45 protein-coding genes and 1 pseudogene (1 of these 46 only partly in view) are annotated in these 57671 nt (G+C 45.5%); 35 read left to right on the forward strand and 11 right to left on the reverse strand.

The features are described 5' to 3' along the window. Positions 1–981: the 5' portion of an electron transfer flavoprotein-ubiquinone oxidoreductase gene (locus tag ACH0AB_RS05060; protein ID WP_406877418.1), read on the reverse strand. 681 nt of this gene lie to the left of the window's left edge; 981 of the gene's 1662 nt are visible here — the first part of the coding sequence; its start codon is at positions 979–981; its stop codon lies off the left edge, out of view. A gap of 551 nt (positions 982–1532) precedes the next feature. On the opposite strand from ACH0AB_RS05060, the gene ACH0AB_RS05065 reads away from it, so the two are divergent. From ACH0AB_RS05065 to ACH0AB_RS05080, 4 genes are all read left to right on the forward strand, one after another. Next, on the forward strand, positions 1533–2252 hold the full coding sequence (locus ACH0AB_RS05065) for a DUF1285 domain-containing protein (protein WP_406877419.1): 720 nt from the start codon (positions 1533–1535) through the stop codon (positions 2250–2252). Between the two features lie 187 nt (positions 2253–2439). Beyond that, positions 2440–3309 carry a glutamate racemase gene (gene murI / locus ACH0AB_RS05070; RefSeq protein WP_406877420.1) on the forward strand — a complete coding sequence of 290 codons (870 nt, stop codon included), beginning with the start codon at positions 2440–2442 and terminating at the stop codon, positions 3307–3309. 128 nt (positions 3310–3437) lie between these two features. After that, positions 3438–4445, forward strand: a complete 1008-nt coding sequence (locus tag ACH0AB_RS05075) for a DUF4062 domain-containing protein (protein WP_406877421.1) — start codon at positions 3438–3440, stop codon at positions 4443–4445. Between the two features lie 201 nt (positions 4446–4646). Beyond that, entirely contained in the window at positions 4647–4907 is a 261-nt protein-coding gene (locus ACH0AB_RS05080) for a hypothetical protein (RefSeq protein WP_406877422.1), read from the forward strand. 189 nt (positions 4908–5096) lie between these two features. Here the strand turns inward: ACH0AB_RS05080 and ACH0AB_RS05085 are convergent, their stop codons facing one another. Next, entirely contained in the window at positions 5097–6470 is a 1374-nt protein-coding gene (locus ACH0AB_RS05085) for a lytic murein transglycosylase (RefSeq protein ID WP_406877423.1), read from the reverse strand. A gap of 276 nt (positions 6471–6746) precedes the next feature. Continuing rightward, on the reverse strand, positions 6747–7277 hold the full coding sequence (gene msrA, locus ACH0AB_RS05090; RefSeq protein WP_144918667.1) for a peptide-methionine (S)-S-oxide reductase MsrA: 531 nt from the start codon (positions 7275–7277) through the stop codon (positions 6747–6749). Between the two features lie 279 nt (positions 7278–7556). Between msrA and cmoA the strand changes: the two genes are divergently transcribed. Together cmoA and cmoB are read left to right on the forward strand one after the other, a co-directional pair. Beyond that, positions 7557–8330, forward strand: a complete 774-nt coding sequence (cmoA, locus tag ACH0AB_RS05095) for a carboxy-S-adenosyl-L-methionine synthase CmoA (protein WP_406877424.1) — start codon at positions 7557–7559, stop codon at positions 8328–8330. 48 nt (positions 8331–8378) lie between these two features. Further along, positions 8379–9431 (forward strand): tRNA 5-methoxyuridine(34)/uridine 5-oxyacetic acid(34) synthase CmoB, encoded by a 1053-nt coding sequence (cmoB, locus tag ACH0AB_RS05100; protein ID WP_406877425.1) that lies wholly within the window; start codon positions 8379–8381, stop codon positions 9429–9431. Positions 9432–9511: 80 nt separating this feature from the next. Here the strand turns inward: cmoB and ACH0AB_RS05105 are convergent, their stop codons facing one another. Beyond that, positions 9512–9730: a DUF2788 domain-containing protein gene (locus ACH0AB_RS05105; protein WP_007117392.1), complete on the reverse strand. Its 219-nt coding sequence runs from the start codon at positions 9728–9730 to the stop codon at positions 9512–9514. Between the two features lie 266 nt (positions 9731–9996). On the opposite strand from ACH0AB_RS05105, the gene argS reads away from it, so the two are divergent. Beyond that, on the forward strand, positions 9997–11814 hold the full coding sequence (gene argS / locus ACH0AB_RS05110) for an arginine--tRNA ligase (RefSeq protein ID WP_406877426.1): 1818 nt from the start codon (positions 9997–9999) through the stop codon (positions 11812–11814). Between the two features lie 62 nt (positions 11815–11876). Further along, entirely contained in the window at positions 11877–12602 is a 726-nt protein-coding gene (locus ACH0AB_RS05115) for an SPOR domain-containing protein (protein WP_406877427.1), read from the forward strand. Positions 12603–12662: 60 nt separating this feature from the next. Here ACH0AB_RS05115 and plsB read toward each other — a convergent pair whose 3' ends face one another. Further along, positions 12663–15425 (reverse strand): glycerol-3-phosphate 1-O-acyltransferase PlsB, encoded by a 2763-nt coding sequence (gene plsB, locus ACH0AB_RS05120; protein ID WP_406877428.1) that lies wholly within the window; start codon positions 15423–15425, stop codon positions 12663–12665. Positions 15426–15609: 184 nt separating this feature from the next. On the opposite strand from plsB, the gene ACH0AB_RS05125 reads away from it, so the two are divergent. Next, entirely contained in the window at positions 15610–16584 is a 975-nt protein-coding gene (locus ACH0AB_RS05125) for an acyl-CoA thioesterase (protein ID WP_406877429.1), read from the forward strand. A gap of 54 nt (positions 16585–16638) precedes the next feature. Next, entirely contained in the window at positions 16639–17112 is a 474-nt protein-coding gene (locus ACH0AB_RS05130; protein ID WP_406877430.1) for an acyl-CoA thioesterase, read from the forward strand. A 79-nt stretch (positions 17113–17191) separates the two neighbouring features. Here the strand turns inward: ACH0AB_RS05130 and ribBA are convergent, their stop codons facing one another. Next, a complete protein-coding gene (ribBA, locus tag ACH0AB_RS05135; RefSeq protein WP_204155123.1) occupies positions 17192–18307 on the reverse strand; it encodes a bifunctional 3,4-dihydroxy-2-butanone-4-phosphate synthase/GTP cyclohydrolase II in 1116 nt (371 codons plus the stop codon). A 445-nt stretch (positions 18308–18752) separates the two neighbouring features. Here ribBA and ACH0AB_RS05140 point away from each other — a divergent pair, with 445 nt between their 5' ends. After that, positions 18753–19406 carry a BLUF domain-containing protein gene (locus ACH0AB_RS05140; protein ID WP_406877431.1) on the forward strand — a complete coding sequence of 218 codons (654 nt, stop codon included), beginning with the start codon at positions 18753–18755 and terminating at the stop codon, positions 19404–19406. Positions 19407–19416: 10 nt separating this feature from the next. On the opposite strand, the gene ACH0AB_RS05145 is transcribed toward ACH0AB_RS05140, so the two are convergent. Then, positions 19417–20703 (reverse strand): replication-associated recombination protein A, encoded by a 1287-nt coding sequence (locus tag ACH0AB_RS05145; RefSeq protein ID WP_406877433.1) that lies wholly within the window; start codon positions 20701–20703, stop codon positions 19417–19419. A gap of 553 nt (positions 20704–21256) precedes the next feature. Between ACH0AB_RS05145 and ACH0AB_RS05150 the strand changes: the two genes are divergently transcribed. The 5 genes from ACH0AB_RS05150 to ACH0AB_RS05170 all read left to right on the forward strand — a co-directional run bounded on the left by ACH0AB_RS05150 (position 21257) and on the right by ACH0AB_RS05170 (position 28735). Continuing rightward, entirely contained in the window at positions 21257–23248 is a 1992-nt protein-coding gene (locus tag ACH0AB_RS05150; protein WP_095356477.1) for a TolC family protein, read from the forward strand. 46 nt (positions 23249–23294) lie between these two features. After that, positions 23295–24506, forward strand: a complete 1212-nt coding sequence (locus ACH0AB_RS05155; protein WP_313063272.1) for an HlyD family secretion protein — start codon at positions 23295–23297, stop codon at positions 24504–24506. Between the two features lie 8 nt (positions 24507–24514). Beyond that, the gene (locus tag ACH0AB_RS05160) at positions 24515–25897 is read left to right on the forward strand and encodes an ABC transporter permease (protein ID WP_406877434.1); all 1383 of its coding nucleotides are present in this window, start codon (positions 24515–24517) and stop codon (positions 25895–25897) included. Next, positions 25897–27084 (forward strand): ABC transporter permease, encoded by a 1188-nt coding sequence (locus ACH0AB_RS05165; protein WP_406877435.1) that lies wholly within the window; start codon positions 25897–25899, stop codon positions 27082–27084. The genes ACH0AB_RS05160 and ACH0AB_RS05165 overlap by 1 nt, the downstream gene beginning before the upstream one ends. A 205-nt stretch (positions 27085–27289) precedes the next feature. Further along, positions 27290–28735 (forward strand): L-serine ammonia-lyase, encoded by a 1446-nt coding sequence (locus ACH0AB_RS05170; protein ID WP_406877436.1) that lies wholly within the window; start codon positions 27290–27292, stop codon positions 28733–28735. 51 nt (positions 28736–28786) lie between these two features. Here ACH0AB_RS05170 and ACH0AB_RS05175 read toward each other — a convergent pair whose 3' ends face one another. From ACH0AB_RS05175 to ACH0AB_RS05185, 3 genes are all read right to left on the reverse strand, one after another. After that, positions 28787–30346 (reverse strand): pyridoxal phosphate-dependent decarboxylase family protein, encoded by a 1560-nt coding sequence (locus tag ACH0AB_RS05175; protein ID WP_406877437.1) that lies wholly within the window; start codon positions 30344–30346, stop codon positions 28787–28789. Between the two features lie 77 nt (positions 30347–30423). Next, entirely contained in the window at positions 30424–30993 is a 570-nt protein-coding gene (locus ACH0AB_RS05180; protein ID WP_312539908.1) for a nucleotidyltransferase family protein, read from the reverse strand. Between the two features lie 83 nt (positions 30994–31076). Further along, the gene (locus ACH0AB_RS05185; RefSeq protein WP_312177149.1) at positions 31077–32441 is read right to left on the reverse strand and encodes a diaminobutyrate--2-oxoglutarate transaminase; all 1365 of its coding nucleotides are present in this window, start codon (positions 32439–32441) and stop codon (positions 31077–31079) included. Positions 32442–33280: 839 nt separating this feature from the next. Here ACH0AB_RS05185 and ACH0AB_RS05190 point away from each other — a divergent pair. From ACH0AB_RS05190 to pgsA, 12 genes and pseudogenes are all read left to right on the forward strand, one after another. Then, a complete protein-coding gene (locus tag ACH0AB_RS05190) occupies positions 33281–33886 on the forward strand; it encodes a 2Fe-2S iron-sulfur cluster-binding protein (RefSeq protein ID WP_406877438.1) in 606 nt (201 codons plus the stop codon). Further along, complete coding sequence (locus ACH0AB_RS05195; protein WP_369626288.1) at positions 33883–34926, forward strand: FAD binding domain-containing protein; 1044 nt, start codon at positions 33883–33885, stop codon at positions 34924–34926. Before ACH0AB_RS05190 ends, ACH0AB_RS05195 begins: the two co-directional genes overlap by 4 nt. Beyond that, entirely contained in the window at positions 34923–37346 is a 2424-nt protein-coding gene (locus ACH0AB_RS05200) for a molybdopterin cofactor-binding domain-containing protein (protein WP_406877439.1), read from the forward strand. Before ACH0AB_RS05195 ends, ACH0AB_RS05200 begins: the two co-directional genes overlap by 4 nt. Positions 37347–37367: 21 nt before the next feature. Next, positions 37368–38462 carry an XdhC family protein gene (locus tag ACH0AB_RS05205; RefSeq protein WP_406877440.1) on the forward strand — a complete coding sequence of 365 codons (1095 nt, stop codon included), beginning with the start codon at positions 37368–37370 and terminating at the stop codon, positions 38460–38462. Beyond that, a complete protein-coding gene (locus ACH0AB_RS05210) occupies positions 38446–39135 on the forward strand; it encodes a nucleotidyltransferase family protein (RefSeq protein ID WP_406877441.1) in 690 nt (229 codons plus the stop codon). The genes ACH0AB_RS05205 and ACH0AB_RS05210 overlap by 17 nt, the downstream gene beginning before the upstream one ends. A 9-nt stretch (positions 39136–39144) precedes the next feature. Then, entirely contained in the window at positions 39145–40431 is a 1287-nt protein-coding gene (locus tag ACH0AB_RS05215) for a molybdopterin molybdotransferase MoeA (protein WP_406877442.1), read from the forward strand. Further along, positions 40431–41438 (forward strand): annotated as a pseudogene (gene moaA / locus ACH0AB_RS05220) (GTP 3',8-cyclase MoaA); the annotation flags it as partial. The gene ACH0AB_RS05215 and the pseudogene moaA, both read left to right, overlap by 1 nt. A 118-nt stretch (positions 41439–41556) precedes the next feature. After that, positions 41557–42054 (forward strand): cyclic pyranopterin monophosphate synthase MoaC, encoded by a 498-nt coding sequence (moaC, locus tag ACH0AB_RS05225; protein WP_406877443.1) that lies wholly within the window; start codon positions 41557–41559, stop codon positions 42052–42054. Then, positions 42041–42304 (forward strand): molybdopterin converting factor subunit 1, encoded by a 264-nt coding sequence (moaD, locus tag ACH0AB_RS05230; RefSeq protein ID WP_050325208.1) that lies wholly within the window; start codon positions 42041–42043, stop codon positions 42302–42304. The genes moaC and moaD overlap by 14 nt, the downstream gene beginning before the upstream one ends. A 37-nt stretch (positions 42305–42341) precedes the next feature. Then, complete coding sequence (locus ACH0AB_RS05235; protein WP_065254023.1) at positions 42342–42833, forward strand: molybdenum cofactor biosynthesis protein MoaE; 492 nt, start codon at positions 42342–42344, stop codon at positions 42831–42833. 24 nt (positions 42834–42857) lie between these two features. Further along, complete coding sequence (locus tag ACH0AB_RS05240; RefSeq protein ID WP_062332781.1) at positions 42858–43595, forward strand: sulfite exporter TauE/SafE family protein; 738 nt, start codon at positions 42858–42860, stop codon at positions 43593–43595. 632 nt (positions 43596–44227) lie between these two features. Beyond that, complete coding sequence (pgsA, locus tag ACH0AB_RS05245; protein WP_406877444.1) at positions 44228–44902, forward strand: CDP-diacylglycerol--glycerol-3-phosphate 3-phosphatidyltransferase; 675 nt, start codon at positions 44228–44230, stop codon at positions 44900–44902. 127 nt (positions 44903–45029) lie between these two features. On the opposite strand, the gene ACH0AB_RS05250 is transcribed toward pgsA, so the two are convergent. Further along, positions 45030–45536 carry a pyridoxamine 5'-phosphate oxidase family protein gene (locus ACH0AB_RS05250; RefSeq protein ID WP_406877445.1) on the reverse strand — a complete coding sequence of 169 codons (507 nt, stop codon included), beginning with the start codon at positions 45534–45536 and terminating at the stop codon, positions 45030–45032. 350 nt (positions 45537–45886) lie between these two features. Here ACH0AB_RS05250 and purL point away from each other — a divergent pair, with 350 nt between their 5' ends. From purL to ACH0AB_RS05285, 7 genes are all read left to right on the forward strand, one after another. Next, positions 45887–49894: a phosphoribosylformylglycinamidine synthase gene (gene purL, locus ACH0AB_RS05255; RefSeq protein WP_406877446.1), complete on the forward strand. Its 4008-nt coding sequence runs from the start codon at positions 45887–45889 to the stop codon at positions 49892–49894. A gap of 289 nt (positions 49895–50183) precedes the next feature. Further along, complete coding sequence (locus ACH0AB_RS05260) at positions 50184–50879, forward strand: YceI family protein (protein ID WP_099833365.1); 696 nt, start codon at positions 50184–50186, stop codon at positions 50877–50879. A 176-nt stretch (positions 50880–51055) separates the two neighbouring features. Beyond that, positions 51056–51706, forward strand: a complete 651-nt coding sequence (locus ACH0AB_RS05265) for a YceI family protein (protein ID WP_312535273.1) — start codon at positions 51056–51058, stop codon at positions 51704–51706. A gap of 281 nt (positions 51707–51987) precedes the next feature. After that, positions 51988–52713, forward strand: a complete 726-nt coding sequence (locus ACH0AB_RS05270; protein ID WP_050325213.1) for a LemA family protein — start codon at positions 51988–51990, stop codon at positions 52711–52713. Between the two features lie 197 nt (positions 52714–52910). Beyond that, positions 52911–54203 carry a TPM domain-containing protein gene (locus tag ACH0AB_RS05275; protein WP_406877447.1) on the forward strand — a complete coding sequence of 431 codons (1293 nt, stop codon included), beginning with the start codon at positions 52911–52913 and terminating at the stop codon, positions 54201–54203. A gap of 98 nt (positions 54204–54301) precedes the next feature. Next, a complete protein-coding gene (locus tag ACH0AB_RS05280) occupies positions 54302–54895 on the forward strand; it encodes a TPM domain-containing protein (protein ID WP_406877448.1) in 594 nt (197 codons plus the stop codon). A gap of 346 nt (positions 54896–55241) precedes the next feature. Then, positions 55242–57635 (forward strand): ATP-binding protein, encoded by a 2394-nt coding sequence (locus ACH0AB_RS05285; protein WP_406877449.1) that lies wholly within the window; start codon positions 55242–55244, stop codon positions 57633–57635. Positions 57636–57671 lie beyond the last annotated feature (36 nt).

Consider the following 57671-nt stretch of genomic DNA (forward strand, 5'->3'; position numbering starts at 1 on the left):
CACACCACCGGCAAAATACAGTTTTGGTAATGAGTTTAAACCGCCTTTGGTCAAGGCACGCGCACCGTAAGATAAGCGTTTACCGCCTTCTAAAATATTGCGAATGAGCGGGTGGGTTTTTAAACGTTGTAACTCATCAAATGGCGATAGGTAAGGGTTGTGATAAGACAAGTCAATCACCATACCAAATGACACTTGGTTGTTTTCATCAAAGTATAACCACCAACCACCGTTACTATGCGTCTCGCTAAGCGGCCAACCTGAACCGTGCAGCACCATGCCTTCTTGGTGTTTGGCAGGGTCAATTTCCCAAAGCTCTTTTAAGCCAATACCGTAGTGCTGCGGGTCTTTGCCTTCTGATAGGTTAAAACGGCTGATTAAGCGTTTACCTAAGTGACCACGGCACCCTTCAGCAAAAATGGTGTATTTTGCCAGTAGCTCATAGCCTGGCTCATAGCCTGATTTCGGTTGACCTTCGGCATTGACGCCCATGTCACCCGTCAATACGCCACGAACAGAACCATCTTCGTTGTAGAGAATTTCAGCGGCAGAAAAACCTGGGAACATCATCACTTCAAGCTCTTCGGCTTGGGTGGCTAACCAACGTACAAGGTTACCCAATGAGATAATGTAGTTGCCATGGTTGTGCATCAAGCTTGGGACGATTTTTTCTGGCAATTCGCGGTATTTGGTCTCATTTTTGAGCATATAGACACGGTCACCTTTGGTTTGCACGCGAACGGGCGCACCTTTTTCTTTCCAATCAGGAATCAGTTCAGTCAGTGCATTAGGCTCCATGACCGCACCTGATAAGATATGGGCACCAAATTCTGAGCCTTTTTCAACGATACACACGCTAAAATCAGGATTGCCAGCCGCAATGGCAAGTTGACGTAGACGAATTGCCGCAGATAGACCTGAAGGTCCGCCACCCACGATAACTACGTCAAACTCCATTTGCTCGCGTTCGATGTCTTGCATACAAACTCCTTAGAAAAATAAAATTCAGTGATGACAACTTACTTAAACTTGTGCGCATTGGGTTAAACAATGCGGTCCATCAGCTTATATCTGACAATTCATCAACTTAAGTTGCATCACGATGATTTTTGCAAGGCTAGTGATCTAGAAGGTTAGCCTTTGATTATCAGTTCATCAAATAATTGCTGGCACAAGCTGGCAATGTTATCAATGGTTTTCTTGATTTTAACATATAATGAATCGTTATATGAATTCAGAAAAAATACTACTTAGTATAATAGATTAACCGTTTAACCACCTAATATTTTTGCAGGAGAAAATGACTGCCGGGCTTAATTTATCGTATCTAATCTGGCTTGCGTTATGCTATCTGTCACCTTTATATACAATAAATCGACACAGGTACTAACAGCGACTATTTGAAACCCAGCGTTGAATTGACTACTATGTACCACAAAGTGATGTCAACACAGCGCATCATGGCATTTATAAACCCATACAATACGCTAAATACTAATCTAAATAAAAACTATCACAATACGAGCCAGAAAATGACTAATAATGATAATGCAGCGTCTAAACCCAGCTTTGATATTAATTTTGATACTAGCGTTGATATAGGCGAGCTAAGCCAACAAATCGAGCAATCGGTCGCTTCGCAAGCGGTAGCAGCCGCAAATCATCCGACACGCCAAATTCCACCGCTTGAAAAATGGCAACCCAAACTCAGCGGTACGATGGATGTGGTGGTCAAAGCTAATGGCGAGTGGTGGCATGAAGGCAGTCAAATCACCCGTCCACTACTCATTGATCTGTTTGCCAAAGTATTATGGTCAGAGGTTGATGACAACCACCACGTTGAGTATTTTTTAAAAACCCCTGTTGAAAAATGGCAAATCCAAGTAGAAGACGCGCCACTGCTAGTGAATCAAGTGGACGTCATTAACGAGCAATTTGGCGACACTAGCAAACCGGTGTTGCAATTCACCACCACGCAAGGCGATGTGGTGATTGCTGACGAGCAGCATCCGATTCGTTTGGGTCTGCCATTTACCCATGCTAGCCAGCATGATGTTGGCCTACAGCAAAAACAAGCCAGCCAGCCTTATTTATTGGTTCGGCAAAATGGTGACTCAGCGCTATACGGACTCATTCATCGCAATGTGTTTTACCATTTGATTAACTTGGGTGAGTTGGTAGAGAGTGAAGAGGGGACGTCATTGATTTTGCACAGTGGTGATAGCATTTTTACCTTGACCATGAGCGCATAAGTCTCAGCGTTAACCAAACTGTTGATAAGTTTTGAGCAAGTAAAGTGACGAATGGGCTGTCAAATTCGGCCCCGCATTTTTTTGTAGTGAGTACCTAAAAATTGGTATAAGATAGTGGTCTGTTTTATGGGTACAGTTATTTTGCGGTTTAAAATAGCAACACCCTGCGAGTTGGACTGATTAGGCTATGGTAGAGTTAGCAAGCGCGCCGATAGGCGTATTTGATTCTGGGTTGGGCGGATTGTCGGTATTGACCCATTTGCAGCGGCGCTTGCCATTTGAACGTTATATCTATCTTGCCGATACCCTGCACGTACCCTATGGCTCACGCAGTGAAGCACAGATTCGTGAGCTTACCTTGCAGGCCGTGGCATGGCTACATTCGCAAGGCTGTAAACTTATTGTGATAGCTTGCAATAGTGCCTCTGCGCATGGATTACAGGCGGCAAGGCGGCAGTATCCTCAAGTGCCGATTGTCGGCTTAGTCCCTGCATTAAAACCTGCGGTAATGCAGTCGGCGACCAAGCAAGTCGCGGTGTTGGCAACCCCAGCGACCTTGCACGGGTATTTACTCAATGAAGTTATTGAACAAGTCGCCAAACCGCAGCAAGTGACTGTCCACAAATATAGCTTTAGCAGCTTAGTGCCTTGGGTAGAATTGGGTATGCCAAGCCATCACCCAGCCGTGACTGATTTAGATCACTTGCTAAGTGAGTTACAGGCTAAAAAGGTAGACCAATTGGTACTGGGCTGTACCCATTTTCCTTTTTTTAAAGCCTATTTGGCACAGCGTATCGACGAGCTAATGACCCACCAAGCTATGGGGCAAGTGGCATTGATTGATTCGGGCGATGCCATTGCCAAACGCGTGCATGATTTGCTTGAGCAAGCCAATCAGCTTGCCTCTCATAAAGAGCGACCACGGTTACAGTTTTATGCCACCGCCAACTTACCCACTACTGAGCAGGCGGCAACGCGTTTGTTGCAGCGATTTTTGCCAGAGTTGGGGATTGATTTTTTTACCTTGTGTGTGACTCAACATGGTGCAGTGTATTGAGCTTGTTGATTAGTCAGCATGGCTTTTTACCCTTTTAGTTTTTAACGATTTAGCTTTTAACGATTGAGCTTTTAATCCTTTACCTTTTTAATTAATTGCGTTCATTAGAGCGTTATGGAGAAGATAGCATGTCTCAAAAGAAACGTTATCATATTCATATCTCTTTGGTGAGAAATGAAAATCTCTACCTAGAGAACGCGCTAGAGTACGCGTTATCGAAGGATTATTTTTTGACTTGGGATTTGCTTGCCACCAATACCAATTTTGTTGAGTACAGCCGCCAACAAATCGACCAATGCGATTATATGATTTTTATTTTGGGCAATGATTACGGTCATTTAAGCCTATCTGGTGTCAGTTATCTGCACTTATCTTATATCTATGCGTCTTCAAAACGCGTCCCGATGATTGCGCTAGTCAATACCCAGCTGAACCAAAATGAGCTATTACGCCAACGGTTGGATTTGTTTAATTTGGTGATTAAAGAACAGGGTTTGCGGGTAATTCACTTCGGTCAGACCCATGATGGCGTGTCAGACTGTGTGCGTATGCTTGGGGAAATCAAAGAGAAATTTCCGCGATTAGGTTGGGTCAAAGACACCCGTTCATTGAGCACGCTACCGGCAGCTGCTAGTGGCGATTTAAAGTCGATGTTTGTCTCGGATAGATTTCATATCCGTAATGGCATGCAACCCGCCTTAACTGATAGCAGTCTAGAGGGCACTCAACAGTCGCCTGAAGCTGAAGCCAGACCGACCCAAGTTACGCCAAAAGAGCTCAATGAAACGTTATTGGTCAACTATACCGCACACGCGTTTGAAGGCGGCAATTTGCAAGAAATCAGCGCAACTTACACCTTTAGCTGGGGGAATATTGTGCAAACGCTACAAGCATTACCACAGCCATTTACCAGTAATATGATGTTGACCCAAATTAATGATTCCCTCAAAGATGCTGCAATGGCAGAAGCGCTCAAAATCTCACCCAATATCCATGCGGTCTCGCGCTGTCAAATCAGTAGTATCGATTATCAATGGATAAAAAGCCAACTGGTGAAAAAACGATGGTTGTTCTCGGTCAAAGAAGAGCGAAGTATCCGCGAGCTGTGGCAGATTAACATCATCGTACAAGCTTAATCCGTCGTTTCTAACACGCATTTTTTAGTGTTTTATCTCAGTGTTTTATGCAAGTATTTTATATCAGCTTTGACCAAGCCATGATTTACTCATGTCATGACAATATTATACAGACCTGCTATCTAGCGTCACATTTGTTTATGCTATGATAATCTCACAACATACATAACGATAACATTGAGAATAAAAGAGGATAAAATTATGAGTACGCATGTCACCCCGCAAGCGGACGAGCTTGAAAACAACATCAACCAACTTGAAGATACCATGCACGAAGCGCAGCAGTTTCGCACCCTCGAAGAGCAAGTCGAAGACATGAAACGCCGTGGCATCAACCCACGCGATAACTTCAAAAAATGGGATGAAGACGAAGAGGACAATTGGGGCAGCAATTCAAAAGGCGAAGTCAAACCGATCCAAATGGATGATGGTGAAGAGCCCACCCCGCCACCTTTTGTATAAGGTTGTCCCATGTGGGGATATTAACAAAACCCTGTCACTATCAACAAAAAACCCTTAATCTCAGCATTAAGGGTTTTTTATTGGGTAATGAAAAATTGATGAACATTGTAGATGACTACGGCTTAAATAACTCAGGTTTAAATCATTTAAGGTTTAATGCCTAACACTGAAACACTAAGGTTTCCATGACTAGGGCGTTGTCACCCCACCTTGTCCATTGTCGATACGATAGTAACTCGTGTGCCCATTGGCATCGCGTACCACTTTAGTCGGCGTGGTAGTAGCCGTTGAATTCGGTACAGACTGGTATCGAATGGGCGTTTGAGTTGGGTACTGAGCATTGCCTGTTGGCTGAGCCATTAGCATACGGTAGAGTTTCATACCCGCACGACCATCAGGGTTGACATCTTGCTGACGCTGAAACTCTTGAATGGCATAGCGCGTTTTATCGCCAATCATGCCATCGACTTGACCAATATCATACCCACGATTAAGCAGTGCTTGCTGGATTTCACGGGCTTGACGGCGACTAATACCGGCATCATCCGTTGGCCAAGGTGTGACAAAGCCGACATTGCTAGTACGGTTTTGGCTAATCATATCGGACAAATGCGCAATCGCTAGCGCGTAGTTCTCTGACGCATTGTAACTATAAAACGCATCGAAGTTTTTACCCACTAAGAATGCAGGGCCTTTAATACCTGCAGGTAATAGCAAACCTGCACTATCAAGGCTATAGGGTAGCGGCTGACCATTGGCAAGGGTCAGGCCTTGGCTGCGCCAATAGCTCATCGGTTTTTTGGCTTTGCGGTTGCTATCTGCCCAAAATCCTGCAGGCAGCTTGACCTCAAACCCCCAAGGCTCGCCCGTGCGATAACCTGCTTTATCCAAGAAATTGGCCGTTGACGCGAGCGCATCAGCTTGGCTGTTGACCAAATCTTTACGTCCATCACCATCAAAATCTTGCGCCAAGCGTAAGAAGGTACTTGGCATAAACTGGGTTTGCCCAAACGCCCCTGCCCATGAGCCAGTCATATCATCACGGCGGATGTCACCATTTTGCAAGATACGCAGCGCATTGGCGTATTCCGTGCGAAAGTACGACTGACGACGGTCAAAGCAAGACAAAGTCGCTAATGACTGGATTAAGTCTTTTTTACCCAGCTGCTTACCAAAGTTCGACTCTACTCCCCAGACGCCAAGTACATCCGTTCCTTTCACCCCATAGCGCTGCTCGATGCGGTTTAGCGTGCTTTGCAGTTGGTTTTTGGCATTGATACCGTCTTGCACACGCTCTTCATCGACCAGACCTGAGAGGTAGTCCCACACTTCTTTTTGAAACTCAGGTTGATAGTTGAGCGAGACAATCACACTAGGGTCAGGCTCAGTTGGGCGATATTGTTCTAAAGTGCTGGCTACACCGCGAAAGGTGCTGCTGTTTTTGAGATTGGACAAACACTGTTGAAACTGGGCATTGCTAAGATTAGGCGGTGTCGGTGCGGCATTGACTTGGCTAATCATCGCCACGCCTGCCAGCGCCATAAAAATCGGAAGTAAACGCATAACAAACCTTGAATAGTGACAGATAAAAACATCAACAAACGGGATGAATTTTGACTAGTTCAAGGGTATAAAAAAAGCTTGCTCAGTGAAAGGAGTAAATGCATTTAATTACATTTTTTCACATTGGGTGATAAAGCGTTAATTTTTGCACGGTTGTGGTAAATTTAATTGTTGAACTCAAAAAAATTGGGCATTAACGCGGTAAAGCCCAATTTTGAAAGGATTAATAAGAACCACTAAGGTATTAACAAAGTATCAATAAAATCACAATACGGGTTATTGCTCAATCATAAAACCGCTAAAATATTGTTTAAGCTTGGCAAGCTTAGGCGGAATCACAAAGTTGCAATAGCTTTGGGTCGGGTTGTTGGCGTAATAATCTTGGTGATAGTCCTCGGCAACGAAAAACTGCGCAGCAGGATGCACTTCGGTCACCACTTTGATGCCCTGCTCATCACGAAGCTCACCAATCACACGGTCAATGGTCGGTTTTTGCTGCGCTTCATCGGTGTAAAACACCACAGAGGCATATTGTCTGCCGACATCATTCCCTTGACGGTCTTGTGTCGTTGGATCATGGGTGGCAAAGAAAATATCCAATACCGTCTCAAGCGGAATAATGGTCTCATCAAAATCGACTTTAATCACTTCAATATGACCGGTATCACCGCCACAAACGGCTTTGTAGTTGGCGCTTACTTCATCACCGCCCATATAGCCTGAAGTGACATCGGTCACACCTTTGACATGGCTAAATACTGATTCGGTACACCAAAAACAGCCACCACCTAAAATAATCGTTTGCATACTAATACCTTTTTATGGTTATCTCATTGGTTTGATATAAGGGTTAAAATAAATTATTAAAAGTAAAACGGGTGAAAATGTTAGAATAGCAAAGTTTACTCGCCATTCAAGTTAGGCAATGTAAACCAAGTTTCCGCTATCTAAAAACCTGGCAGTTTAAGCGTTTCTTAAGCGTTCCTTAAGCATTTTATTGTTGAAGCGATCATAAAACTGTCAGCGATACTAAGTCAGCGATACTGAGTCTTAGTAACGCTCAATCAGCCATAGTGAGTCAGCCGCATGAGTCAGCCCCAAGCCAAACCACCCCACGATACCTTGTTTACCACGCCGCTAGATGCCAATGCGCGGTTTAGCTTTGATGAGCAAGTGGTGGCTTGTTTTCCCGATATGATTCGCCGCAGTGTGCCTGGGTATGGGCAGATGCTCGCCATGTTGCCGATTTTTGCCAAACGCCATTGCCAGTTTCGCCAAACCAATAGCGACGGCAATAAAGTCAGCCGTGTCTATGACTTGGGCTGTTCACTCGGGGCGGTGAGTTTCGCGCTCGCAGGCGAGTTTGCGCCGCAAGATTTGCAAATCAAAGCCATTGATATCTCAGAGCCGATGATTGCCAAAGCGCAAAGTGTACTGATGCAGCATTATCCTGAGCATGATATCGAGCTGATTTGTGCCGATGTGTGTGAGGTGGCGTTTGAGCGGTGCGATATGATTGTGCTCAATTTAACCTTGCAGTTTTTATCCCCTGACAAGCGCGAGGTGTTACTTAGACGCTGTTATGATGCGTTGGTTGAAGGCGGTATTTTGATTTTGACCGAAAAAACCCATTTGCTCGATGAAGCAGACGATGCGTGGCGCGTTGAGCGGTATTATGATTTTAAACGCGCCAATGGCTATAGTGAGATGGAAATCAGTGGTAAACGCAATGCACTGGAGAATGTGCTTATCACCGATACCCTCGATTTTCATCATCAGCGTCTAGCAACGGTGGGTTTTGACCGTCATTTGACGTGGTTTCAGTTTTTAAACTTTGCGTCGATTATTGCGTTTAAGTGATGATTGCCGTTAAACAATAAAAACCTGTCAATCCTAAAAGAGTCAACCATGAATGCTACCATCAAAACTGCCGAAACCGACGTCTATCTTACCTTGCTGCAATTGGCGGAAAAATACCCAGTTGCCAATGCATGGCTTGCCCAGTTGCCCAACTGGCTAGCTACCATCAAAGACAAATCACGCTACGCCCATGCGCCATTTTATCAATCGCTCATTGAGCGCTTGCCCGTGGTTGACAACGCGCAAGTAGAGTTGAATCAACCCTGTATCACCGCAGCATTTGATTGGCAAGACAATGAATACAAGCAAACCCATGCGCTACTTAAACGTTTGATGCCGTGGCGCAAAGGTGGTTTTTTACTGGGTCGAGATGACCTGCAAATCCATATTGATACCGAATGGCGCAGTGACTGGAAATGGGATAGGGTGTTGCCGCATATCAGCCCACTTCACGGCAAACGCGTGTTAGACGTGGGCGGCGGTTCTGGTTATCACGGCTGGCGTATGGCGGGCGCAGGGGCAAGCACGGTGATTGTGATTGACCCATCGTGTCTGTTTTATTACCAGTTTATGGCGATTCGCCATTTTGTGGGGCAGGCTGACCGTAACGATTTTGGACGCAACAGGGTGCACTATGTGCCCGTACCACTTGAAGCCTTGCCCAATCCTAGCTTGACTAGCGGGCAAGCGGGGCTATTTCATACCGTGTTTAGTATGGGCGTGCTGTATCACCGCGCGTCACCGTTTGAGCATCTTGAGCAATTATACAATCAGCTAGCAAAAGGCGGAGAATTGGTACTAGAAACCTTGGTGATTGAAGGGGATGCGACATCCGTGTTAGTGCCAAGCGAGCGCTATGCACAGATGAATAACGTGTATTTTATCCCCTCGGTTGCGGCACTGTCGCTGTGGCTGTACAAAGTAGGCTTTGTGGAGGTGCGCTGTGTCGATGTGGATGTGACATCGACGGATGAACAACGCAAAACCGACTGGATGGATTATCAATCTTTAAGCGATTTTCTTGACCCCAATGATAGCAGCAAAACCATCGAGGGCTATCAACGCCCGACCCGTGCGGTGATGATAGCCAAACGACCGTAACGGTAACATAAACAACTAACAAAGGTAGAGCAGTTTAAGGTAATGGCGTTTTAGGCTAGTAAAGTTTAGAGCAGGGTAGTTTAAAGCGTCCTACTAAAATACCACTCCAAGACCATTTTGATGAGAAAGCCAAAAAAACCACCGCCCAGTGCCAAAAAAATCCAAAATGTGCCTTGTTTGCCTGCATTGTTTTTCTTGGAAATATCGTACATGATAAAAAATAAAAACGCGATAAAGATAGGTAGCAGCACATACATGCCAAGTTTGGTGATTAACTCACTAGAGACTAAAACAAACATGTTATTATCCTATTATTGTCATCAGAGATTACAAAATTTTAGCGCATATTATACGCCAAAAAACCGCGTTTCCTTGTAATGGCATGTATCTTTTGACAGGATTATAATGAAAAAACCATCAAAAATTGGTATATTGAACGCCAAAATCAATCCCCCTCGATTGTGAGCGCGTGATAGCGTCAAATCGATGGTGATTCATTGATTTATCGTGCTTTTTTAGCTATCAATCCTGCAACAAAACCTGTGAGCCAACAAAGAGAATTTCCATGTCAGAACAACAACCCGTCATTTCGCAAGCCTTAGCATTAGTGGTGGAATCACTAAAACAACAGCAAATTTTGCCAATCGATTGGGTTGATAACAGTACCATCAGCCGCACCAAAGACCAAGCGCACGGCGATTTTGCCAGTAACCTTGCCATGATAGCTGCCAAGACTGCCAAGAAAAACCCGCGTGAACTGGCGCAAACCATCGTGGCGATGTTGCCTGCCTCGGACATGATTAGCAAAGTTGAGATTGCAGGACCGGGGTTTATTAACTTTTTCTTAGATGATAACGCGCGTTTTGCTATCTTAGACACCATCATGCAGCAGAAAGGCGACTTTGGAACATCCGAAGAATTTACCGGTCAAAAAATCCAAGTTGAGTTTGTCTCTGCCAACCCAACCTCAAGCCTGCACGTGGGTCACGGTCGCGGCGCTGCGTTTGGCATGAGCGTGGCCAATTTACTAGAGGCAGTTGGCTATCAAGTCGGGCGTGAGTATTACGTCAATGATGCGGGTCGTCAGATGGATATTTTGGCAACCAGTACCTATTTGCGCTACCTTGAACTGTGCGATGAGCCAATTGTATTTCCCACGAATGCGTACCAAGGCGATTATGTCAAAGATATTGCCAAACCCATCAAAAAACAGCATGGCGATAGCCTAAAAACCGCCTGGGAACATATGCTACTCAATGTACCTGCCGATGCCCAGTACCAAATCGATGCCAACGGCGAAAAAGTATGTGTCTCAGGTGATAAAGAAGCCCATATTGACGGACTGATTGCCAATGCCAAAGCCAATTTGGGCGATAATTACCAGATTTTTCATGAAGCCGCACTAAGTACCATCTTGGCAGATATCCAAGATGATTTAGCGGATTTTAATGTCCATTTTGACCAATGGTTTAGCGAAAAATCAATCCAAGATGCCATTGTGCCTGCTTTGGAGTTATTAGAGCAGCGGGGTTTTTTATACCAAAAAGATGGCAATTTGTGGTTTAAATCCACCGAATTTGGCGATGAAAAAGACCGTGTTGTCCGTCGTGCCAATGGTCAATTTACTTATTTTGCCTCGGATATCGCCTACCACAAAGACAAGCTTGACCGCGGCTATGACAAAATTATTGATGTGTGGGGCTCAGACCACCATGGTTACATCAAACGCGTGAAGGCGGCATTGACGGCGATGGGCTACGATGCCCAGCGTATGGATGTGATTTTGGTGCAGTTTGTCACCCTATGGCGCGGTACAGAGCAAATTCAGATGTCATCACGCTCAGGTCAGTTTGTGACTTTACGTGAACTGCGTCAAGAAGTCGGCAATGATGCCGCGCGCTTTTATTATGTCGCGCGTAAACCAGAACAGCACATTGACTTTGACTTAGAACTTGCCAAATCGCATACCAAAGATAATGCAGTGTATTATATTCAATATGCCCATGCGCGTATTTGCCGGGTGCTTGAGCGTACTGAAGAGCGCGGTATTAAAGTCGATGACAAAGCCGGCAAAGCCCACCAGCATCGGTTGACCCAACCTGTTGAAACGGACTTATTGAGCTTGCTGGCTTCTTACCCTGAAGTGCTACGCCGTGCTGCGGTCAACTATGAGCCGCATTTATTGACCAATTACCTCAAAGATTTGGCAAGTTTGTTCCACGGTTGGTACAACGATAACCGTATCTTACCCAAAGATGGCGAAACCCCGACCCAAGATGAGCTTGACTTGATGCAAGCGCGTCTGCGGTTATCAAAATCGGTACGCCAAGTGATTCAAAATGGCTTAATTTTGTTGGGATTAACGGCACCAACCAGTATGTGATATGATTAAGATACGCTAAAGACGCTGTAATATTACCGTATCCCATGTCGTAGGAGATGATGATGGCAAGACCCAAAGGAGCGACCCCGCGTAAAGCGCCAAGCACGATGTCGTTTTTTGCTGCCATGTTGGTGGGCATGATATTGACCGTGGGGATTGGTCTGTTTGTTTATTTGTGGAATCCATTTAACCAAGGCAAAACCACGAGGAGCGATGAAGCGCCGATGGTGCAGCCAAAGGTGCAAGACAAACCCAAAACCAATAATTACGAGTTCTATGATCTGCTCAAAGAACAGCAGGTCAGTGCAGTCCCCGACGAGGCCGCTGCCAGTCAGCCAGTCTCGGCGCAGCCTGATGTGGTGTTGACCCAACCTGACAGCACCAGTGCACCAAAATCAGCGAATGTCAGCGTGGTCGATAATCCGTTGTTGTCTGATGATAACGGTACCAAACCACGCGCTTCAGCCAACAATAGTACGATAGACACCAGCACCGCTGCGGATGATAAAAGCAGTGCCGATGCCATTGTCATTGGCAATGAAGAGCCTACGCGGACTTATATCTTGCAAATCAATAGTTTTGACAATGCCGATGATGCCGATAAACGCCGTGCTGAAGTGCTAATGGCAGGGGTGGATGCCCAAATTGTCAAAAAACGCTTAAGCAATGACCAAACCGTCTATCAAGTCATCTCTCGCGCCATGAGTAGCCCAGAGATGGCGGCGCAAGCCCAGCGTCAACTACAAAATAGCCGCATTGATTCACTGATTGTCGAGCAGCGTCGTTAGGCTGATTTGCATACAAAAAAACCGTGTTATCGCAACACGGTTTTTTATTGTTCGGTGGCATTAAGCTTTTTTACGACTAAATTTGCGTTGCTTTTTGTTTTGCAGTTCAGTCAAAGTGCGTTTGATTTCCTCATCAGTTAGTTGTGAAATTTGCTGTAAGATATGCATCACGTCCATGTTAAGGATAAATCGCGCGCTTTTTGCCATGGTATGAATGCGAGCATCAAACTCAATCACCCCGCTGGCCGATACCGTAATATAGCCTAGACGCTCTAGCGCATCCATAAAGCTAGTAAACAAGGCACGGTCAAAGAAATCTGGCATGTCATCTTCATATAGAACGGATAGACGCTGACCGAGCAGATGACCCAAATCAATCACTTGATCTTTGGTGAGTTTGCCTGAGCCTTGCTGACTCAGCAGCGCAAGTACCATAAAGTAGCGCTCTAGACTTTGCTCAACTGAGTTGGCAAGCACTGTCAACTGCTGATAGCTACGGGTATTCGGCTCTGGCGTGGTCAGGATGCGATGACCGTCCGCATTCACCCCTTTGTCCACGATGATGTTTTCTTCGACCAAAGTATCGATATGCTCACGCAAAGTATCATTTAGGGTGCGCAGTGGGTATTTCAAAAACAACTCTGCTTGCAAGAAGGGATACATAATACCCACCACCCGCTCAATGGTGTTTAGGCTCATGGTGCCATTACGCTGTATCAATGATGCACACAGTGACGCGATGATATAAATATGCAAAATATTGTTGCGAAAATAGCTCAGTAGCGGCGCTTGACCGTCCGCAATACGAATCAAGTCACCGAGCACATGTGGGGTGCGCTCGATGAGTTTAAGCTTGACGCCATAATTGATAATGGCTTCTGGGCTTTGCTGGGTGATGGACACATCATCATCATACGGGATTTTTTCTGCGATACGTTGATACAGTGCCAACTGTTCACGACAGCTTTGCTCATCGAGTGCGCCATGGGGCGTATCGAGCAGTACCAAAGCTAGCAAAGTGACTGGGTTAAGCACTGCAGAGCGGTTGATACGCTGCATGATTTTGATGCCCAAATTGTCAATCATGTGAGTGACATTGGCAGGCATATCACTATCGGTACGGTCTTTAGGTAGGGTATTTGGGGCAACGTCAAATTTTTTCATAAAATCAGCCAAATAAAGCGGCTGACCAAAACTGACGTGCACATGACCGAATATACGCTCGATTTTTCGACTGGCTTTTAACAGACCCAATAACGACTCAGATTCTTTGGGTTTACCTTTAAGTTCACCGACATAAGTGCCGCCTTCCATAATACGTTCATAACCGATGTAAGTCGGGATAAAGACAATCGGTTTGCCTGCTTGGCGCAGATGGCTTTGTACCGTCATTGCTAGCATCCCTTTTTTGGGCGGTAACAAGCGACCTGAGCGCGAGCGACCGCCTTCGATAAAGTACTCAATCGGCGTGTTGCGCATCAACATACTATGCACGTATTCACGAAACACCGCAGAGTACAGCGGATTGCCTTTAAAACTGCGACGCATAAAGAAAGCGCCGCCATTGCGTAGTATTTGACCTAGCACGGGGATGTTTAGATTCTCGCCTGCGGCAACGTAGGGCACCCGTAAGCCACGTTTATAAATCACGTATGACAGCAACAGATAGTCCATGTGACTGCGGTGGCAAGGCACATAAATGATTTCATGGTCGGATGCCAGTTGGCGTACCCGCTCAAAGTGCGCCACCTCAACCCCGTCATACAACTGTGTCCATAGCCAGGTCAAAAAGCGGTCAAAAAAGCGCACGGTTGCAGACGAGTAGTCACTGGCAATCTCGTTCAAATAGCCACGCGCCAGTTTTCGGCTTTTGGCGAGTTCACGCGAGTTTTCTTTGCTATCGACATTCACGGCATGCTGAATGGCAGGCGTATACAGAATTTTATCGACCACATTGCGACGGTCTGATAAGTCAGGACCTAAGATGGCTTCTTGTTGTTTATCAAGATAACCTTCTAAACGCTGCTGTACCCGTGCAGTGATGGTGTGTAAATGATGGCGGTCTTTACTAGCAGTATCAGTGGGTGCCAGGCTATCGGCTTGCAGCACAGGGTTTTTGCTAATCTCATCTTCGATAATGCCACGCAGGTCTTTGGGCGCGTGGAACTGCACATAAGTATCCCGCCCTTTAACCCCGATATTAAATAGCTGTTTACTGATACTTGGTACTTGCCATTCATCAGCGGTGAGGAGGTTAAACAGCGAATCTTCTTTTTCTGGCGCGCGACCCCACAAGATAGTGACAGGGATAAAATCAATTTTTAGCGTTGGGTATTGCTCGACGGCTTCAATCAAGCGTAGTAGGCGAGGTGAAAATACGGCGCTGTCATGAGACAGTTTTTCTGTTTTATGGTGATGCAAAAAAATCATTGCGGTATTTTCATCAATACCATGCGCCCGATCGATGACATTGGCTAGGGCAGGGGGTAGGTCGTATTGTTTGGTTTCTAGGTCAATTAAAATACTATTGCTACGAGAATACTCTTTGAGCACATAAAAGGTGAGCCGCTGGCTTGAGGTATCGCTATCGATGTCGCTATGCATATTGGTATTGGCGCTAGCTGCGGGTAGCTTGGCAGCGCTAACATGGGTGCTAGCTTGGCTAATATTGGGGATGTCGCCGATGAGTTGGGATTTGACGGCGAGCCCCAATAATTTGCCAGAGACTTGTCGGTATAGATTTTTTAACAGCGGGGTCGCAGCAGGATAGTTACCTTTGTTTTTCGCTTCGGTAGTGCCTGAATTTTTCCCTACGTGAGTCATAGTATGCCTAGTGATTGCGTGAGTTTTTTCGTAAGTTTTTTAAAGATAAATACAAGGTTTAAAATATGTCTTATCATGCCATAGATTGATGAATTTCTAAACCTTATCACGCAAAAATTCTTGTATAATGAGTGACTTTAATCCATTTTATCTACCCAAAATAACGTTAATGATAAGAGCGTCTATGGCAAGCCAGCAAGATATAAACCATACCCATACGATTGATATCACTCACCAACCACAGGTGCCCGTAACAGCCGTAACGCAGCAGCTTGAGCAGCAAGCGAGTTGGCAGCAATTAGTCACGCAGTTATTAGAAACCTTAACCCTCGTGCCATATCAAGACAGTGTATTTATCGGGCAAAGCCACGACTATGTCGGTGCGCGTATTTTTGGTGGGCAAGTACTGGGGCAAGCATTGATGGCAGCCAGCCATACTGTGGAGCATGCAAAACCTTGCCACTCATTTCATGGCTATTTTTTGCGCGGTGGCGATATCAATAAGCCTGTATATTACCAAGTGGAGAAATTGCGCGACGGTCGCAGTCTTGCCTCACGTCAAGTGACAGCGCGCCAATATGATGATGATAACCAACCGAGCATAATTTTTACCATGATGGCGTCTTTTTCACCGTTTGAAGAAGGGCTTGAGTATCAACAAGCGATACCAACGTATCCTGCGCCAGATGTGTTGCTGACCGAGCAGCAGCTCAAAGACCAAGTGGTAGGCAAAATCCCTGATGCGCTCAAAGCGCGCTTTATGCGCCAGCGTCATATCGAAATCAAGCCAGTACAGCCGCGTGACCCAATCCATCCAAAAATCATGGAACCTAGCCAAGCCAACTGGCTACGCATTCCGCAGCTGGGTAAACAGTCAATTCAAGTGCAACAAGCACTGCTCGCATTTTCTTCTGATTTTTATTTGATTGGCACGGGGCTGATGCCACACGGGATTAGCTTTATGACTAAAGGGTTGCAAGCGGCAAGTATCGACCATAGTATGCATTTTCACCGCCCATTTGATATGAATGATTGGTTACTCTACAACATGTGGTGCGATACCACATCACAGTCAAAAAGCCTAAACCACGGTCAATTTTGGCAAAATGGCAAATTGGTCGCCACAACCCAGCAGCAAGGGCTAATGCGCCTGCGCTAGTGATTCAATAATTTTTACCTTGTTTTAAACAGTAACCGTATGAGAGAGAGAAATATGTCCAATCCCCCAATGAGTGATGCCGCCCGCCAGGACATCGCCCAACAACACAATCACCCATTAAAAGGCTTTGCTGTGATCTATGAGCAAAAAGTGGAATGGGGTGATATGGATGCGTTCAATCACGTCAATAACGTGGTGTATTACGACTATGCCCAGCGCGCACGTATCCACTACCTTCAACAAGTTGATATGTTTAACTTAAAAACTTACACCGTGCTCGCTTCGTCATCTTGCCAATATTTAAATTCGGTCACTTTCCCCGATGTGCTTTGGATTGGCATTCGTGCCAAAAAAATAGGCAATACCAGTCTGACCCATGACTATGTTTACTTTAGCACGGCCCAGCAAAAAGTCGTCGCCACTGTGTCATCCGTCATTGTATTTTTTGACCAAACCGGTAAAAACAAACAACCGATTTCTGATGGTCAACGCCAACAACTTACCGAGTTAGAAAGTCATACGGTTTAACTGTTACTAAAATTGTTAAAAAAAGCCACAAGCTGCAATGCTGGTGGCTTTTTTGTCTGATAAATTGCTATCTCGTAAATCACTCTTTGTGGTTTGGGTTGGCAACGGTTTCGACCAAGTTTAGGTTAAACCCTGATAACGCGTTGAATTTGAGCGGTGATGACAGCAAACGCATATCACGCACGCCCAGATAACGTAAAATCTGTGAACCAACCCCAATGCTGCGGTAGGGTTGGTGTTTAAGCGGTGAGTTGGGTTTATCAGCGACAAAGTTATCGAGCGCTTCGCCCATATCAATTGCTTGCTGATGCCCAATCCAGACAAACACGCCACGCTCGGATTGGCTAATTTCTTTGAGTGAGGCATGGATATCCCAATTACTCTTACCGCTGTTGGGTAGCTGCACGGTGAATAAATCGCGCAACGGCTGGAAGCTATGCACTCGCACAGTGCTCACACCTTCTTGAGGGTTGCCCTTGACCAGTGCCAAATGGGTATCCTCTGAATTTTTTTCTTTAAAACGATAAGCAGTAAACTCACCAAACTCAGTTTGCATCGGATAGGTCGCAACCATTTCGACCGTTTGCTCATTGGCAATACGGTAATTAATCAAATCAGCGATGGTGCCGATTTTTAAGCCATGTTCTTTGGCAAAAATCTCTAGGTCATCACGGCGCGCCATTTCGCCATCTTCTTTGATAATTTCACAAATCACTGCCGCAGGTTCAAGGCCTGCCAAGCGTGTTAGGTCACAGCCCGCTTCAGTATGACCGGCACGGTGTAGCACACCGCCATTTTGTGCCACGATTGGGAATACATGACCAGGTTGTACGATGTCTTCTGGCTTGGCAGTCGAAGATACCGCTGTTTGGATGGTTCTGGCGCGATCCGCTGCTGAGATACCTGTGGTGACCCCTTCTGCCGCTTCGATTGATACCGTGAAGTTGGTGCTAAATTTAGCGCCATTTTTATCCGACATAAGCGGTAAATTGAGCTGTTCACTGCGGTCAGCGGTGATGGTCAAACACACCAAGCCACGCGCGTGGGTAATCATAAAGTTAATATCTTCTGGGCGTACATGGGTGGCTGCCATCACCAAGTCGCCTTCGTTCTCACGGTCTTCATCATCCATCAAAACGACCATTTTGCCTGCACGGATGTCATCGATAATTTCTGCCGTTGTATTAAATGCCATAAAAGTGCCTTTGTTAGCGATTTATTAAAATAACATTGATTAAAAAACTGATTGAAAAATAGGGACAGAAAATAAGCGCTATCAGCTAGTTTTGTTCAAACTATTGTCTGAATTAATCTTAACAATCACCTCATCAGACTGAGTAAAGCGAGTATGGGCGCCCATTTTTTATTAGATCGCTATTATAGCATTAACTCAGTGAGTCTAAGCAGCGAAATATTGATAGCCATAAATGTTAGTACTGCACTTAGATAAAACATGCGGCTAAATTTGTCGAAAAATTAACAAAAAGGGGTGATTTTGTATAATTTTTGAGCAAAAATTAAAAAAAACTGGTATATTATTACTTAATAATTAATAAAAATTACATTCTTAATACGTTTGAAGAAAACGTTATTAAAAAGTCATGGACGTCTAACCGATTTACTTATCTAAGGAGCCTGTGATGTCAGTCTTTTATCTTATCTACACGAGCAAAATTACCTTACAAGCAAGTTTGCATACGATGACGTTGCCTGATATCTATCGTCAGTCAGTCGCGCGCAACACTCAGGCAAATGTCAATAGCGTACTATTTCTCAAGCAAGGCAATTTTCTACACTATATAGAAGGTAGTGAGAACGCAATAACTCAGCTATTTGACAAAATCAAAGCCGATAAAAGACACAAAAATATTCACGTCATTGAGCTGGGACAGGCGCCCAACAGGCTGTTTGGGCATTGGAAAATGCACTGCATCAATTTAGATAGCGTTAATGATATGGATGATGTCGATGATATTAGCCCCCTGCTAGACTATTTTGAAACTGCGCAATTTGATAGCGCCAGTGTACCAAGGTTGCTTGCGGATTTAGAAAATTATTATCGTTCGGGCAAATGGCAAAGGCATCAACATACCAACTTTGATAAGGGCAGTTATAGCCATGCCAAGCTGCGCCGATTGGGCTTTAAGCATCGTTATTTTTTGTGGATTCAGCTTGGGTTTTTGTTGGTGTTTTTATTGCTGATGATATACTGGGTATTACAGAATAGGGTTCATTTGGCTGCGCTAAATCATCCATTGTCCGCTTTGACGGGTTTTTTAGCCGCCGCGCTTTAATCATCGCTTTTCAATGATTGCCCTTTAACCACTGTATAAAGGCATAGGTTTGCTGTTCTTTGGCATTATCAGCAAAGTCAAACAACCGTGTGCCCAGCAAATTATCGGGCAGATACTGCTGTGGGTGGTAATGGTTGGGGTAGTCATGCGGATAGATATAATTGGCGCCATAACCTTCGGCGCGCATCAGTTTGGTGACGCCATTACGCAAATGTAGCGGTACAGGCGATTGGTCATTTTCAGCCAGTCGCATTGCTTTATTGATGGCCTGATAACTAGAATTGGACTTCGGCGAGGTCGCCAAATACACCACCACTTGCCCCAAAATAATCCGCGCTTCAGGCATACCGATGCTCTGCACGCTTCGCAATGCGGTATCGGCAAGTAGTAACGCATTGGGATTGGCAAGTCCGATATCTTCACTCGCCAAAATCACCAACCGCCGCGCAATAAAGGCAGGGTCTTCACCCGCTGTCAGCATCCGCGCCATCCAATACAGCGACGCATCAGGGTCGCTACCGCGGACTGACTTAATCATCGCTGACACTAAGTCATAATGGCCATCACCTGATTTGTCGTAGCGTACCAGGCTTGCACCTGCCACCGCGATGACATTGTCATCAGTCAACACAATCGGTGATTGGCTGCCTTGCTTAAAATTGGGGCTTGATTGAATGGCGAGTTCAAGTAAATTTAACGCCTTACGCGCATCGCCTTGCGATAGCGCAAAAATCGCTTGGCTTGATTGTATTTCAATCTTAAATTGTTGAAAAACTGCATCATCGTCAATGGCACGTTGTAGTACTTGGCTGATTTCATCCTCGCTCAAGGGGTTGAGCCGATACACTTGGCAACGGGACAATAGCGCATTGTTGACACTAAACGAGGGATTTTCGGTGGTCGCACCAATTAAAGTAATATCCCCTGACTCAACCGCGCCGAGGAGTGCGTCTTGCTGGGCTTTGTTAAACCGATGAATCTCATCGACAAATACTACCGGCGGCTCGCCAAACAAGCCGTCATCTTTTACCAGTACTTCACGCAGCTCTTTGACCCCTGCATTGATAGCCGAGAGCGGGCGAAAAGGACGACCCACTGCATCGGCTAATAGCATGGCTAAGGTGGTTTTGCCAATGCCTGCTTCTCCATGCAAAATAATCGATGGCAAGTAACCTTGCTCAACAATACGGCGAATCGGTGCGTTGGCGCCGAGCAAATGGGTTTGTCCGATTACCTCGTCAAGCGATTTTGGGCGGACACGTTGGGCAAGGGGGATTTGAGCGAGTTGATTTATCATTAAGGTATAAGTTTAACTGGATTACTTAGTCGAAGGTTTTCAGCGATTTCACTATTTTTTAAATTGGGATTGTAGCTAAGTGCGGTACTTATTTGGTAAAAGTAACTGCTTTGGTAAAAGTAACTGCATCAAAAACAACGAGGGTTTTTTAAGAATTTTAGCATGCCTAAACGATAGCGGTAAGCTAACTTGTTTGATTTGTGTGACTACTTGGATTGAGAAATATTTTTACTTTGTTAAATAAAAATAAACAGTAATGATGTGAGGCTTAATGAGCCATATTTTTAAAAAAACTACAATATTGTTAATATGACAAGTGTAGATTGACGGGTCATTTTTTTCTTTTTACAATCTTATACTTTAGTTAATATACAAAATGACAGTTAGTGCTCACTTTGGTATTTCATTATTATTTAATTAGGCATTATTTAATAAGACAGTTTTTTGGTAATACGGGCATCATAACAGCGACCGCATCAATTACTAGGGTAATTGACGGCTTGCGGGGTTGTTATGTTGCGGCAAAGCCATAGGCAAGTTATTAGCGAGTCGTATGAAATTACATCAATCCATCAAACCATCGACTTACTCAGTAAGCCATCATCCACAGCCACTATCACGCGTGCTTACCCTGTCTGCGTTTACGATGGCAATGGTTTCGTTGAATTTGTCCTTATCTTTGGCAGCGACGGCTGCGACCACGGTCACCAAACCTAGCACTACCAAAACGACCCCAACAAAAACTACAACAAAAACCACCACCACGACCACGACAAAAACCACCAAAACGACCAGTAGTCCCACTAAAAATGCTAACAAGCCGCCTGTTAAAACATCAGCTAAAACATCGGCTAAAAATTCTGTTAAAACATTGGCTAAAACCACACCAGCAGCGCCAACCACAAAGCCCACTAGCAGATTGCAGCCCAGTACCAGTGGCGATACCGCGGAGTTTACGCCGATAATCAATACCCCGCCCAATCCTGAGCCTGTACTCAATGCTAGCCCTGCCACCGACGCACCATCAGCAGACACGCCATCGAAAAAAACCGCGACCCGCGCCAATGAAGTCAAAGGGGGGAAAGCAGCTGGGCTCAGCTACGATCCTACTATCAATAATGGGGTGCCTTATCCGCCAAGTTATGGCCTAGATGTGCCCAGTAATTTGACACTGGCACAAGCGCAGCAGTACCTAGTCAAAGTATCACCCAAAGTCGCGGCTGACAATGCGGCAATCGTGAGTAATGAGCTGCGAGCTGAGTCGACCAAAGGCTTAAACAAACCGATTGTGTATCTGGGTGCCAGTGCCACGCATGTACATGTGGATAACAATATAGATACCACGGGCATTAAAAACAACCTAGCCATTGACAACGCAGTCAATAACAATATTGGCAATTTGCCCATCACTTTGCCACTGCCTACTACGGCAGTAGATATCGGTGGTTTAATCACCGACCCGATTCCCAATAGCATCCCTGCCAATGTCGACAAAAATAGAACAGGCGCAAATGTCACCGTGCTGTGGTCTGCTTATAACGGACATAAAACCGAAGCAGTGACCAGTTTGCTCAATGGTATGACGGATGAAAGCCGTGCCGATGCTGACTTGTCACTGGATGAACAATACACCACGCTTACCAAACGCTATTTTCAAACCCAGCTTGCCATCATGGCAGCGTATCTACGCGCCGATGCGCTCAATGCGATTCGTGCCACCGACCATGCCGCACAGCGCGCACTGGACGTGGGGCTGATTTCAAAAGTCGAGCGTTTGGAAGCCAAAAAAGCCTTAGCCGATGCCGAATACGAAAATAGCAAGGCGCTGAACGATGCTGAACTTGCCATGACCGCGCTACAGCGGTTACTGCGCACGCCGTATTTTATCAAACCAACATCGCCTTTATTTGTATCCACCAAGCCGTTGCCGCCGCTGAGTTATTTTCAGCAGCAGGCTAAAATGCATCACCCAGGTTTTGATAAGGTCGCCGCCAAATACAACCAAGCCAAAGCGCTACATGAATTTAGTGAATCCGCCTACAAACCCAATGTCACCGTCTTTGGTCGCTCTGAAATCGACGCTGACCCAAATTGGATTGCTGGGGTGTCTGCCAACTGGAAATTGTGGGGTGGGGTAGATCGCCGAACCAGCACCCAATCAAGCCTTGCCAAGCTGCACCAAGCCGAGTTTAGCCAAGTGGATGTCAATGATAATATTATGTTATTGGTAGAAAAAAATTGGCAAACAGTCAACAATGCACGCGATAATTTTATTGCCTTAAATACCAATATTGAGCTCGCCAGTGAGATGCTACGCTTTCGTCAGCTAGGCTTTAAAGAAGGCGTCAACACGGCCGTAGAAGTGATGCAAGCTGAAGCCAATTTGGAAAAAGCCAAAACCGAGCAGGCCAAAGCGGCAAATGATTATGTGCAGGCAATGGCAGACTTGATGCAAAGCTGCGGTACGCCGCTAGAGTTTAACCGTTATATGCAGGCAGCGGACGTCAAGCTACCCGCGATTTATTTTGAACATCGTAAGAACTAATCAATTATTTTAACCCGTGTCTTTATTTCACCAGTAGGCTTACCGTATGGCTGATCCACAAAACCCAACACCAGACAATGCGATGGACAACGCTAAAGGCAACACTTTGGACAGCGCTGCGGATAATGCTAATGCAGCGATGAACGCCCAAGCTGCCGATGAGCCGCACGCAGAGGACAGCCTGTCAGCCGCTGCGACGGATAGCCGTTACGTGCCGCCTACCAAAAAACCCAGTAAAATTCGCACCATCATTATAGCCTTGATTATCCTTGGGCTGATTGGACTGGTCGCGTGGGGGCTAATCAAAGATAAGCGCGAAACGCGCAGCGAGCCTGTTACCATCCAAGGGCATATGGAAGTAGAGCAAACGCCTGTCGCTGCCAAAGTTGCCGGTCGTATTGCCAATATTTATGTCAAAGAAGGCGATGAAATTAGCGTTGGCACACGCCTGATTGATATGGATAGCCCAGAAATCAATGCCAAGGTCGAAGAAGCACAAGCAGGCAAAGAGTTAGCCCAAAGCCAACTGGACAAAGCCAACAATGGCGCAAGACCGCAAGAGATTGAAATGGCAAAATACCAGTACGATGCTGCGCAATCCGCTGCTGACCTTGCCAAAGTCACCTACGAGCGTATCAACCGCCTAGCCGCAGAAGGCTTGATGTCGCGGCAAAAACGTGACGAAGCCTATACCAACTATGTCGCCAGTGTCGATAAAGCCAAAATTGCCAAAGCCCAATACGAGTTAGCCAAAACAGGCGCGCGCAGTGAAGATAAAACTGCCGCCCAAGCGCAAGTCAGCCAAGTAGAAGGCAAGCTTAAAGAAGCAATGGTTGCCAAAGAAGAAGCCAATCTTAAAAGCCCGATTGCCGGTATCGTGGACAACGTGATTGTCAAACCAGGTCAAGTGGTAGGACAGGGCGTACCACTGATGACCATTGTCGACCCCAAAGACCAATGGGTCGTGCTTAACGTTACCGAAAACAATCTAAACCATTTTGCAGTCGGTAGTGAATTTAGCGGTACGGTTCCTGCATTATCGGTCAACAATCAGCCTTACCGCCAAGTGTTTAAAGTGTACGCAAGTTCCGTACTATCAGATTTTGCCACGTGGCGCCCGACCAACAGCAAAGACGGCTTTGATATGCGTACCTTTGAGATTCGTGCGCGCCCGAGCCAGTCAGATACACGTCTAAGACAGGGCATGACCGTATTGGTTGATATACCGGCAAGCCAGCAGCCAACCCAAACACAATGAAGTCAACCATGATATCAAAACTGACATCAAACAAGCGCTCTAAAGCATCACCGACATCGTCCGCTGTGCCAAATGCCAGCACTGGTGCTAGTGACCATGAGCCTCATGCGTATGCACAGTTTGATAACCGCTCAGGCTTTGTGCAATTCTTTGCGGCGTTTTGGTACAGTGCGCGCCGTGAATGGGATTTTTTGGTGCAAAATCGCTGGGATTTTTCCTTGATGTTTTGGATGCCCATTGTGCTGATATTTTTGGTTTGGTGGATTTTTAGCAAAGGCATGGCAGTCGGGATTCCGATTGCGGTCATAGACAATGACCACTCCGCGCAATCTGCGACGATTATCCGCTATATTGATGCGACGCCTGAAGTTGCGGTGGTTAAAAGTCTTCATAGTGCCGCTGCCGCTCAGCAAGCCATCGAGACTACCGATGTCATGGCGGTGGTTGAAATCCCAGAGAATTTTTCAACCAATCTACTGGCTGGCAAAACCTCGCGCTTGCTACTCAATGTCAATGCCCAATATGGCACGCATTCAGGCATGATACAAAAAGCGGTACAGACAGCAGTTAGTACATTTTCGGCAGGGGCGGAGATGCAGCGGCGAGTCGCCATTGGCGAAGATGTCACCCTGACCAAAACCAGTTATGCACCGATACAATCGCAAAGTGTGGCACTGTTTAATACTGCCAATAATTATCAGCAATTTTTGGCAGTCACTGTGGTACCAGCCTTGCTACATATTTTGTCAATGGTGATTGGGGCTTCAACTGTCGGGCGAGAGCTGGTCGACAAGACGTTAGGTGAATGGTATCAGTCGCTAACACCCCCCAAATTTGCCAGTAACCGCCTCTCTAACCCCAGCAATCCTGTCACACTGGGGCACGAAAAACCTAAGCTATCGCTGATTATCGCAGGGCTCAATGGCAAATTAATTTGGGCGATGTTTGCCTATACGCTTTGGGCAGCGGTGGCATTGACCTTGGTGATGCAAATCTTCCCCATTCGTTTGGCATCCGTAGCGATTACTTATCTGATATTTTTAATGTTTATGATGGTGTCGTTCTGGCTTGGGGTGATTGTCACGGTAGGTACGTTTTCGTATCGTCAAGGCTTGTCATTTACCGGCTTTATCTCCGCGCCGTCATTTGCTTTTTCAGGGGTGACATTTCCATTTTTGGCGATGAGTCCTGCCGCGCAGCGTTGGGCAAATGCCCTGCCATTAACCCATTATCTCAACTTGCAAACCACCCAATTACAAATGGGCGCCCCGCCATCGTTTGCCTATAGCAGCTTTATCGGATTTTTTATTGCCGTCATGATTACCTTGCTGTTAGCCGCGTTGTTGACCAAAAAGGCCTTGCTGAAGCCTGAAAAATGGGGGCAACGCTGATGCCCTCCCAGACAACGCCCAGCAAAGTCGATGTAAGCAAATCTGCCAACATTTGGGAGCGCGGTTTTTTGCTGCAAGTTTTGCATGTATGGCGCAGCGTGTTTCAAGATAAAGGGGTGCTCACTATGCTACTGATTGCCCCGATTATTTATGGCTTTTTTTATCCTTGGCCGTATTCAAAAGAAGTGGTGCGTCATGTCCCTGTGGCAGTGGTGGATTATGACCATTCAAGTCTATCGCAGACCATTATCAGCTACGCCCAAGCCAATCCACGCATCCAAAGCACCATTGTAAACGATGAAAACAGTGCCAAGCAGCTGATGTGGCAAGGCAAAATTGCAGGCTACATGGTGATACCCTCGGGACTGTATCAAAAAGTGACCACAGGACAACCTGCCAAGGTGAGTATCCTTGCCAACGGTAACTATTTTTTACTCAATAAACAAGTACAAACGGGGTTTTTAGAAGTCATCGGCACCGTGTCCGCAGGGGCGAAAGTACAAAAAAATGTCGCCATCGGGCAAGATATCACCGTTGCCAAAAACAATATTTCCCCTGTGGCGCTGACGATTAATCCGTTATACAACCGTACCGAAGGCTATGGTAGCTACATTGTCCCTGCGGTTGCGATATTGATTCTGCAGCAGATGTTTTTGATGGGCACGGCAATGCTAGTGGGTACTTGGGCAGAGCAAGACATGCACCGCGCTTCGATGAAAACGTGGCTTGCGCGAATATTGGGCTTAGCGTGTTTTGGTTTTGTGCTCGGCTGTTTTTATTATGGCTGGGTATTTTCCAACAATGACTATATCCGTAACCAAAATCTGACGGGTTCACTGGTACTGCTTGCCCTGTTTTTCCCCGCGGTAACGGCACTGGGCTGTCTACTTGGGGTGTGGTTTGGGGCGCGAGAACGGGCGATGCAAATCTTGGTCGCAAGTTCAATGCCGATGCTGTTTGTCTCAGGGATTTCATGGCCGTATCAAATGCTGCCTGAGCCACTGCAGTATTTGCGCTGGGTGTTACCTAGCACCTCTGGGATGAATGCCTCTGTGATGCTGAACCAAATGGGCGTGCCACTGGCGTATGTCAACGTGTATCTCATGGCGCTCATGATGATTTTCTTGGTTTGTTTATTGCTGCTACTTTTATTAGCGAGTAAAGAAAGTGAATCGTTAGCAGATTAATCCTTGCCAACGGTTATTTTCTTCCTCATGCGCTTACACAGGTGGTTAGTTGCCAAAGTTGCGATGCATGTAGCGAGCATCTATCATCTATCATTTGATAAACTTTTCGATAGCACATTGACACAGATGGGCAATTCGTGATTATCTAGCACAATGAATACAACATAATTGAATTTTTCAACTGGTTGGCATATAGGATTTATCAGTGATCAGTATTTTTGATTTATTTAAAATTGGGATTGGACCTTCAAGTTCGCATACCGTCGGACCGATGAAAGCGGCGAATCTGTTCGTTAGCGCATTATCACAGCAGCAGCTACTGACGCAGGTGGATAGGGTGCAAGTCGAGCTGTTTGGTTCGCTTGGTGCGACCGGTAAAGGGCACGGTAGTGATATAGCGGTGATGCTAGGTTTGATGGGGGAGCAACCACAGACGACGGATGTCACCGCTATTTCACAAAAAATTGCCGATATCCAAGCGCAAAACACGCTGTCTCTAAATCAGCAGCATGAGATTAACTTTGTTGCTGACAAAGATTTAATCCTAAATGGTAGGGTATCGCTGCCCCATCATCCCAATGCTTTGACTATCACTGCTTTTACAGGCAATGAAATTGTTTACCAAAATACGTATTATTCAATCGGCGGCGGGTTCGTGCAGACTGAGCAAGAAGCCCAAGCAAAAGAACCGGTGATTGAAAGCGTCAAAAAACCGGTACCTTATCCCTTTAACAACGCCAAAGAATTATTACAAATTTGCCAACACAATCAACTGTCAATCGCCCAGGTCGTTCGAGCCAATGAACTGGCTAACTTGAGTGAAGATGAGCTGCTGGGTGGGCTTAACGACATTTGGCAAGTCATGCAAGACTGTGTTAATGATGGTTGTCGCCACGATGGTATTTTGCCAGGGGGCTTACAAGTACAGCGCCGCGCCAAGGCGATTTATCAGCAGTTATCCGCTGCCGATAGCCGAAAAGCGTTTAATGATGCCCTTGCCGTGATGGATTGGGTGAATCTCTATGCCTTGGCAGTTAATGAAGAAAACGCCAGTGGCGGACGTGTGGTGACCGCACCCACCAATGGTGCGGCAGGCGTGATACCTGCGGTCATGCATTATTATCGAGATTTTTGTCCAAGTTATAAGCTGCAAGGTTTGCATGATTTTCTGCTAACCGCTGCGGCGATTGGTATCATTATCAAAGAAAACGCCAGCATTTCAGGCGCAGAAGTGGGCTGTCAAGGGGAAGTCGGATCGGCGTGTGCGATGGCGGCGGCAGGGTTAACCTATGTGCTTGGTGGTAGTCCTGCCCAATGTGCCAACGCTGCCGAAATTGGCATCGAACATCACCTTGGTATGACGTGTGACCCGATTGCGGGGTTGGTGCAAGTGCCTTGTATTGAACGCAATGCCATGGCGGCAGTAAAAGCGATTAATGCCTCAAGGCTTGCGCTTAAAGGCAATGGGCAGCATGTGGTATCGCTTGATAAAGCCATCAAAACCATGAAAGAGACAGGCAGAGATATGATGTCAAAATATAAAGAAACCGCAATGGGCGGACTTGCTATCAATGTCCTAGATGAGGATTTTGCCGCCCAGTCAAATCTTATTCCGACGCTGGATGTGACGGTCAATTACAGTCAATGTTAGTGCTACAGTAAAAAAAACCGATTCGCCAAGGAATCGGTTTTTTTGTGCTTATCAATCAATCGCAGGTTGATAATCGCCTGTGATAATACCGTCTTTGATGTCATCGGCTTGTGCCAACACTTGCGCCAATAAGGCTTTGACATTGTCAAGCGTGGCGATGGGGCTTAACGTGGTCATTTTAAGCGATTGCACATCTTGGTGAGCATCCCCTTGCTTTTGGTAACTGACGCGCGTCACGCCGATATTGGCTTCACCTTTGGCAAATAGCTCATCGGCGACATTTTGGTTTAAGCTATCAATCAACTCAGCCGGGTAGTCTTTGGGTACCACGCGAAATAGCACGGAGGCAAACTGTGGCTCTACCAACAATTCAAGCCCATCCGTGGCTTTGATGTAATCAGCGACTTCGCGGGTCAAATCAACGCCATGGTCAATCATCGAGCCGTATAATTCTTCGCCCAAGGCTTCCACTGTCAGCCATAATTTTAGCGCATCAAAACGGCGCGTGGTTTGTAGCGACTTAGAGACTAGGTTAGGTACGCCATGTTCCTCGTCATACGCAGAGTTTAAATACTCAGCTTCATAATGCATGAAGCGATAGTTGGCTTCATCTTTGAGCAAAAATGCCCCGCAAGAGATGCTTTGGAAGTAATGTTTGTGGAAGTCAAGGGTGATAGAGTCGGCTTGCTCAATGCCTGCAAGTTTATCGCGGTAGTTATTCGATAAAATCAGCGCCCCGCCCCAAGCGGCATCAATATGAAGCCATGCACCGTACTCATGAGTAAGCTTACGAATCGCAGGAATTGGGTCAATCGCGCCCGCGTCCGTGGTGCCTGCGGTAGCAACCACACAGGCGATGATTTTGCCTTCGGCTTGCAATTGCGCCATGGTTTGTTCAAGTGCGGCAACATCCATCTGCGCTTGGTCATTGACTGGCACAGTGACCACCGATTGAAAACCCATGCCCATCATTGCCATGTTTTTTTGCACGCTAAAATGCGCGTTTTCTGAGCAGATGACTTTCACTTTTTGCATGGCATCGGCTGGGATACCGTCACGCTGTACTGACCATTCAGACCCATCGTCATTTTTATAGTTTTTGGCGATACACCAATCACGGGCGAGTAACACGCCCATCAAGTTGGATTGGGTACCACCTGAGGTGAATACACCCGCTTGTCCGCTACCAAAACCGACTTTTTGACGTAGCCAATCAATCAGTTGCACTTCCATAAGTGACCCAGCTGGGCTTTGATCCCAAGAGTCCATCGATTGGTTGGTGGCATTTATCAGCACTTCGGCGATTTGACTGGTCACCATCGTTGGGCAGTGCAAGTGAGCAAGCGAATGTGGGTGATGCACTTTTAAGCTTTTATTCAAAAATAACTCAATCGACCGTTTTAATGCGTCTTCCAAGCCTAAGCCTTCTTTAGAAGGTTGAAAGGCAATCTCAGCGCGCAGCTGCTTGATACTACCGCCTGTATACATTTTGTCATTTTTGAGCCAGTCGGTGACAGCTTGTACAGCGGTGTTCATGTTTTTTTGGTAATCAGCAATGGATTGGCTGTCATTACAAAATAACGCTTGGCGGTGCTGTGATAAGTTTGACATGGTAAGTCCTTGCATTCTTTAAGAGAGAGTTAACTATAAATTGTCATTAAACAGAGTGATACGAGCAATTGATTAATTTATTTTACAAAATTACGCTTATACAGTTGATGATTTACAATATTGGCTTTGGCATCGTTTTTATCCCAAATTTGCAATTCCCACGGATAATAAAAATTGCTCGCATTTTTAAAATATACATGCACACCGATATACCCGTCGATATCACGTAAATACCAATTTTTTAGACTGTAATCTGCTTTCCAATCATCCAGTTTTTCCATGATGTCTGTCACATCAGCCGATGGCAAAATTACCCGAGCACCAAAAATATCATTTAAAATATTATTGACTGGGTACTGGTTTTCTCGTGCCAAATAGCGATTGACTTTGTCATAGATACTTTCAGCCGTTTTAACACGGTAAAAAAAATCGATATTTTGTATATCGGCAAATGCCAAATAATCATTAATCGCTTCATGCAAATTAAGCCGATATGACAAGATAGGCTCGATAGGGACGGTTTTGAGCGTATGTGATAGGTTGATTTTTTGTACCTTGCCTGTTTCGAAATAATCTTGTGAATACTCACCATGAATCCGATTGATTTCTCGAATCAGGCGTTCGGTCTTGGCGATATTGGTTTCCATATTTTACTCAAAATGAAATAAACAGATAATAAAAACGGCAAAGCCACGTCAGTAACTTTACCGTCTTGATAGGCAATAATCAATTACCCACGTACTTTTTGCACGGCTTCAGCCACTGCCTTTTTAAAGCGTTCAAGCACCGCATCACATTCTTCTTGCGTGATGTTAATCGGGCAAAGCAAGCGAATCACTGTACCGCCACGACCGCCTTTTTCCAGCAGTAACTTGTTGTCAAAACACGCTCTTTGAATCGCGTTTGCCATGTCAATATCAGCAGGATACGAGCCGATACGGTCAGCAGGTTTACGCTCATCGACAATCTCAATACCGGTCATCAAGCCGCGACCGCGCACGTTACCGATACAAGGAAATTCTTGGGCGATTTTTCTGAGTTCATCGCGCAAGAATTCACCACGGATACGCGCATTTTCTGCCAAGTTTTTGCTGCGGATTTCATCCAATACTTGAATCGATGCTGCCATCGCTAGCTGATTGCCACGGAAAGTACCCGTGTGACCGGCTGGCGCCCATGCATCGAATTTTTTGTTGATGGCAAGTACACATAATGGCAAACCACCCCCGACCGCTTTACTCATCACCACCACGTCAGGCACGATGTCGGCATGTTCAAAAGCAAACATTTTGCCTGAGCGCGCAAACCCAGCTTGCACTTCATCCAAAATCAATACGATATCATGCTTAGCGGTCACTTCACGGATTTTTTGTAGCCATTTTTTGGGCGCAGGCACGACACCGCCTTCACCTTGAATCGCTTCTAGGATGACCGCTGCAGGTTTGACCACGCCGCTTTCAACATCTTCAATAAAGTTTTCAAAGTAGTAAGTCAGCGCATCAACACCCGCTTCACCCCCTAGACCAAGTGGGCAGCGGTATTCATGCGGATAGGGCATAAACTGTACCCCTGGCATCAAATTGCCCACTTTTTCTTTGGCAGACAAATTGCCAGTCATGGCAAGCGCGCCATGAGTCATACCGTGATAACCACCGCTAAATGCGATAACGTTGTCACGCCCTGTATAAGTTTTTGCTAATTTAATCGCCGCTTCTGTACCATCAGCACCGGTCGGACCGCAAAATTGCAATACAAAATCTTTTGGGAAAAAAGACAGCAAGGATTCGGTAAATGCATCTTTGACAGGTGTAGTGATATCTAGGGTGTGCAGTGGCAGACCACTTTCTAACACATCATATAAGGCTTGTTTGACGGCTGGATGATTGTGACCCAAGGCTAATGTACCAGCACCGGCTAGGCAATCAAGGTAATCATTGCCTTCAACATCGGTGACCCAAATACCTTGGGCTTTAGCAATAGCTAGCGGTAGTTTGCGGGGATAACTACGAACATTAGATTCCATCGTGCTTTGACGAGTTAAGTAATATTCGTTAGTGGCATGAGAAATAGGGTGTACAGGGGTGTGAACGCTCATATCGGATTACCATCTCAGATAAGGGTTTAAGAAAATTTGCTTGTGGCTATCTTTCTCGAACTTGTGAATAAAATATCAGTCAGGATGACTAACACCAAAACAAAAACGTTATACCGCAAAACCCCAAAATGCCATGACACTGCACCCAAGACCTAACAATATAACGTTCAAAATTTATGGGGGCATAATACCCTTTTTTTGTGAAAAATAAAGTCTTTTTTGCAAAAAATCGCATGAATCCTCCAAAGTGATAACACAGCGGCGTATTTTGCGATGACAGAGGCAAAAAATCATGGCAAGCGGTGAGCAAGGTGAGCAAGGTGAGTAATGAGCGGCACAACACCACAAGTAAGTATGAAAAGTCTGACAATCGTTGATAGTCCAAGCAGTTTATAAAACTCTGCAGTCACAATTTCAGTCACGATAATGATAAAAAAATTACCTAGTTAATACCATGTTAATGAATTATTTGATACAAAATAGCCAAGTGTCAGCACGCCTAATAATATCCAAGCTTACACCATCAAAATTTTATAAAAGCTAAATACTGCTTAGTATTGAGAGCTTTACACGAATAAACATACAAAAGCTGATTAAAAAAATATAATCAATTACCTAGCAAAATAGACTGGCAAAAGAACTAGTAAAAAAATTACCAAAAGAAACTGCCAAAAAAACGGGATGGCTACATACGCAAAAATAACAGACCCTTCTAATGTTAGCAGTGTCCTTGCATAGTAAAGGCGTAGCGAATTTTTAGAAACTATTTTAATAACATGCGTCAATCCTAGATAACACACTTAAAATAAACCCATAACAACTAGACGAGAAGCAACTTTATGCCACAATCCTTAACACTTACTATCAATCAGCAACAACACACGTTGACGAATCTAGATGTACGCACCACAGTGCTGGATGTCTGTCGCAACCATCTTGGCTTGACTGGCAGCAAAAAAGGCTGTGACCACGGTCAGTGTGGCGCATGTACCATGCTGATTAATGGTCAGCGGGTCAACAGCTGTCTGACCCTAGCGGTCATGCACGAAGGCGATAGCATCGAAACCATTGAAGGCATTGGCTCACCTGAAGCGCTTGACCCGATTCAACAAGCGTTTCTGGAACATGACGCCTTTCAATGTGGTTATTGTACCCCTGGGCAAATTTGCTCGACTAAAGCGATGATTGAAGAGCTACGCCAAAACTGGGCAAGTCATGTGTCAGCTGATTTGATGCAGCCTTTATCAAGCGATACAGCACAATTTAAGCAACAATTAGATAAAGAAATCTCTGAGCGTATGAGTGGCAATATCTGTCGCTGCTCGGCATATCCCAACATCGTGCGAGCTATCAAACAAGTATTACAAGAAACCGGTTTTTCGGCAGAAACAGATAACGTAACCACTCAGACAGCAGCTACTCAGGCTACAGGAGTATCGCTATGAAAACTTTTGATTATCAGCGCGCCAACTCGGTGGATGACGCCATCAAAATAGCCACTTTAGCTGAGGGGGATTTGGCTGAGGCGCAGCGTCCGTTTTTTATCGCTGGGGGTACCAATTTACTTGACTTGATGAAACTCGAAATCGAACAGCCAACACAGCTGATTGATATTTCACGTTTGCCGCTTAATACAATCGAAGCCACGCCAGAAGGTGGGTTAAAAATCGGCGCTATGGTTAGTAATAGTGAATTAGCGGCTCACCCTGTTATTCGTCAAGATTATGCGGTGCTTGCCCGTGCCTTGTTGTCGGGTGCATCGCCGCAACTGCGTAACAAAGCCAGTACCGGTGGCAATCTACTACAGCGCACCCGTTGTTATTATTTTTATCAGCCTGATAGTCCGTGTAATAAGCGTGAGCCCAATTCTGGCTGCGGGGCAAAAGCAGGTCTTCATCAGAACTTAGCAATTTTAGGCACGAGCGAGCAGTGTATTGCCACCCATCCATCAGATATGGCGGTGGCAATGCGATTACTCGATGCTGTCATTGTTGTCCAGCAAGCGGACGGGCAAACCCGCCAAGTGCCTATCGCTGAATTTTATCGCTTACCTGAGCAAACCCCCCATATTGAAACTTGCTTAAATCTAGGTGATTTGATTACCCATATCATTCTACCGCCACCCTTAAAAGGCGTGCATAGCTATGACAAAGTGCGTGACCGTGCGTCGTATGCCTTTGCTTTAGTGTCCGTCGCTGCCGTGATTGAGCATGATAATGATACACTCACCAATGTGCGACTTGCATTTGGCGGTATTGGCAGTCAGCCTTGGCGAAATGACGAAATTGAAAAAATACTGATTGGTAGCACGGGCGATGCCGTGAGTATTGAGCTTGCGGTGGCGACCCTATTCAAAGAAGCAAAAACCGATGAACAAACCGAGTACAAGACCGTGCTAGTACAGCGTCTTTTACACCATGTTGTGCAACGAGCATTACAACAACCCAATCAATCAAGTCCTTTAAGTAGTGGAGTGAGTGCATGAGCCTAACACAAATTTTTGGCGAATCGCCCCTTGAAAAAAAACTGACCATGGACAAGCCTATCGAGTCACGGCTAGATACGACTGATAGCAAGCTCGTTGGCAAACCACTGAGCCGTATCGAAGGACACCTAAAAGTCGCAGGCAAAGCCACGTATACTGCCGAAAACCAATTTGACGACTTGTGTCATGGGGTGATGGTCGGTGCAACCATTGGTAAAGGCAAGGTAAAAAAAGTACATAAAGATACCGCCTTACAAGTTGCAGGTGTGATTGGGGTGTTTCATGACCCGTTGTTTTTACGCAACCCGCAACAAGGGGGTGTCAAAATGGCGCCTGTGCAAGGGGCAAGCGAGGTCTTTTATCATGGTCAGCCAATTGCTTTGGTGGTCGCAGAAACCCTAGAAGCGGCTCAAGAAGGCGCGAAGGCATTACAGATTGACTATGAAAATGATGAAAAACACGGGCATTTTGACTTTAACAAGCAAAAAAAGCATACCCAGTTTATTGATTGGGTAACCGATAAAAGTGACGACATTGGCAAACCTGAAAAAACGCTTAAGCAATCAGAGGTCAAAGTCGATGTGACTTATACCACGCCAAGCCAAAGTAACATGCCGATGGAACCGCACAGTTCGTTGGCGCGTTGGTTTGAAGGTAAGCTAACCCTTCATACTTCTAACCAAATGCTTGCCTCTTCCAAAATACAACTTGCCAAAGCCTTAGATATACCGGAAGACGATGTCCGTTTGCTATCGCCCTATGTTGGTGGTGGGTTTGGCTCAAAACTGGGTATTTCACCAGAGTCGGTGATGGCAGCCATTGCGGCTAAAGACTTAAAACGCCCCGTACTGGTGAACATGACCCGACCGCAAGTCATGGAAACTACCGTCAGACGCACCAACACTGAACAACGGGTGGCATTGGGGGCGGATAAAGATGGCAAAATCCATACCATTATTCATAATAGCATTGTCACCAATTTACCGTCAGAAACGTTTTTTGAGCCAGTGGCGGTCTCTACCCACTTTTTGTATGGCGGTGACAATCGCCAAATCAAATACGAAATGGCGCGCATGAATTTTACCTTAACAGGCTCTATGCGTGCCCCTGGCGAAGCAGTGGGTCAGTTGGCACTCGAATGTGCCATGGACGAACTGGCGCATGCGTTAAAGCTGTGCCCAATCGAACTGCGAAAACGCAATGAACCGAGCGAAGACCCAAGCAAAAAAATTCCCTACAGCACCCGAAAATTGCTGGCGTGTATGGAGCAGGGGGCAAAAGCCTTTGGATGGGATGAACGCCCACAAACGCCCGCAAGTCGCCTTGAAGGCGATTGGCTGATTGGCTATGGGATGGCGTGCGCCGCGCGTAGCAACGAATTAAAACCCTCACAAGCCCGTGTGAGCCTGTTGCCCTCTGACAAACCGCTTGGGGTCATGGCTCGTATCGAAACTGACATGACTGATATCGGTACAGGTAGCTATACTATTTTTGCGCAAGTGGTTGCCGATATGCTGGGCTTACCGATTGACCATGTCGAGGTCAAACTTGGCGATACCGATCTGCCCCCTGCTGCAGGGTCAGGCGGTAGCTGGGGAGCTTCAAGCGCTGGTAGTTCAATTTATCTGGCATGTGAAGCGCTACGAGAAAAGATTGCCCAGAGTGTGGGACTACATGCCGATAGCATTGGCTTTAAACAAGGCAATCTATATAGACAATTTGAGCATGACCCTAGCCTAGCTGAAAAAATTGGCGAAAAAATTAACCATACGTTAACCGATACGTTGGATAAACTAGCAGAAAAAACAGGGCTTAATTCTGAGGTCTCTATGGACCACCAAGATAATGTACTCGATTGCGAACAAGTCGATACCCAGTTACCGCTGAGCAGTTTTTTGCAGCAATATGCCCCTCATGGCTTGGTAGCTAATGGTGAAATCGAACCTGGTAAAACCAAAAAAGAATACCGTCATGCAGGCTATGGCGCACAGTTCGCTGAAGTCGGGGTACACCGGGTAACCGGTGAAATTCGGGTTCGCCGTATGCTAGGCACATTTGCCGCAGGGCGTATCTTAAACGAAAAAACAGCGCGCTCGCAGTGTTTTGGTGGTATGGTGTTTGGTATAGGGGCTGCCTTGATGGAGCAAATTCACCATGACAAACGTGACGGTCGTCTATGTAATCACGATTTAGCCGAGTATCAGGTGTGTGTGAATGCTGATGTGCCTGACTTAGAGGTAATAATGTTACCCGAAACTGACCCCTATGCCAATCCGCTCCATAGCAAGGGTATAGGTGAATTGGCATTATCAGGGGCAGGGGCAGCCATTGCCAATGCGATCTTTAATGCCACAGGCGTTAGAGTACGAGACTATCCCATTACCTTGGATAAACTGCTGTACCAGTTGCCATTACTGTAATCGGGTACACTGCCATTTGCTATGAACCACTTGTTTGATATTTTTGCTACCCTTGACCAGTTACCGCCCAACAGTGAAGCGGTACTAGCCACAGTGGTGAGTGTCGAAGGGTCAGCCTATCGGCAACCTGGTGCTAGAATGTTGATTTTAGCCGATGGTCAATCCATAGGCATGGTGAGTGGCGGTTGTCTTGAAAAGCACTTGGTACAGCGAGCCTTTTGGCTAACGCGAGATGGGGCAACGCTCAAAACCTATCATACCGCAACCGATAGCCAGTTATCACAAGATGAGGTGGTCGATGACAGTGATGAGCAAGAAGGCTTTGGGCTTGGCTGTCAAGGCGTCATTCAAGTATTATTTGAACGTCTGATTTTAAATGAACAATCTGTATTATTTGCCTGTTTTCAGCGCTTAAAACAGACAAAACAGCCACAAACACTGGCTACAGTTATCACCTCAAACTCAGATGAGTTTGTGGTTGGACAACATCTGCCCTTGACGCAGTTGTCGCAATTGGGTCAACAAGATTGGCAATTGGTTAATCAAGTCGCTGCCAGCCGTAAAAGTCGCTTTATGCTGCATGTTTATCAAAAACAAGCACAACAACTAAGCATCTTTATAGAAACGCTACAACCACCGCTACAATTATTAATTTTTGGCGCGGGGCAAGATTGTTTACCTTTGATGACCATGGCAAATTTGCAAGGCTGGCAGGTGACGGTGATTGATAGTCGTTTGGATGTGATTACCCGTTGTCGCGGGCAGGCTCACGCCAATTTTGTACAGATTGCCCTTGAAAAAGCCGAGTCTGTACAGACTTTTTTTGAGTCACCGCAGCCGACCGCTGTGGTGATAATGACCCATAGTCTGAGTCAAGACAGAGTATGGCTCAGCCAAGCCTTTAAAGCCCAAAACTCGCCTTTTTTTATTGGGCAATTAGGGCCCACCTATCGCACTGAGCAGTTGCTTAGTGAGATTGACGATGGTTATCAACTGGTGAAATCTGCTAATTTGTTCTATCCTGTGGGTTTAGCGCTCGGTGGCGATACGCCCGAAGCGGTGGCTTTATCTATCACTGCCCAAATTCAACAGGTATATCATGAGCGTCACGCCTAGTAATTTAATCGTGGTGATTTTGGCGGCAGGATTGAGCCAGCGTCTTGGTTTTGCCAAACAGCTGATTGTAAAAAATCATCAAACCTTGCTGGCTGAAAAAATTCAATTGGCACGCCAATTGCAGCCTTATCAAGTGTTGGTGGTTTTGCCAAAACTTGATAACCCAATATCTAAAGCGTTATACAATGAAGTTGCACCATTTGCCGTCACAGTCGTCGATAATCCAACGCCGCAAACAGGGATGGCGCAATCGATTCAGTATGCAATGACAATATTACAACAACAGTCAGTAAGTGCTGCAATGCGGATTTTGTTTTTGACCGTTGACCAAGTGGCGGTAACCCTCGATGATTTGACGCTATTAAGCCAAAATGTTGAGGACCATCGGCTGATTGTGAGTGAGTATGGTGATAATAATCAACCAATTTGGGGGATTCCCGTCAATTTACCTTGGGGTTTTTTGCGAGCATTTGGTCATCAGTTGCAGGGCGATAAAGGTTTTCGGGCGTTATGGCAACATCAAACCGCTATCGTTTCGCCCACCGATGGTAAGGATTATCAGCTTTATCCAATACCGCTGCCGCATTTAGGCCAAGATATTGATACCTTAGAACAATTTGAGCAGCTAAAAACAGCCTATCACCTTTTGCCGCCGACCCAACATTTTAATTGAGACAACCTGATGATTTCTGTCAATGAACTAAAACAAGCGATTAATGAGCGCTTAGAGAACTATTTAACGTCGCGTCTGGGCGAAGTAAAGACAATAACAGTGGGTTTGTTAGACGCGCAAAACCACATTTTAGCCCAAGATATTGCCGCATCCTTTGATATTCCCCGCCAAAATCTATCATCCATGGATGGTTTTGCGATTGCTATGGGTAGCTATCTTGACCACGATAGCCAATTAGAAATCATCGGTGAATCGGGGGCAGGTAAACCTTTTAGCGGTCGTTTGCGACCCAATCAAGGCGTGCGAATTTTTACCGGCGCGGTGGTGCCAAATGACTGCGACACGGTAGTGATGCAGGAAGATACTAACCTTGGCGACATTCAGCCCAGTTTGGATAACAGCCAAGCCTATCACATTCGCTTGACCCAAACCGCTAAGGTGGGCGCAAATATTCGCCGCCAAGGCGAGGAAGTGCAAGCAGGCGAAACTGTTTTAACGATTGGTAAACGCCTAAACCCCAGTGATATCAGCTTACTTGCCAATTTAGGCGTGGATAGCGTGCAGGTATTTCAGCCACTCACGGTTGGCATTATTGCCACCGGCGATGAGCTCGTCGACGTGGGGCAACCGCTGGCAACGCTCGCCCAAATTTATAACTCCAACACGCCCACGCTAAAAGCGTTATTAAAGCAGTTGCCGATTGCCATTCAAGATTATGGCATTGTCCCTGACAACCTTGAGACCACTCGCTGTACTGTTCAGCAAGCGATAGCCGAATGTGATGTGATTATTTCTACGGCGGGTGTATCGGTGGGCGATTATGATTTTTTAACCCAAGTTATTCAGGCGCTTGGTAAAATTCACCATTACAAAGTGGCAATGAAACCAGGTAAACCCTTTATATTTGGGGAATTTGCGCAAGATAAAAAAACGGTCATGTATTTTGGGTTGCCCGGTAATCCGCTATCTACCGTGGTATGCTGCCTTAATTTTGTCCAACCTGCGCTGTGGCAACTATCGGGCGTGATACAATCAGATATCCCAAAACCGCTGCAACTGTTTGCCAAAACCACCCACGACATCAAAAAGCGAGCAGGACGCCAAGATTATCAGCGAGCGGTTTTTTGCCAAAATGAAGACGGCAGTTTTAGCGTAACCCCTTTATCTGCCCAAGACTCCCACCGTGTAAAACAGCTTAGCCACGCCAATTGCTTGCTTGTATTACCCCAAGACAATGCAGGGGTAAAAGCAGGCGAAATAGTGACAGTGCAGCCGTTTAGTTGGAATTTTAGCTAACGATGACTTCGCAACATTCTTCATTAAATTTGGTGGACAATTTTCATCGCCAGTTAAGTTATTTACGCCTGTCGATTACCGATTTTTGTAACTTTCGCTGTGATTACTGCCTGCCCGATGGCTATACTGCCAACGCGGGTAAACGCCCTGACAACGAGCTTTCTGTATCCGAAATCGATGTTTTAATACAAGCCTTTGCCAAACTAGGCACCACCAAAGTGCGGCTGACGGGGGGTGAGCCATCGATTCGACAAGATTTACCGCGCATCATCGAACTTGCCAAACAGACACAAGGTATCCAAACTGTGGCGATTAGCTCCAACGGCTATCGCCTTGCCAAGCATTTATCCGACTGGCAAACGGCAGGGCTAAATCAGCTTAACATCAGTATCGACAGCTTTGACCCCACCATTTTTAAACAAATCACCGGCTTTGATATATTGCCAACGCTGTTAAAAGACATCGATACATTGCTAGCAACCACCGATATTAAGCTAAAACTAAACGGTATTTTGATGGCAGACACCGCCTTTGATAACTTGCAATCCGTGTTAAGTTTTGTCAAAAATCGCCATGTCACTTACCGTTTTATTGAGTTTATGCAAACCTCAGATAATAAAGCTTTGTTTTTTGCCCAACATAGCAGTGGTCAGCGTATCAAAGATTTTTTATTACAAAATGGTTGGCAATCCCAACGTCGAGCAAGCGATGCAGGCCCTGCGATTGAATATCGCCATGCCGATTATGTCGGTGGCATTGGGCTGATTGAGCCTTATGCCCCGCAGTTCTGCGACAGTTGTAATCGCCTGCGAGTGAGTAGCCAAGGCAAAGTACATTTGTGTTTGTTTGATAATGGCAGTTATGATGTGCGAGGGTTTTTGGCAAATGGCGATGTCAATGGATTGGTTCATGCCTTGCAAAGCTTAATGCCGATTAAGCCCGAGCATCATTTACTCAAGCAAAACGACAGTGGTATCATGGCGAATTTATCGATGATTGGCGGTTAATGGATGACGGGTGATTTTTAAAATATAAAATAGGCAAATTTAATCATTCAAACGCAGCTTAATAAGCGTACACGTCGCTATAATGTTGTGCCACATTTGAGGGGTGAAAATCCAAAACATGACAACACAATTAACTTCCTTAGACCTGACACATTTAGACGCACACGGCGATATCGCCATGGTCGATGTGTCGGGCAAAGCGATAACCCAACGCACCGCCACCGCCGTAGGGCAAGTCATTTTCCCTAGCGACAGTTACCAAGTGATAAAATCCGCCGACGGTATCACCAAAAAAGGCTCAATCACCCAAACCGCGCATATCGCAGGGGTCATGGCAAGCAAACGCACCCACGAGCTGATTCCGCTTTGCCACCAGCTGCCACTCGATGGGGTAAAAATCGGCTTTGAGTATGATGATAACAACTGCTCAATCCACGTCACTGCCACTGTCAAAGTCACCCACAAAACAGGCGTGGAAATGGAAGCCTTAACCGCTGTGTCGGTGGCTTGCCTAACGATTTACGACATGACCAAAGCATTATCTCACGACATCACCATCAGCGATATCAAGCTACTCACCAAAACAGGGGGCAAATCCGACTATGCCAACACCTAGCGCGTCTGAGAAAAATTTAGCCATCTTATACTTTGCAAGCCTTGCTGAACAAGCAGGGAAAGACGAAGAAACGATCCGCTTTGACGGTGATAACTTGACCGAGCTTTACCAAACGTTAAGCGCACACTACGGGTTTAAACTCGCCCAAACCAAACTTGCTGTGGCAATCAATCACCATATTACCAACTGGCAAACGCCGCTTCAAGATGGTGATATCGTCGCCTTTATTCCGCCTGTAGCAGGTGGTTGAATATCACGTACGCCCTTTAAACAATATAGAGAAAACCATGAACGCATTGCATAAAGGCTCATCCACCATTAGCATCAGTGAAGACCAAGCCTACCAAACCGTGATTACTAGCGGCTTTGCGTTAATTGACCGAGCCATTGACGACAGACGGCTTAAACACACCTTAATGAGCGATACTTGCGGGGCGTTAGCGACATTTGAAGGCTGGGTACGTAATCACAATAACGCTCGCCCTGTTAGCAAACTCACTTATTACGGCTACGAGCAACTGGCACTCAATCAAGGCAAAAAACTGGTTGAACAAGCCAAAGCCCAGTTTGATATCGAAAACGCCATTGCCATACACCGTGTTGGCGACCTTGCGATTGGTGAGATGGCGGTGTGGATTGGGGTGGTGGCTGCCCACCGTTATCCTGCATTTGATGCGTGTCGTTGGCTACTAGATGCGATTAAAGCGGATATTCCTGTGTGGAAACAAGAATTTTATGCCGACAGCACTGAGAGTCTGTGGCTTTCTAATAATGGTTAATACTCTAGTAATGGTTAACAAGCAATGACAACTACCGTATTAAGCGTGCTGTTTTTTATTTCTGCCTTGCTCTATTCATCAGTCGGGCATGGCGGTGCATCGGGTTATCTAGCGATGATGGGGTTAGTCGGCGTTGCGCCAAGTATGATGAAACCCACCGCACTATGTCTCAATATTTTGGTGTCCATCATTGCATTTTGGCGATTTTATTCCGCAAAAAACTTTTCTTGGCAAATTTTTATTCCCCTTGCTATTACCGCGGTACCGATGGCGTTTATCGGGGGAATGACCCATTTACCCAGTCATTTATATAAGCCGATTGTTGGGATGGTACTGATTTTTTCGGCTATTTATTCATTTATCTTTGCCAAAAAACTCACCAGCGAGCAACCATTAAAACAGGTGTCAAAATGGATTTTGGCAATCGTGGGGGCGGTTTTAGGGTTACTTTCGGGATTGACGGGGGTGGGTGGTGGTGTGTTTTTAAGTCCAATTTTATTGTTTAACCGTTGGGCAAGCCCTAAAGTTGTCGCAGGCGTAGCGTCGGGGTTTATTTTGGTGAATTCAATTTCAGGCTTGTTTGGTGTGTTATCGACAGGGGCAAAACTGCCAAATCAACTACCAATCTGGCTTGTAGCGGTTTGTGTAGGGGGTTTTATTGGCGCAACTTATGGTAGCAAACGCCTTGCCGACCCAATGCTCAATAAATTATTATCTCTGGTGTTAGTCATTGCAGGGCTGAAAATGCTGGCAAATTTTTAATGCTTAGGTAGATACCAACCGATGCATCTAGTACCAACCTAAAAAAGTACCAATCTAAAAAATGCGATGAATTGCATGCAACATCCAATCATTTCAAAGCTTAAGCTATAAAAAAAACCCATTGCAGGAGGTGAGCAATGGGCTGAGGAAAAGCACAAGTAAGTGTTAAAAGTCTGAAAATTTTTGACAATGAACGCGGTTTATCAAAATTGTCCAATCACTGTATGATAGAAAATTGATAAAAAAATTCGCAAATTAATACGTTATGACTGATAAATTGGGTACAAAGTATTCAACTTTCAATAAACCTGACAACAGCAAAATTTGCTAATAGCGAAATAATTCTTATTGTTATTATTATTTCTTTGTCGGACGTTATGATATCAATAAAAGTCTAAATTTTTGACTGTCTAATTACACCTTGTTACTTTTGAAGTGTTTTTTATACAATGACATATTTAGTAAAAAATACCATAAAATCAATAGAGTAAGCCGGCCTAATTGTTGAAAAACATGACAAAAACGAGCACTATTGGCAAAAAATAATGACATTGCTTTGAGAACCGTTATAATTATTTCAACTAAAATTAGCGTTACGCCGCACCTTACAACAAGAATGAACGAAAAATCCCATGACCGATAAGCCAGTGACCGACGAGACAGCCCATCCCTCTGTTGCCTCGGGCAGTATTTTTAACTTGCCCAACAACTTGACCATTGCGCGCATCGTGATGATTCCACTGTTTGTGGCGATTGCTTATTGGCCGCCTGCGATGGGGATTGGGCAGAGCGCCATTAGTGACAATGCAATTGCCAATATAGGCATGTATCAGTTTAGCGATAGCCTCCTACGCCACTTTTTATTGACGGCTGTATTTGTTTTGGCGGCAATTACCGATTGGTTAGATGGCTACTTTGCCCGCAAGCTCAATATGACATCGGCATTTGGGCGGTTTCTTGACCCTGTGGCGGATAAATTGATGGTTGCTGCCGCGCTAATTATCTTGGTGCAGTGGCATCCTGACATTGTCATGGCGATTTCAGCAATTGTTATCATCTCACGTGAGATTGCCGTCTCAGCCTTGCGTGAGTGGATGGCAGAACTGGGCAATCGTACTAGCGTTGCCGTGTCATACGTGGGCAAGATGAAAACCACTTTTCAAATGGTGGCAATTACGGTGTTACTACTCAATTGGGAATCACTTGAAATGACGGGGTATTTACTATTGGTCATTTCAGTGGTGTTGACGTTATGGTCAATGTTTATTTATCTGAAAGCGGCATGGCCCTATCTAAAACAGCCTTAATCAATAACTTTAAAAAAAGCTGATGACGTTAAAAAAAACGGATTATATTAAAACAATTGTTAGTTCAAAATTTACCATAAAAAACCCCAGTCAAAAAACTGGGGTGATATTTTTTTAAAACCAGCAATTAAAACGTCACTGAATGGTTTTCACCCATATTTTCTGCAGTTTTCCCTTCTTGCGCAGCGGCGGCTACCATTTTAAACATATCCACCACTGTGTTACCGCTTAACCAATACTGCGCGCCGTTACATTCAATACAAATCACTTGCACGTTAGGATCTTCTTTACCTTTTTCATAGAACGCCGCATAAATTGGGCTCCAAAGCTCATCTAGTTTGGCTTTGTCATTAACCAGTTTAGCGGTACCATTGATTGACACAAAGTCTTTTTGGTCGCTTGAGGTATAAGATAAGTTGACTTGTGGGTTTTTTTCTAAGTCTTTGATAGTTTCTGACTTGCGATCACCGATAAACCAAATTTTACCATTTTCTAATTCATTTTTATTAGTGGTCATAGGGCACGCATGTAAATGTCTTTCGTCTGCAGTAATGGTGGTCATCATTGTATATTTGACGCCTTCAATCACTTTATTAATATTTTCAATATGTTGCTCTTTGGTAAGATCTGCCATGAGAATGTCCTTGTTATTATATGGTTATTATACGTCTCAAAGTTAATGCTAAAAAATTTATTGCTAACTGGTTAAAAAGTTACATTAAAACTGGGTTAAAGTCGTTAACTTGGACGATAATATCGGTTTTTGTTGTTTGAGTCTGTCGAAAAGCTGCAAATAATTGGTATAAAACCGTTAACGATGTTATCGCAAGGTAACGCAATTGAAAGGCAATTTAGAAAAAACACAGGGTGAAATGACAGTCTATCGCCATCAAGACAAGTGATACGCCCGTGGGTTTAATGCTATAATAGCCGCAAATTTTTCTGTTATTTTCCCAACTTTTCCCAAAGCAAGCGGAACTTTCTATGACTATCATCGCTGGACACCCATTTTTAACCGATTTTCAAACCACCAAACTGCTAAATTCCCTTAGCCAAAAAACCAATCTCAAAATCACCCACTTAAAAAGCCAGCAAGTTTATATTTTTTCTAAGGATTTGGCAGAACACGACTATAAAAAAGCGGTAGATTTGCTCAATCACGGTGACGAAATCGCGCTTAATCAAGCAAGCCCAGATGAGAATCAGGATGAGAATCAGGATGAGAATAAAGAGGCGCTGCAAATTATCGTCAGCCCACGTTTTGGTACGATTAGCCCTTGGGCAAGTAAAGCGACGGATATTTTTAACAATTGTGAGATAGCGATTGAGCGTGTTGAGCGCTTGGTGGTGTATACGCTCATAGGCGAAAATTTGCCTGAAAAGCTCCCGCATGATATCGAGATGATGTTGTACGACCGCATGACCCAAAGCCTATTTTATGACTTGGCAAAGGCTCAGCATTTATTCGATGACCACGAGCCAGCACCGCTCAACCATGTCGATGTGATGGGCAAAGGGCGTGAGGCGTTAGAATCTGCCAACCGTGAGTTCGGTTTTGCGTTATCGAGCCAAGATATTGACTACTTGATGGATGCCTACGTTCATGTGCTAAAGCGCAATCCGACCGATGTTGAGCTTATGATGTTTGCCCAAGCCAACTCGGAGCATTGCCGTCACAAGATTTTTAATGCGCAATGGACGATTGATGGGGAAGTACAGCCAAAATCCTTGTTTGGCATGATTAAAAATACCTTCAAGCAAAATCCTAACGATATTTTATCCGCCTATAAAGACAATGCCGCGGTGGTAAAAGGGCATGAAGGGCAGCGTTTTTATCCGCTACTAAACAGCGACAACAATCATTTAGCATACGATTTTCACCAAGAGCCGATTGATATCTTGATGAAAGTCGAAACCCACAATCACCCAACGGCGATTGCACCGTATGCAGGCGCGGCAACAGGTTCTGGCGGTGAAATCCGTGACGAGGGCGCGACAGGTCGTGGCGGTAAACCCAAAGCAGGCTTGGCAGGATTCCATGTGTCGCATTTGCAGCTGCCTGATATGCCAGAAAAATGGGAGCACAGCGGAAAAGTCTCGACTGCTGACTACGGCAAGCCAGCGCGTATGGCGTCCGCATTAGAAATCATGACCCAAGCGCCGCTTGGTAGTGCAGCGTTTTCCAATGAATTTGGTCGTCCAAATCTGGTCGGTTATTTTCGCTCATTCCAATTGGACACCTCAAAAGACCAAGATGGCAGCCAAATGCGGGGCTATCACAAACCCATTATGATTGCCGGTGGTTACGGTAATATCAAGCGCAATTTGGTGGAAAAAAATCCGATTCAGCAAGGCGATTTGCTGATTGTGCTAGGGGGTCCTGCCATGCAAATCGGCTTGGGCGGTGGCGCAGCAAGTTCGGTGGATAGTGGTGAGCTTGATGAAGGCTTGGATTTTGCGTCAGTGCAACGTGACAATGCCGAGATGGAACGCCGCTGTCAAGAAGTCATTGACCGCTGTTGGGCGATGGCAGGAAACCAGCCAGATGAAGATGACAATCCGATTGTGTCAATTCATGACGTGGGGGCAGGGGGTTTGTCAAACGCCATGCCTGAGCTTGTGAATGACCACGAACTTGGTGCGGTGTTAAACTTGCGTAAAGTGCCGTCGCTTGAGCATGGCATGTCGCCAATGGCGATTTGGTCAAATGAAGCCCAAGAGCGCTATGTGTTGGCAATCCGTCCACAGAGCCGTGAGCTATTTGATAGTATCTGTGAGCGTGAGCGTTGCCCGTATGCTATTTTGGGTGAAGCGACTGACGTGCGTGAGTTGGTGGTCAATGACCCACTACTCAACACCAAAGGCGACCAACAACCGGTCGATATGCCCCTACAAGTGCTACTTGGTGGCACGCCAAAAATGCAGCGTAGCTTTAGCCGTAGTACGCCAGATTTGACAGCGTTAAACCTTGATAAAGTCGATTTGGCTGAAGCGGTCAAAGACGTGCTGCGTCATCCAACGGTTGCCAGTAAATCTTTCTTAATCAGCATTGGCGATCGTTCAATCACAGGTATGGTAGTACGTGACCAATATGTTGGACGTTACCAAGTGCCAGTGGCAGACTGTGCTGTTACTGCTTCTGCTCTCCTCCCTGTCGATGGCAAACCGATGACAGGCGAGGCCATGAGTATGGGCGAGCGTACCCCAGTTGCTTTGATTAATCCTGCCGCATCTGCGCGCCTTGCGGTCGCTGAAGCCATTACCAATATCGCAGGGGCGAATATCGCCAAGCTATCAGACATTACCTTGTCGGCGAACTGGATGGCAGCCTGTGGTGAGGACAAAGAAGACCAAGCCTTGTTTGATGCGGTGTATGCGGTGGGCGAAGCACTTTGCCCGGCACTGGGCATTGCCATTCCTGTGGGCAAAGACAGCTTGTCGATGCGGGCAAATTGGTCAGATGAGCAAGCAAACAAGTCTGTGGTGTCACCTATGTCGCTCATTATCACTGCCTTTGCCCCTGTGCAAGATGTTACCAAAACACTAACCCCAGAATTGCTAACCAGCTCGGCGCTTGGCGAAACCGCCTTTTATCGCTTAGACTTATCAAAAGGTCAGTTCCGCTTGGGTGGCTCAATCCTTGCCCAAACCCTAAGCCAACTGGGTGATACTTGCCCAGACCTAGATAATCCGCAAGATTTAATCAACTTCTTTGACTTTATCCAGCAAGCCAACAACCAAGGCTTAATCACCGCATATCATGACATTGGTGATGGCGGTTTGCTTGCCACCATTGCTGAGATGCAATTCACCAGTCGCCAAGGCGTGAAATTGGTGTTAACTGATGATAATTTACTCGGTCAATTGTTTGCTGAGGAACTCGGTGCGGTGATTCAAGTTAAAACCCATCAGGTGGCTCAATTGCTAGCGCTTGCCGAAACCACAGGCGTCAGCGAGTTATTAAGCTTGGTCGGTCAAAGCACCGATGAAGACAGTTTACTCATCCAAACAGCCACGCAAAATTTACGTTTTGAGCGTAGCGAGCTTGAGCAAGAATGGAGCAAAGTCAGCTACCATATCGCCAAAAACCGTGACAACCCCGAATGCGTACAACAGGCCTTTGATTTGATTGGTGATAAATCCCATCAAGGTCTAATCGCCCAAGCCAATTATGATCTCAACCAAGCGATTGAAGCCCCATACATTAACAGTCGCACGGTGCAGCCGAAGGTGGCGGTACTACGTGAACAAGGCGTCAATGGTCAGCTAGAAATGGCCGCAGGCTTTAAACGCGCAGGGCTAGAAGCCGTCGATGTGCATATGAGTGACTTGCTCAAAGGGCGTGTCAACTTGCGTGACTTTGATGGGCTCGTGGCTTGCGGCGGCTTTAGTTATGGCGATGTGCTTGGCGCTGGCGCTGGCTGGGCAAAATCGGTACTGTTCCATGATGAACTACGCATGCAATTTGTGCGATTCTTTAACCGACCAGAAACCTTCTCGCTTGGCGTTTGTAACGGCTGTCAGATGATGAGCCAGCTTAAAGACTTGATACCAGGCGCAGAGAATTTCCCCCGTTTTATCGCCAATAAATCGGCACGGTTTGAAGCGCGCACGGTGAATGTGAAAATTGAACGTACCAAGTCGGTGCTGTTAAAAGGCATGCAAGAGAGCATTCTACCGATTGCGGTGGCACATGGCGAAGGCTTTGCAACGTTGAGCGATACCGATATCGCAGGGATGAGCGCACATGGGCAAATTGTGATGCGTTATGTGGACAGTCTCGGCACACCAACCGAGCATTATCCGCTCAATCCAAATGGCTCACCGCAAGGGGTGACAGGGATTTGTAGTACCGATGGGCGTGTGACCTTGATGATGCCACACCCAGAGCGCAATTTGATGGCATATAACCACAGCTGGAAGCCTGAAGCTTGGGACAATGACGGGGCGTGGATGCGGATGTTTAGAAATGCTCGGGCATTCTTAAGATAAGAGTTAAGATAAAAGTTAACATAGATAATTTTTTTAAAAAAGGATGGCAAAAGCTGTCCTTTTTTAATGACCCAACCTAACCCGACTAACGCAATAAAGGCTGGGTAATAAAGGCTGTCACGGTGAAAGTCTTGGCTCGGTCAAAAACTAGCAACAATTTACAAACAATACACGATAACAAAGGAAAGGTATATGTTATAATAACTTAATCCTACATACACTAAGTTAAGTTTCATTAACAATGTTTTGTAAGCCCACACAGCTCTTATAATATATCGAGGAAAATCCCATGAATAACAAAATTTTAGTCACTACCGCTATCGCAGCGTTATTAGCCACACAATTTGCCAATGCAGAATTGGTTATCTCGCAAAACGGTGAAACGCAAAAAGTTGGTGAAACTGCGGCTCAACCTGCAGCGGTCACAAAAGCGCCTAAAACCGCCAAAGTAGAAAAAGTTAAGCCAAGCAACAGCACCAGCTACAAACTAGACCCAAACCACGCCAATGTACGTTTTGCGATTGATCACTTCGGTACAACGACCAACCAAGGTGGTTTCTACGGCGTAACGGGTGACTTGAACTACAACCCCGCCAAAAATACAGGCAGCATCAACGTTGACATTCCTGTCAATAGTCTTGACACGGGTAACGAACATTTTACCAACCATTTAAAATCAGCTGAATTCTTTAACGCTGAAAAATACCCAACGGCTAATTTCAAATCAACCAAATTCCATTTCAAAAATGGCAAAGTAACGAAAGTTGACGGTAACTTGACGCTATTGGGCAAAACCAACCCAGTCAGCCTAAAAGCCACTAAATTTAATTGCTACAACAGCCCAATGCTGAAAAATGCGCAAGTATGTGGCGGTGATTTTGAGACTACCATTGACCGCACCAAATGGGGCATGGATACCTATGTCAAAATGGGTTTTGCTAAAGACGTGAAACTCAACATCCAAGTTGAAGCCGTACAACAATAAGCTTGCTTAGCGTTACCTAGAAGCCAATGTTAACGCATTGGCTTTTTTACGTTTCTACGATAGATAATTTCACAAACACTGAACTTTGCCAACACTCTTTGCACAGCTTGATTCAATTGATAAGTTAAAATGTTCAAACCAATGCAATTTTTAACGACTAATAATAAGGAAAGTTCATGACAGATAAAACTAACAACTTAGGGACACTTGCCAAACTTGCAGGCATGGCAACCACTGCCATTTTGACCAAAAAAGCCTTGGCTAAAACTTTTAGCTTAGGCGCAAAAGCAGTAAGCAAAGAAATCGTCAAATCTAATTCAATCAACTATAAACTTGACCCGATGCACACCAATGTGCGATTTAGCATTGACCATTTTGGCACCTCAACCAATCATGGTGGATTTTATGGCTTGGAAGGCGACATGGTATTTGACCCCGACAATCAAATAGGGCAAATTGACCTTGATATTCCGTTGGAAAAATTGCAAACAGGTCATAAGAAATTTGATGAACACTTAAAAAGTAAAGACTTTTTTAATGCAGATAAATATCCAACTGCCCACTTTACCTCTACTAAATTTATCTTTAAAAAGGGTAAATTACACCAAATTAAAGGCAATTTAACTTTGCTCAAAAAAACTCGCCCTATTACGTTGACAGCGAGCAAATTTAATAGCTATCCAAGTCCGTTACTCATGGCATATGTGTACGGTGGTGATTTTGAAACCACGATTGACCGTACCGATTGGGGGATTGATGGTTATGTCAAAATGGGTGTGAGTAAAAAGGTGAAATTAGTCATTCAAATTGAAGCCGCTCAACAATGATTTTTTGGTAGATAATAAAGGTAATCAAAAAGATCAGCGTTGGCTGGTCTTTTTTTGCTAAGCTGATTGCAAATTTTTAACTATTCAATTTTTAGCTATTCGTTTTTTAACTATTCGATATTTAACTATTCTAAGCCGCTAAGCCGGCTTTAATAAGTCTGCAGTTTGATACAAAACCATACAGCACTATACAAAACGTAAATTTACAGTAGCCACACATAGCTTCATAATTTTCAAAAACCTAGATATCGATTTATTTAATTTATCTTTGAGGAAAACTTATGAAACCATTCAATACCACAGTAAAAAACACCTTATTGGCCGCAGCCTTGGTGGTGGGTTCTGCCAATCTGACCGGTTGTGGTTATAACTCTATGCAAGCGCAAGATGAACAAATCAACGCGTCATGGTCAGAAGTAGTCAACCAATACCAGCGCCGTGCTGACTTGATTCCAAACTTAGTCAAAGTCGTTGAGCGTTATGCCCAGCACGAACAAGCGACCTTAACCCAAGTGACACAAGCGCGCTCACAAGCAACGACTATCAATGTGAGTGCCGATGTACTCAATGACCCAGCGGCTTTCCAACGGTATCAACAAGCGCAAGATCAATTGGGCAGTGCGTTATCGCGCCTAATGGCAGTGTCGGAGCGCTATCCTGACCTAAAAGCGGACAAACAATTCCAAGAGTTACAAGCACAGCTTGAAGGCACCGAAAACCGCATTACCGTGGCACGTGGTCGTTATATCCAAGATGTTCAAACTTATAACACTACCGTACGCCAATTCCCAACCAATGTCACCGCAAAAGTGTTTGGTATGCATACCCGTCCAAACTTTACCGTGGCCAATGAGGCGCAAATCTCCACTGCACCAACCGTTGATTTTGGCAATAACAATACCAATACCGCAAATGCGGGCGGTCAGCCAGTGCAAAACAATGGGAATACAGCCAATGCCGGTGGTCAGCCTGTCAATAATTCGGCTACCGCAACAGCGAAACCTTAATTCACCATTGTTAATGTTAACTGTATAGTTAAAGTTTGAGAGTTAAGAAGATTTTTTTAAATAGTCTGCTATCAGTCGGTGGCAAGCTCATTGAATAAGATTTGCATAAATTGTCAGACTAATTTTTTAATTTTTTAAAATAGTTATTGAATTGACTATATCATAATAAAAAAATTGCATACTTTGAGGAAACACAGGTGTCATTGAATATTGCACAGACACAGCCCAATTTACAGCGCTCCCATAATCAGCCACAAAAATTGTCATCTCGTTTGTTAGCCAAGCGATTGGTAGTAAATACCTTTACTGCGCTGACCATGGGAATTGGGCTTGCAATGCCTATGGCAGCCGTTGCAGAAACTGCCACAGCGACAGCCAATTCCGCAACCGTTACCGCTAAGCCCACATTACAAGATCATAGTGTTGAGGACATGGTTGCGATTGCCAAAACCGCACAAACCAATGAAGCGCTCAATGATGCTGTACTCAATAATGATGCAATTAAAGAGACGTTAGGCAATGATGCGCTGCCGATACCAGGTAGCACCCAAGCAACTGGCAATCAGGCCAATAACAATCAGGCAACAGTTACCGCCAATGCTCAGACGTCCACGACTACCACACCCAAGCAATCAACCCCAGCCCCTGTCGCAGCTGATAAACTAATCCTAAATAACCCTGTCATTGATGAAGCAAAAATTCTATCTGCCAGTGATAAACAGGCGATTGAAACCAAACTGCGTAGTCTTAATGACCGCGGTTTGGCGCAAGCAGCTGTTGTTATTGTACCAACCACCAATGGCGAGGATATTTTTGACTATTCAATGAAGGTCGCTGATCGCTGGAAACTGGGCAAAAAAGACACCGATCAAGGTCTGTTGATGGTTGTTGCCGTCAATGACCGCAAAATGTATATTTTAACGGGCTATGGTCTTGAAGGTACCATTCCTGATGCCGTCGCTAAACGCATTATTAGCGACGATATAACCCCAAGATTTAAACAAGGCGATTATGCCGGGGGTATCACAGCGGGAATTAATCGCATTGAAGAACGCTTGACGACCGACCCTGCTATTTTAAAGCAAGCGGATGCCAATCGAGTCAATACCAATAGCAATGCCCAGTCAAATCAAGAGGGCGGCATACCGCTTATCTTCCTAGGCTTTTTTGGCTTTGTCACTGGCATGATTTTGACCAGTATATTAGGGCGGTTTTTTGGTTCTATCGCTACAGCAGGTGGCATTGTAACGCTTGGTACAATCTTTGGTGCAGGCTTACTGGGCAGTATATTTGTGGCATTTATTGTATTTTTATTCTTGCTCTTTCGTGGTAGCGGTGGTGGTCGCGGTGGCAGAGGCGGCGGTGGGGTTGTTTTCCTGCCGGGTGGGGGCTTTGGCGGCGGTGGATTTGGTGGTGGCGGCTTTAGCGGTGGTGGATTTGGTGGCGGCGGTGGCGGCTTTGGCGGTGGCGGCGCTGGTGGTGACTGGTAGTCAGTAATCGGCTAGCTATTGAAACATCAGTTAAAAAATTGTGTTAACTTTACCCCTTATCATCAACTATATACTTCATTATTTTTTATGGAATTTTCATGAGCACAAATGACCCAATAACTGCAACGAATGGTGCCAACGAAGAAACCATTGCTTACACCTCACCGATGGCGACAGTGACTTCTACTGTGCCAAGTTGGGCTAGATGGTGGCGTCAAGTTGCGTTTATACCTAGCCTGCACAATCGCTGGTTAACGCCTACTGCCCAACAGCAGCTAAACCAAGCAATTACCGAAGCTGAGCAAGGGCATCGTGGCGAAGTCGTGCTAGTGATTGAGAATCATTTGCCCATTTCGTCAGCACGGCTACAAAACAGCCGAGACAGAGCGATCGAAGTTTTTGGGGATTATCGCGTCTGGGATACGCAGGATAATACTGGGGTGTTGGTGTATCTTAATATCTGTGAGCGGCGTTTGGAAATTGTCGCCGATAGAGGTATCAATAGCCATGTGATGCCAACCATGTGGCAAGCGATGTGCGATAAGGCTATTGAAGGTATTAAAGTCAATCGACACATCGATAGCTTGGTTGCGCTATTGGGCGATGTGGGGCAATTGCTTCGTCAATATTACCAATTGGACAATGACCCAAGCGGCAACGAAATCGCTGACAGGATGATTTTTATAAAGTAGTTTTAAACTTAGTTAGTAGGTTGCGATGATGCAATCCTACCAAAAGCGATGTCACCCATCGCTTTTTTTTATTGCTTAGCTTTTATTGCTAAACTTTTAATGCCCAACAGTAAGCGGGTAAACTTCAAAATTTGGTATCAAAAATTATTAAGGATTATCTTTGCAGCGCTAAAAAATTGCGTTAAGGCTCGATAAAAGAATCGACAAATTTTGCTAGGCGAAATGATGAAATTTTACATATAATGAAAACGACATACCGCCACTCAGGTTGTTAGACAATTAGACAATTAGACCAGTCGTCATGTTGGCGATAAATCATTACTTATAAAAATTTTGAGGGAATCTCATGCCAACGCTCACCAATAATATTGCTGATAGTATCGGTCAATTTTATCTCGGTCAAGACGTGTACCCAGAGCGTACACAAGGTCAAGCAACCCTATATGACGCAGCTGACTTAACAACCCATGCGGTGATTATCGGGATGACAGGCTCGGGTAAGACGGGTTTGGGGATTAGCTTACTGGAAGAAGCCGCGCTGGATAATATTCCGGTGATTGCAATTGACCCCAAAGGTGACTTGGGCAATTTGGCATTGACGTTCCCAAATTTGGCCGCCAGTGACTTTGAGCCGTGGATTGATAGCAGCATGGCAAGTCAAGCGGGTATGAGCGTGGCAGAGTTTGCCAAGCAAACCGCAGAAAACTGGCAACAAGGGCTTGGCAAAAGTTTTCAAACCCCGGAGCGTGTGCAAGCACTCAAAGCCGCCAATCGTGTCAGTGTCTATACCCCAGGTAGCGAGAATGGCTTACCCATTGCCCTACTTGGTAATCTCGTCCCGCCGCCCGATAGTGTCAAAAATGATGGCGAAGGTTATGCGGAGTATATCGATGCAACAGTGTCGGCACTGTTGGTGCTATTAAAAGTCGATGGGGATAACCTTGCCCCAGAGCATGTGTTTTTGGCACAGCTACTTAAAAATGCCTGGGACAATAACCAAACTTTAACCTTGGTGGATTTGATTACCCAAATCCAAACGCCACCGTTTGACAAAGTCGGCATCCTGCCGCTGTCACAAGTATTTGCGGATAAAGACCGTGCCGCACTGGCGATGAAGCTCAACACGCTTTTGGCATCGCCGAGTTTTGCCAGCTGGCTCAAAGGCATGCCACTGGATGCTGGCGCACTGTTTTATGATAAAAACGGCAAAGCGCAAACCAGTGTGCTCAATATTGCCCATCTATCCGATGATGAGCGTCTATTTTTTGTCACCTTGTTTCTCACCAATTTATTGGGCTGGATGCGCCGTCAGCAAGGCACCTCAACCTTGCGGGCAATTTTGTACATGGATGAAGTGTTTGGCTACCTACCGCCGATTGGCAATCCACCGACCAAAGTATTGCTGTTGACCCTGCTAAAACAAGCACGTGCATTTGGTTTGGGGATTGTATTATCAACCCAAAACCCAGTGGACTTGGACTACAAAGCCTTATCCAATGCGGGTACTTGGTTTATCGGACGGTTACAGACTGCCCAAGACCGTGAACGGGTGATGGATGGCTTGCTCTCTGCCAGTGGCAGCAGTGGACTGGACAAAGCGGCGCTCAATGCGTGGTTTGATAAACTCGGTAAACGCCAATTTTTACTGCACAATGTGCATGACGCCAGCCCTGTGATTTTTAGCACCCGCTTCACGCTCAACTACTTATCAGGACCGCTTAGCAAACAGGCCATAGCACAGCTCAAAGCCAATAGCCAAGCCGCTGCTGCTACCGACTCAGCACAAGCTCAAGCCACCACGCCTGACATCAATCCATTAGCAAGCACCATAAGTCAGCCGCCGGCCTTGCCCAAAGATGTGGGCTTGTATTATGCCCCCAAAGACATGGCGGGCGATGGGCAAACCTTCTATGAGCCTACTGCCTTTGCCTATGCGCGGGTATTTTTTAATGACAAAAAATCAGGCGCCCAAAGTCAGCAGCAGCTATTATTAACCACAGCATTTGGTGAGCCGCCGTTGGTGGTAGATTGGCATCAAGCGATTTTAAGTGATTTGACCTTTGAGCAGTTACAATCCGCTCCGCACCAACCCGCTGTGCTCAAACAACTGCCTACCCAAGCGCTCGACAAGGCATCATGGAAAGCTTGGGAAAAAGATGTGAAAGAAGCCATCCGTCAGCAGCAAGTGTTAAATCTGTGGTATGTCGATAGTTTAAAGCTGTATAGCGAAGTAGCAGAGAGCGAAGACGCCTTCCGCAATCGACTCATCGTACCGCTGCATGAACAGCGTGATATCGCCATTGCCCAGCTGCGTGATAGCTTTGCTAAAAAACAAGACGCGCTAGCCAAAAAATTGCAAGCCGCCAATGAAAAATACCAACAACAAGCCGCTGAGTCGAGCAAAGGCTGGCTTGATGCAGGGGTCAGTATTGGTTCTGCGGTCTTAGGCGCATTTATGGGTCGCAAGGCGTTGTCACAGACCAATATCAATAACGTCAAACGTGCCATGAACTCGGTGGGCGATATCAATGCCCACAAACAAACCGTCGCAGAGCTTGATGCGATTCGTCAGCAGCTGCAGCAGGAGTTAGACAGCATTGGGCAGCAGTTACAAAGCCAAATCGACACTTTGGCAACCACGTATGATGCCCAGTCAATAGCACTTGATACTGTACAGATTGCCCCAGCAGCGAAGGATATCACGGTGTTGTTGGTCGGCGTGTTGTATCAGCCGCTATAAACAGACGCAATATAAACCTTTTGGTTCTATCGAATT

The organism is Moraxella sp. 179-F 1C4 NHS, from assembly GCF_045370505.1.
GTDB classification, from domain to species: domain Bacteria; phylum Pseudomonadota; class Gammaproteobacteria; order Pseudomonadales; family Moraxellaceae; genus Faucicola; species Faucicola tetraodonis.

Coding starts and splice junctions, on each gene's coding strand:
- ACH0AB_RS05065 (WP_406877419.1), top strand. CDS start 1,533: ATGACTAATAATGATAATGCAGCGTCTAAACCCAGCTTTGATATTAAT.
- ACH0AB_RS05075 (WP_406877421.1), top strand. CDS start 3,438: ATGTCTCAAAAGAAACGTTATCATATTCATATCTCTTTGGTGAGAAAT.
- ACH0AB_RS05165 (WP_406877435.1), top strand. CDS start 25,897: ATGCCCTCCCAGACAACGCCCAGCAAAGTCGATGTAAGCAAATCTGCC.
- murI (WP_406877420.1), top strand. CDS start 2,440: ATGGTAGAGTTAGCAAGCGCGCCGATAGGCGTATTTGATTCTGGGTTG.
- ACH0AB_RS05250 (WP_406877445.1), bottom strand. CDS start 45,536: ATGGCAGATCTTACCAAAGAGCAACATATTGAAAATATTAATAAAGTG.
- ACH0AB_RS05235 (WP_065254023.1), top strand. CDS start 42,342: ATGAACGCATTGCATAAAGGCTCATCCACCATTAGCATCAGTGAAGAC.
- ACH0AB_RS05155 (WP_313063272.1), top strand. CDS start 23,295: ATGGCTGATCCACAAAACCCAACACCAGACAATGCGATGGACAACGCT.
- argS (WP_406877426.1), top strand. CDS start 9,997: ATGTCAGAACAACAACCCGTCATTTCGCAAGCCTTAGCATTAGTGGTG.
- ribBA (WP_204155123.1), bottom strand. CDS start 18,307: ATGGCATTTAATACAACGGCAGAAATTATCGATGACATCCGTGCAGGC.
- ACH0AB_RS05240 (WP_062332781.1), top strand. CDS start 42,858: ATGACAACTACCGTATTAAGCGTGCTGTTTTTTATTTCTGCCTTGCTC.
- ACH0AB_RS05140 (WP_406877431.1), top strand. CDS start 18,753: ATGTCAGTCTTTTATCTTATCTACACGAGCAAAATTACCTTACAAGCA.
- ACH0AB_RS05195 (WP_369626288.1), top strand. CDS start 33,883: ATGAAAACTTTTGATTATCAGCGCGCCAACTCGGTGGATGACGCCATC.
- ACH0AB_RS05175 (WP_406877437.1), bottom strand. CDS start 30,346: ATGTCAAACTTATCACAGCACCGCCAAGCGTTATTTTGTAATGACAGC.
- ACH0AB_RS05190 (WP_406877438.1), top strand. CDS start 33,281: ATGCCACAATCCTTAACACTTACTATCAATCAGCAACAACACACGTTG.
- cmoA (WP_406877424.1), top strand. CDS start 7,557: ATGAGTCAGCCCCAAGCCAAACCACCCCACGATACCTTGTTTACCACG.
- ACH0AB_RS05130 (WP_406877430.1), top strand. CDS start 16,639: ATGTCCAATCCCCCAATGAGTGATGCCGCCCGCCAGGACATCGCCCAA.
- ACH0AB_RS05270 (WP_050325213.1), top strand. CDS start 51,988: ATGAAACCATTCAATACCACAGTAAAAAACACCTTATTGGCCGCAGCC.
- ACH0AB_RS05145 (WP_406877433.1), bottom strand. CDS start 20,703: ATGATAAATCAACTCGCTCAAATCCCCCTTGCCCAACGTGTCCGCCCA.
- ACH0AB_RS05265 (WP_312535273.1), top strand. CDS start 51,056: ATGACAGATAAAACTAACAACTTAGGGACACTTGCCAAACTTGCAGGC.
- ACH0AB_RS05115 (WP_406877427.1), top strand. CDS start 11,877: ATGGCAAGACCCAAAGGAGCGACCCCGCGTAAAGCGCCAAGCACGATG.
- msrA (WP_144918667.1), bottom strand. CDS start 7,277: ATGCAAACGATTATTTTAGGTGGTGGCTGTTTTTGGTGTACCGAATCA.
- purL (WP_406877446.1), top strand. CDS start 45,887: ATGACTATCATCGCTGGACACCCATTTTTAACCGATTTTCAAACCACC.
- ACH0AB_RS05185 (WP_312177149.1), bottom strand. CDS start 32,441: ATGAGCGTTCACACCCCTGTACACCCTATTTCTCATGCCACTAACGAA.
- ACH0AB_RS05285 (WP_406877449.1), top strand. CDS start 55,242: ATGCCAACGCTCACCAATAATATTGCTGATAGTATCGGTCAATTTTAT.
- ACH0AB_RS05180 (WP_312539908.1), bottom strand. CDS start 30,993: ATGGAAACCAATATCGCCAAGACCGAACGCCTGATTCGAGAAATCAAT.
- ACH0AB_RS05260 (WP_099833365.1), top strand. CDS start 50,184: ATGAATAACAAAATTTTAGTCACTACCGCTATCGCAGCGTTATTAGCC.
- ACH0AB_RS05205 (WP_406877440.1), top strand. CDS start 37,368: ATGAACCACTTGTTTGATATTTTTGCTACCCTTGACCAGTTACCGCCC.
- ACH0AB_RS05080 (WP_406877422.1), top strand. CDS start 4,647: ATGAGTACGCATGTCACCCCGCAAGCGGACGAGCTTGAAAACAACATC.
- ACH0AB_RS05085 (WP_406877423.1), bottom strand. CDS start 6,470: ATGCGTTTACTTCCGATTTTTATGGCGCTGGCAGGCGTGGCGATGATT.
- ACH0AB_RS05280 (WP_406877448.1), top strand. CDS start 54,302: ATGAGCACAAATGACCCAATAACTGCAACGAATGGTGCCAACGAAGAA.
- moaC (WP_406877443.1), top strand. CDS start 41,557: ATGACAACACAATTAACTTCCTTAGACCTGACACATTTAGACGCACAC.
- pgsA (WP_406877444.1), top strand. CDS start 44,228: ATGACCGATAAGCCAGTGACCGACGAGACAGCCCATCCCTCTGTTGCC.
- ACH0AB_RS05160 (WP_406877434.1), top strand. CDS start 24,515: ATGATATCAAAACTGACATCAAACAAGCGCTCTAAAGCATCACCGACA.
- plsB (WP_406877428.1), bottom strand. CDS start 15,425: ATGACTCACGTAGGGAAAAATTCAGGCACTACCGAAGCGAAAAACAAA.
- cmoB (WP_406877425.1), top strand. CDS start 8,379: ATGAATGCTACCATCAAAACTGCCGAAACCGACGTCTATCTTACCTTG.
- ACH0AB_RS05150 (WP_095356477.1), top strand. CDS start 21,257: ATGAAATTACATCAATCCATCAAACCATCGACTTACTCAGTAAGCCAT.
- ACH0AB_RS05210 (WP_406877441.1), top strand. CDS start 38,446: ATGAGCGTCACGCCTAGTAATTTAATCGTGGTGATTTTGGCGGCAGGA.
- ACH0AB_RS05215 (WP_406877442.1), top strand. CDS start 39,145: ATGATTTCTGTCAATGAACTAAAACAAGCGATTAATGAGCGCTTAGAG.
- moaD (WP_050325208.1), top strand. CDS start 42,041: ATGCCAACACCTAGCGCGTCTGAGAAAAATTTAGCCATCTTATACTTT.
- ACH0AB_RS05200 (WP_406877439.1), top strand. CDS start 34,923: ATGAGCCTAACACAAATTTTTGGCGAATCGCCCCTTGAAAAAAAACTG.
- ACH0AB_RS05125 (WP_406877429.1), top strand. CDS start 15,610: ATGGCAAGCCAGCAAGATATAAACCATACCCATACGATTGATATCACT.
- ACH0AB_RS05105 (WP_007117392.1), bottom strand. CDS start 9,730: ATGTTTGTTTTAGTCTCTAGTGAGTTAATCACCAAACTTGGCATGTAT.